This is a genomic window from Mycobacterium sp. AZCC_0083, assembly GCF_014202335.1.
Taxonomy (GTDB): Bacteria; Actinomycetota; Actinomycetes; order Mycobacteriales; family Mycobacteriaceae; genus Mycobacterium.
This window is the reverse complement of sequence record NZ_JACHGP010000030.1, coordinates 1-56,457: the sequence shown is the minus strand read 5'-3', so window position 1 is coordinate 56,457 and position 56,457 is coordinate 1. Positions and strand designations below refer to the sequence as shown.

Genomic DNA, 56,457 nt, shown 5'->3' with positions numbered 1-56,457 from the left:
TCATCGAGTGGATCGCGGCCTTGTTCGCGCTGTAGATCGCCGATCCATCGCTGCCGCGAAGACCAGTGATGGAACCGATGTTGACGATGGCGCCGCGGCCGCGCTCCGCCATTGGGGGCGCGATCACACCGGTAAGGAAGAACGGGGCGAAGACGTTGACTGCGAACGCGTCCCGCAGTGTCTGTTCGGACACCGCGGCCGTCGGTGTCGGCATCAGCAGCATGGCGGCGTTGTTGACCAGGACGTCGATCCGGCCGCCTGCCGCCGCGGTGGCCTGCTCGGCGAGGTCCGTTGCGGCCGTCGCCCCGCCGCTCAGATCGGCGACCACGAACGCCGCCCGTCCCCCGGCGGCGCGGACGCCTGCGACGACGTCGTCGCCCCGTTCCTTGTTGCGGCCGCTGACGACGACGAACGCGCCTGCATCGGCGAGAGCGCGGGCGATGGCGACGCCGAGGCCGCCGGTGGAACCCGTGACCAGTGCCGTGCGGCCTTCCAGCCGCGTATTGTTTGGACTCATGAGTCCAAGAATGGCGCGCTAAAAATGGACTGGCAAGTCCAGAAAGTCACGGCCCAAAAATTCACGACCAAGGGCCAGGTCACCCGCCAGCGGATCATCGATGGCGCCGCAGCGGAGATCCGTGTGAACGGCGCGGTCGCCACCACGCTCGACCACGTGATGGCCCACACCGGGACGTCGAAGAGCCAGCTGTTCCACTACTTCCCAAGCGGCAAGGAGCAGCTGCTGCTCGCGGTGGCCGAGCTGGAGGCGGCGCGAGTACTCAGCGACCAGCAACCGCACCTGGGCAAGTTGACGTCATGGGCGGCGTGGCAGCGGTGGCGCGACGTGGTCGTGGAGCGCTACCGCGAGCAGGGACAGCAGTGCCCGCTGTCGACGGTGATGTCCGAGATGGGCCGCACGCCGGGAGCACAGGCGGTGACCTCGGCGCTGATCGATCAGTGGCGGACCGAGATCGAGTCAGGAGTGCGCGCGATGCAGCAGCAGGGAAAGATGACCGAGTCCGTCGACCCGGCGCGCGCCGCCGCGGCACTCCTGGCAGGCATCCAGGGCGGAGTCTCGGTGCTGCTGAACACCGGTGACATCAGCTACCTCGAAGCCGCAATGGACGTAGGTATCGCCAACCTGCGCAAGTGACCCTCCAGCCGACGTCAGGCGGTCCTGACCGCCATGTGCGCCTTGCCCCACTGGCACATCGCCTCGGTCACCGGTCCGAGCGACTCTCCGTATTCGGTCAGCGAATACTCCACGCGCGCTGGCACTTCCGCGAAGACTTCGCGCCGGACGATGCCGTCGGCCTCCAGCTCGCGCAACTGCCTGGTCAGCACGCGCTCGCTGATCCCGTGAGTCTTGCGCCGCAACTCGGCGAACCGGTGAGCCCCGCCGCGCTTCAGATAGAAGACGAGCACGGCTTTCCACTTGCCGCCGATGACGGCCAGGGTCGCCTCGACGGGGCATAGTTCTACCAAGCGCGGTTCTTCGTTGCGCTCCTGCGGTCCTGTGGCCTGCACGCTAACCTCCCGGTCCGTAGCTCACCTCGAAGTCCGTCATTGCTGGTGCGACCCCTCGGCCGTAGCGTAACGCGCATCAGAATCGCAATCATCGGGGCAGGCAACGTCGGGCAGGCCTTGGGCGGCGGGTGGAGTACTGCTCACCAGGTCACCTATGGCGTCCGAACCCCAGAAGATCCCAAGTACGCCGACCTCGGTGCCGTCGCGACCACCGCGGCCGCCGCCCGCGACGCCGACGTCGTGGTGCTGTGCACGCCGTGGCAGTCCACCGAGCAGGCGATCGCCGATTGCGGCGAGTTGGCGGACCGGGTCGTCGTCGACTGCACGAATCCGTTGACGCCCGACTTCTCCGCGCTGGAGATCGGGCACACCACGTCCGGCGCCGAACAGGTCGCGGCGTGGGCGCTCGGGGCGCGGGTGTGCAAGGCGATGAACCAGATCGGTGCGCCGATGATGGACCACCCGGACGTCGAGGGCACACCGGTGATGCTGGTCTGCGGTGACGACGCCGCCGCCAAGGACGTCACCTCGACCCTGGTGTCCGAGTTGGGGTTCGAGGTGGTCGACGCGGGCGAGCTGGCGCTGGCCCGGCTGCTCGAGCCGTACGCACTGATCTGGATACACCTGGCCTTGCGCCGCGGCTTCGGCACGGGTTTCGCCTTCGGACTCTTGAGGAGCCAACAGTGACGGTCGAGTACATCCGCTACCGGATCGACGAGGACCGGCGCGACGCGTTCGTCGCGGCCTATCGGGAGTCGGCGACCGCGCTCGACGACAGCGAGTACTGCCTCGGCTACCAGCTGGCGCAGTGCGAGGAGGAGCCCGATAGGTTCATCCTGCGGATCTACTGGACCTCGACCGCCGATCACCTCAACGGTTTTCGGCCCAGCGAGCAGTTCCGACGGTTCTTCCCGCCCATCCGCCCGTTCGTCGACGACATCGAGGAGATGCAGCACTACGCAGTGGTGGAGGGACTGGACTCGGATCCCAGTGCCTCCTCGAGGCGCGCCACGTAGGCATCAAGCCCATCCGGGCCACCCACCGCCGACTCGGCGGCGTGCACGCCGACCGTGACGGTGTCGCCGACACCGACCACGACGTGCGTCAGGCCCATCATCGGCGACAGTCCTGCGAAGGCCGATGCCAGCACGACGGGAGCGCCGCCGAACGCGAAGTCCGCTGCCCCGCAGTTCACGCTGGACACCACCGTGTTGCCCGTCACCGCCGCCACCCGCACATCGGGATCGAAACGTTCCATCCCCCAACGCAACAACGGCGCAGGCGTCGCGCCGAAGGCCAGATCGCCGGCGCGCATCGCGGGATGCGCAGCGCGGCGGCGCCGTGCCTCGAGGTCGGCGGCGATGCGCGCGCTGCGCTCCCCCGCGGCCAACTCCGGGTACAGACCGACGCCGACGTTGCCGAAGTGGTTGTACGACAGGCGTGGCGGTGGCTTGGCCATCGGCACTTCGGCGCCGAGCGCCGACGGGTCGTCGCCAAGGTCGCGCAGATGATCAGCGAGCGCGGCCGATATCGCGGACAGGGCGGCAACCGTCACCGTTCCCTCGGCTAGTTCGGAGCGCTTGCTGACCACCGTGCGCAGGCCGGCGGAACCGGACGGTCGTGCGTTGGTCCGCAGCAGCGGACGCAGATCTGCTTGTGGCGGAACGACTCCCGCCTCGGTGTCGGCCAGGAACCGGCGATGAGCCCTGGCAGCGCGCACCCCGAGCAGCGGCAAGGCAGCGGGGCCGGCAGACCGTGAGTCGATCCCTGACACCACTGCGCCGACCCTGCCGAACATCTGCGCCGCGGGCGCCAAGGTGCGCCCACCGCCACCGAGCGCATGCGAGATCTGCAGGACCGCCACGGTGCCGGCCCCAGCGACTCCAGGAACTCCGTCGACGTCGGTGAACACGTGCAGCCGCCACGCCACCACCCGCGCATCCAACTGATCGGCGATGAGCCGGCTCACCTCGGCCAGACAGCCCGCCCACGTGCGGTTCTCGAGGTCGTGCATGACGAACTGCGAGCGGTCGACGTCGCGGTGCACCCAGGCCGGATAGCCGAGGCGCCCGTGATCGTCGATGCGCACCGTCAAGTCAGGACAGCCGCGGGCCCGCGATGCGAGGCCGTCCAGCGTCGCCTCCAGGTCGGCTGGCACGCCGCCGAATCCGAACAACAGGAACGTGTCGTTGGGAATCTTCGTCGACATCCAGAACGTCTGTGCATCGGTAGGCGTCAGCCGCCAGGTGCTCATCGCCCAAGGCTAGGCTGCGGGCATGCTTCCAGCGGCAAGTCGCAACGGCGTCGTTCTCGTCACCGGCGCCTCGTCGGGCATCGGTGCGGAAATCGCACGGGAGTTCGCCAGCCGCGGTCGTCGCGTGGTGTTGGTGGCGCGCCGCGCCGAGAAATTGCAAGAGCTCGCCGAATCGCTTGGCGCGGCAGCCGATGTGCTGGCCGCCGACCTGTCCAAGCCCGCCGAGCGGGCCGCGTTGCCCGAGCGAGTGACCGAGCTCGGTCTGGTCGTCGACGTCCTTGTCAACAACGCAGGCCTCAGCACGATGGGACCGATCGCGGAATCCGACCCCGCCGCCGAACTCAACCTCATCGAGGTCGACGTCGCCGCCGTTGCCGACCTGTGCAGCCGCTTCGTCCCCGGCATGGTGTCGCGCGGTCGCGGCGCGGTGCTCAACGTCGCATCGGTCGGGGCGTTCGGCCCGCTGCCAGGGCAGGCGGCCTACGGCGCGGCCAAGGCATTCGTGCTCTCCTACACGCAGTCCCTCGGCCAGGAGCTGCGCGGCACCGGCGTCATCGCCGCGACCCTGTGTCCCGGCCCGGTCAAGACCGGGTTCGGCGAAGCAGCGGGCGTCTCCGACGAGGACGCCGAAGCTGCGCTCCCGAAGGCCATGTGGATCGACCCCGACGAAGTCGCACGGGCCGCGGTCGACGGGCTGGCGTCGGGCCGCATCGTGATCGTCCCCGGTGCGTTCAACCGGATCGGCGCCGTCGCGTTCCAGCACCTGCCGCGCCGGCTGCTGCTACCGATCCTGGCCCGCAACCATCCGGCCCTGAAGAACCGCTAGCGCCCGATGAAGTCGAGGATGTGGCCTGCCGTCACGTCCGGTCGGTCGAGTTGCATGAAGTGCCCTGCCCCGTCGACGATTTCGACGCGACTGCCATCGGGAAGCACCGGCTGCACCCACCGCGCGTAGTCCGATGTGGCGCAGCCGTCGTCTGCGCCGTGCAGGTACATGGTCGGGAGCACCGGGGCCGACAGCCAGCGCTGGTGCAGTTCGGCGTAGCGCTCGGGCGGCTTGCTGCCCCTCACCGTTGCGCGGTAGTACCCGAGCGCGGCGCGCCAGTTCTTCGGGGATCCGATCGCGTCGAGCACCAGTGCGACGTCTTCGGTCGCGTGGTACCCCGGTGACCACTGTTGCCACAGTCGAGGTACCACCCACGACGCGGAACGCTCTGGCAGCCAGGGCAATTGGAAGTACATGATGTACCAGCTGCGCACCAATTGGCGCGGCAGCCGGGCGAGCAAGCCGCCCACGTTCGGGACCTTGCCACGAAACGACGCGGAAGGCGGCACGGACATGATCACGGCCTTGCTGAACGGGTTGTCGGGCATCGCGGCAAGGCCTGCCCCTGCGATCGCTCCCCAGTCGTGGCCGATGATGACGTCGCGGCCCGTCGGGCCTGCCGCGTCGAGCACGCGCAGCGCGTCGTCCATCAACGCACCGACGTGATAGCTGCCGATCGACGAGACCGACGACGGGGCGTAACCGCGCATGAACGGCGTCACCACCCGCCAGCCCGCGTCAGCGAGCACGGGGGCGACCTTGCGCCAGCCGTGCGCGGTATCGGGAAAACCGTGCAGGCACAACGCGATCGGCCCGTCCGGCGGCCCCCACGTCAGCGCCCGCAGCGTCACGTCGGGGGTGGTGACGTCGAGCCGACGCGGTTCGGTCACCACCGTGTACCTACACCGGCTGGAACTCGGAGATCAACCACTTGTCGCCGTGCTTGTCCAGAGTCACCTTCACACTCGACGCGGTGTCGGTCGGCGCATCGGCACCCACGATGACGGTCTGATTCACGAATACCAGGACCACGGCGTGATTCGGTTGGGCCGAGACCGACGCGGCGGCGGGCACCGTCGCGACCGCAGATATCTTCTTCTGCTCGGCGCCAGGGATCACCACGTCGTTGATGAGCGACGTGTACGAGTTCTGGAAGTCGCCGGTGAGCAGGCTGCGGGCGGCGTTCAACTGGTCCTTGACCTTGTCGGGCTGATAGGACAGCAGCGCGATGGTGCTGTCCTTGGCGACCTGCATCGACTCGGCGCGGGCGACGTCGGAGCTGCGCACCGAATTGTCCACGTACTTCAGGAATCCCGCGGCCAGCGCCAGCACCAGAGCCAGTCCCGGGAGCACCCCGTACGCGAACACCCTTGGCCAGTCGATGCCAGGGCGGAAGGGCTTCGCAGTCCGCTTCTTGGTCGGCTTCGCCTTGACGGCATCTGCGGTATCGGCATCTGCGGTATCGGCATCGTCTGCGGCGTCTTCGATGACGTCCTTGGAGTCGGAGTCAGAGTCGACTTTGTTCTCCTCGGCCTCGTCGATCACGGTTGTCTTCTCTTCGTCTGTCACGGCACGAACTCCACGTTGGAAACCTTGGTGTCCTCGCCGACCTTCTGCACGAGGATGCGCATCCGCCAGGCACGCGGCTGCTGTTCGGGTTGGCCCTCGACGGTGGTGTTGACCGCCACCGCGACGAGTACCTGCGCCTCGTCGTTCGACTCGGACTCCAGGCCGGCCTCGGTCACGGTGCCCACCGACTTCGACTTCACCTGCTTGACCACCTCGGTGAACGGCTGGCTGCGCTGCTGGAAGTCGTCGTAGAACTTTCCGGTCGCGGAGTCGAGGATGCGCTTGACGTCATTGTCGACGTGTTGGTAGTCGATCGTGGTGAGGTTCAGCGCACCCTGCCTGCCGACCTGAAGGAAGACCTTGCGTTGCGTGTCGAGTTGGTGCGACTGGTAGGCGCGGAAGCTCAGCCACCCGACCAGACCGCCGAGGGCGAGCACCACGACAAGGCCGACGATCGTCGCCAGTCGGACGTGCGCCATCCGCGGCGCGGTGGCCTCGGCTTCGAGTTCCGGGTAGTCCTCACCGTCATCCTCGGCCTCGTCGAGGAACTCGGCTGCGGACTCCGCGTCCGCGTCGACACTGTCGGCTACCGGTTCTGCCGGTTCGGATGCAGGCTTGCTCAGCTCCCCGGCGGGGGCAGCAGCATCGTCTGCCATGTTTGCTCCTCTTTGGCGTTACGGGCCAGATTGCCTTGCGTGTACACGTGGCCGTCCGGTCCAACGTACGTGCCCGTTGCCGGATCATATTCAGCGGCTGCGATTGGCGGCGGCACCGCTGCCGGAGGCGGCACGAACTGTGCAGGTGGTGACCCCGGCGGCAGCTGCGGGATGTCCTGTCCGGACAGCGTGGCGTTCGGGTCGCCCTTCCAGTTGAAGCCGTCGTTGAGCGGGATGTAGTTCTCGTTGCTCTCGCACAGCTTCACCGTCGGCGAACGTTTGCCTGGCACCGTCTCGCACGGCAGGTTGCGCGCACCGCGCACGTTGAACGGCGAATCCTGCGGGACCCTGCAGTAGACGTCACCCGCGGGCCGGTCTGGGTAGTCCTCGAAACTGGCAGGCCGCTGCTCGTTTGCTGGCAGGAAGCCCGTCGTACATGCCGGCGGCAGATTCAGATTGAGGTTGAAGTTGAGGTAGGCGCCCTTGAGATCCTGCTTGGTGTTGCGGTTGGCGGTACCGGTGGCCTGCGTCGTCGCGGTGCCCTGCGGCAGCAGCACCAGCAACTGCTCGAGGCTGGCCTGGTAGGTCAGCGCGACCTCGCCGACGGTGACCAGGTTGGCCAGCACGATGGGCAGCGTCGGCTGCAGACGCTGGAACAGCGCACGGACCTCGTCGGCCGCGCCTGGCCCCTTCGTCAGCACGCCCCGCACGGCGTCGTCGTTGGCTTGCAACTCGCCGGTGACGGTCGCCAGGTTCGACGCCCATGCCCTGATCGACCCCCCGGTGTCGGTCTGGGTGTCCAAGATCGGCTTGGACTGGTCGATCAGCGCGGTCAGCGGATCGAGGTTGGCGCGGGCGTCGATGGCCAGCGCCGTCGAACCCTTCACCAACCGCGACAGGTCCGGCCCAAGCCCGCCGACCGCGAGGTAGGACTCGTCGACGGCAGTCTTGAGGTTGTCCCGCGGTATCGCGTCCAACCCGCGATTGGTGGCCTCCAGCAGAGTGTTGACATTGGTTGGCACCGCAGCGCGGTCGAGCGGGATGATCGATCCGTCCTTCAGCGCCGGGCCATTGCCGCTGCGCGGGATCAGCTCGACGAACTGTTCGCCGACTGCAGACTGGCTGTGTACCTGTGCGTCCAGGTCGGCGGGGATCGAGACGTCCGATTTCAGCGAAAGCGTCGCGGCGACACCGTCGTTCGTCAGGTCGACTCTTTCCACCCGGCCCACTTGAACGCCGCGGTACGTGACGTTTCCTCGCTCGTACAGGCCACCGGTCTGCGGCAACTGCAGGGTGACGCGGTAGTGCCCCGCGCCCCACATCAGGTTCGGCAGGTTCATGTAGCCGAACACCATGATGGCCATCGCGACCAGCGCGATGGCGATGAAGATGCCCAGCTGGACGAGGATCTGTCTGGTCAGTCGCATGTCTACGGCCCCTGATCCCAGTGGTAGGGCATGGTCAACGGGTTACCCGCGGTATACGAGTTGCCCGCGGTGCACGGGCTGGGCAACTGGCCGATGGTGCGGCCCCACTGCAGCTCCAACCAGGTCAGGTCGCACTCCCACCGCGTTCCGGTCATCATCCCCGAATCGAGCCGGCTCAGCGTCGCGTCGACGATGAGCGTCAGGTTCGCGTAGTCACCGCGCATCCAGTTGGTGATGGTTTCCTTGGGGAACGGGTAGGTGGTCAGGAAGCTCAGCGAGCGCGTCAACGCCGGGCCTGCGTTGGCAAGCGATTCCAGCACCGGCCCAACGTTCTTCAGCTCGGCGACCAACGACTCCTTGGTCTGGTTGACCGAATCTGCCGCCAGCGCACTGAACTTGCCCAGCTGGGTGAGCGCGTCGGCGAGCTGGTTGCGCTGGTTGCTCAGCACCGCCAGCGCGTCGGGGATCGTCCGCAACGCCTTGTCCACCACGGGTTTCTGGGCGGCGAACTGGCCGACCAGAGCGTTGAGACTCTCGGCGGCGGCGATGATGTCCCGCTTTTGGTCGTTGTTGTAGGCGATGAACTTGTCGAGCTGCTCGATCAGGCTGCGCAGGTCGGCTTCCCGGCCGGTGAACGCCGTGCTGAACGCCTGCGTGATGTCCTGGACGTTGCCGAGCCCACCTCCGTTGAGCAGCAACGAGATCGCCGCAAGCGTCTGCTCGGTGGTCGGGTACGCACCCGCCGACGACAGCGGTATCACGGACCCGTCGCGCAACCTGCCCTCGGGCGGTACGCCCTTGGGCACCGAGAGCTCGATGTGCTGGCTGCCCAGCAGGCTGGTCTGGCCCACCTTGGCCGTCGCGTTGGCCGGCAGCACCACGTTGGCGTTGAGCTTCATGGTGACCAGGGCGTGCCAGCCCTCGCGCTCGATCCCGGTGACATTGCCGACCGTCACATCGTCGACACGCACCCGAGAGTTCTGCTCGATGTTGTCGACGTCGGGCATCTGCGCCTTGACGGTGTACGCGCCCGACCCCTCGCCCTGCACTCCGGGCAACGGCACGGAGTTCAGCCCGCCCGCGCCGCAGCCGGACAACACCACCGACACCGCGGCGGTGAGTACTGCGAATCGAATCAGCTTGCGGCTCATCATGACCCCGGCCCGTTCGGCATCATCAACCCGGGCAGCCCGTCAGCCGGATTGGTCGCCATCGGCGCCTCGGCGGGCAGCGGTGGGCCCGGGGGCGGCGGCGCTTCACCGGACAACGGCGACGCTTGATTCGGGCTGGGCGCCGGACCCGCAGGAGGTACGTAGTCCGGGCGCATCCATTCCTCGCTGTAGGTGATCTCGTTCGGCCGCGCCTGGGCGCCGACGAAGAGGTTCTCCCCGATCGGCGGGAAGTTGTATTGCCGGTTCTTGATGATCGGCGCCAGGTACTGGACGCAGAGCTTCGCCGAATCCTCGGCGCCCATGCGCGATGCGGCCTGGACGGCGCCGCAGATGAAGGTGATCGGGTTGGCGAAGTTGTTGATCACCGGCACGCTCGACACCGCGCCTTGCGCCGGTTGGTAGATGTTGATGTAGTTCTGGAACGTCGTCGGCGCCACGTGCAGGAATTGCTTGATGTCGTCGATGCTCTCGGTGAGTGCCGTGGTCACACCGGCCAACTTGTCCGACGTGGTGCCCAGCGTCTCGCGGTTGTCCGCGACGAAGCTCTGCACCTGGCCCACCGCGTCGGACAGGTCGCGCACCGCGTTGCCGACTTCGTTCGGATCGTCGGCGAGCAGGCCCGACACCGACGCCAGGTTCTGGTTCAGCTGGCGCATCAGGTTCGTGCTGTCCTGCAGCGCGGACACCAGGATCGAGAGGTTCTTCACGGTCGAGAAGATGTCGGTGCTGTGGTCGCCGAGCGCCGAAAACGCTTGGGACAGTTTGATCACGGTGTCGCGGATGTTGGCGCCCTGGCCGCGCAGGTTGTCCGCGGCAGTGTTGATGACCGCGCCCAAAGTGCTGACGCCACCCGGCTGGGTGGGCTGAAGCGTCTCGGTGAGCCGCTCCAGCTGCTTGCGGAAGTCGTCGTATTCGACTGGGACGACGGTACGTTCACGCGGGATCACGGCGTCGTCGGCGAGCACCGGGCCACCCGAGTACGACGGCGTCAACTGGATCGCACGGGACGTGACGAGCATCGGCGACAGGACCGCGGCATTGGCATCGGCAGGCACCCGGAATTTGCTGTTGTACCAGAACGACACCTTGACCTGCGTTGGCTCGGGCTCGATCGCGGAGATCTGGCCGACGGGCACGCCGAGGATCGTGACGTCGTCGCCGACGTAGATGCCGTTGCTGTTCTCGAAGTACGCGACGACGTTGGTGCGGTTGATCGTCTCGCTCCCCCGCACCAGCACGAAGACGCCGGCGGCGAGCAGAAGCACCAAGGCAATGGCCAGCCCGGGACGGGCGTAGCGCGTGGCCGGTGATGGCGTGATGGCGGTGCTCACTGGCCACCTCCCTCGGCAGGCGGAGGTACCTCACCAGGAGCTGGGATCAGCACCGGGCTTGGCGTCGGCACCGCAGTCGGCTGGATGCCCGGCGGCGCTTGGGCGGGCGGTCCCGGCGGCGGTCCACCCGGCGGCGGCGCGGGCAGCGGTTCGCGGTATGGGTAGCAACCAGTCGGGCCGGGCAGCGGCAAGCCGGGCGGACCGCACCCGGGGTCGCCGGGATTGCCCGTAATGGCATCGGGCAGATTGAGATTCGGCTCGCCGCCCTGGCCGGTGCGCGGGTACGGCAGCGGCAGCGCCGGGGTGCCTGGCTGGCCGATCTGCGGGTCGATGCGCTCGGAGGGCAGCAGCACGTTCGGGTCGAGACCGAGGTCGGAGAAGGCGGCGTCGATGAACGGTTGAACGAACTGTCCAGGCAGCAGGTTGGCGACGTAGGACTTGAAGAACGGACCGCCCGACACCGACTCGCCAAGCGACATCGCGTACGAGTTCAGCAGTTTCAGCGACTTCTTCAGCCGGTCCTTGCGGTTGTCGAGGATGGTGAGGACGCCGTTGAGCTTGTCGATCGCCGGCTTCATGGTGGTGCGGTTCTCGGCGATGAAGCCCTGCAGCTGGACACTCAGCGCCGAGATGTTGCCCGAGATCGCGTCCAGCGCAGCGCTCTGGTTCTGCAGTTCCGCCAGAAGGGCGTTGGTGTTGCGGACCAGGCCGACCACCTGGTTGCTGCGTTCGGCGAGCACGGTGGTCGACTTGTCGGCGTTGGTGAGCAGCGAGCGCAGTTGGGCATCACGCTCGTTGAGGCTCTGGGAGAAGCGCGCGACCCCCTCGATGGCGACCTTGAGTTCTGGCGGTGTGTCGGCGAACGTCTCGGAGAGCACCTTCAGCGAGTCCGACAGTTGGTCGGTGTTCAGGCCGCTGATCGTCGTCGCGAGATCGCCAAGGGCGTCGGGCAATTGGTAGGCAGGCGTGGTGCGGTCGGCCGGGATGGTGCCCTGTTGCCGTCCGTCGCCGCGCGGCGTGACCTCCAGGATCTTGGTACCGAGCAGGCTCTTCGTCTTGACCGCGGCCTCGGTGCGGTCGCCGAGGCGAACGTTCTCGTTAACCTCGAACTTCACCAGGACCCGCTGTTCCCCGTCGAGTTCGACGCTGGAAACCTGGCCCACCTTCATGCCGGAGACCTGAACGGCGGCACCGCTCTTCAGGCCGCCCGCTTCGACGAAGAAGGCGGAGTAGGCCTTCTCCTGGGTGAGGAACGGCAGCTTGTCGTAGTTGAGCGCGCCGAAGACGATCGCGGCGACGATCGCGAGACCGATTGCGCCGATGGTGAACTGGTTGCGTTCGGAGAAGGGCTTCATCGCGGCGTGCACCTTCCGGTGCTCTGCCCGGCAATCTTGACGTACACCGGCTGACCGCCCTTTCCATTGAGCTTCAGCACGATGTCGCAGAGGTAGAAACTGAAGTAGTCACCGTAGATGCCCTGCCGGGCCAGCGCCTGGTAGGCGTCGGGCAGCGTGTTGACCAGGTTGTCGAAGTAGTCGTGGTCGGCCACCACGATGCCTGCGGCGCGGTCGGTTTGGGCGATCACCTTCTGGAACGGCGGGCGGGCCTGCGACAGAAGGTCGGCGATGCTGCCCGCAGCGGCGTTGGTGTACGCGAGGCCGTTGGCGATGTCGGACTTGCGGGCCTCGAGGCCCTTGATGAGGTCGGCCAGCGAGTCAACGCCCTTGGCGAACTGATCACTCTGGTCGCCGAGCGAGCCAAGCACCGTGTTGAGATTGACGATCACCTCGCCGATCAGTTGGTCGCGGTCGGCCAGCGTGGTGGTCAGCGCGGCGGTCTGCGTGAGGAACGATCCGATGGTCGCGCCCTGCCCCTGGAAGGCGCTGATCAACTGACCGGAGAGCGCGTTGACCTGGTTGGGGTCGAGCGCCCTGAACAGCGGGCGGAAGCCGCCGATCAACGCGTCGAGATCGAGCGCGGGCGAGGTCCGCTCCAACGGGATGGTGGCACCGGCGTTGAGCCGCTTGGCATCTCCCGTGCCCTCCTCGAGCGCCAGGTAGCGGCCGCCGATCAGGTCGTCGTAGCGGATCACCGCACGCGATCCCTGGGTGAGCACCACAGAGTCGTCCGCGGTGAAGTCGACCGTCACGGTGCTGTCGTCGCGGATCGACAGCTTGTCCACCTTGCCGACCTCGACACCGGCGATCCGGACGAAGTCGCCGCCTTCCAACCCGGACACGTTGGCGAACTCGGCGTGATAGTCGTTGGCCTTCTCCCCTAACCGCAGCTGCGCGAAGACCGCGACGAGCGCGAACACGCCAACGAGGCACACCACCAAGAAGATGGCCAGGCGCCAGGCGGCTCCTGCCAAGTTGTCCTTCATGGCTGCTTACCTTTCGTGTTCGTGTTCGTGTCGGGGTGCGGTGCTTCTACGGTGATGGGGCGACCGCGTCGGGTAGCGGCACCGGTGGCAGCGGCGTCGGCGGCATCGCTTGCGGAGCCGGCACCACGAACGGTTCCGAGCCGGGTGTCGCCCCCGGGTCGCGTGGCGCACCAGGTGGTGGCGCGGGCGGCAGGCCCGGCCACAGCGGCGTGCCGTCGGGCGCGTACATCGGGGCCCCGTACGCGGGCGCGCCTGGATACGGGATCGGGCCAGGCGCGGGGCCACCGAACAGGTTTCGCAGGCTCGGCGGTTCGGGCACGCCGCGCGTCACCGGTAGGTAGTTGGCGTAGCCGGGGAAGCCGATGCCCGGGTTGGGGCGCCAGTCGGTGCCGGTGCCGAAGCCGGTGTTGGTGACGAGCTGGCGCACCGGCCAGTTTTCGTCGACGATCGGCAGCGAGCCGCAACTGGGCTTGCCGCCAGGTCCGCCCTTGGCGCCGACGATGGGCAAGTTGTCCGGGTACCGGTACGGGTCGTCGCCGAGCATCAGGCCGGTGTCGAGGATGAACGACTTGCCGTTGCCGCCGGTGGCTTCGTAGCCGCCGTTGTCCAACAACCACTTTGCGCCGACCAGCAGGCAGGTGTACTCGGGGTTGTACTTCATCAGCAAGTCGGTGGTGGGCTTCAGCACGTTGATCGACTTGATCAGGTTGGCCTGGCTGGGCGCCAGCAGGTCGATGCCCGCGTTGGAGAAGCCGGTGGTGGCCAGCAGCAGCGCGTCGAGTTGCTTGGCGTGGGTGGTCACGGTGGTGCTGGTGGTGCTCGCCGCGTTCAGCGTGGTCAAGATGTCTCGTGCCGCAGCGCTGTACGTGTCGCTGAAGCCCTTCAGCGCCTGCCAGTCCGCACGGATCGTGTCGGCGCGCGGGTTGAGCGCGAGCAATACCTGGTTGGCGTCGGTGGTGGCCTGGCCGATCCGGTCGCCCTGGCCGCGGACCCCTTCGGCCAGTGCCGACAGCACGGCGTTGAGCTTGGCGGTGTCCACCCTGTTGAGCACGCCGACGAGGTTCTGGAAGACGGTGTTGACCTCGGTGGTGACGTTGCGCGACTTGAGCACCTGGCCCTCTTGCAGCCGCTGCGAGCTGGGATCGCTGGGGTAGACGAGATCCACGAACTTGGCGCCGAAGATGGTGGTGGCGTTGATCTGTGCCTCGACGTTGGCCGGGATGTACTGGATCTGCCCGGGGTAGATCTCCAAGCCCAACGACACGGGCGCAGAGCTTTCCGTGTCGCCACCGGTGATCGAGATGACCCGGCCGACCTGCACACCGCGCATCTTCACCTTGGCGTTGGTCTCCATCACCAGACCGGACCGGTCGGAGGTCAGGGTGACCGTCACGTACTTCTTGAAGAACGTGCCAGAGAACAGGGAGTAGGCCACCCAGATGATGGCGATGATCAGCAATACCAGGAATAGCGTCCACCAGCCGGGGGCCAGGCCCCGTTGTTTGCCTTGATATTCCACGCTCATTGCGACGCCGGCCCCCGTTCAGCCGGCCAGGTTGAAGTTGCCGGACTGGCCGTAGACGGCCAGGGAGATGACCACGACGACGAACGCCGAGATGACCAGTGAGGTGCGCACCGCGCGGCCGACGGCCTCGCCGACACCGGCGGGCCCACCAGTGGCGCTGAAGCCGTAATAGGTGTGCACGAGCATGATTACGATCGCCATCGCGATCGACTGGACGAACGACCAGATCAGATCGATCGGGTTGAGGAACGTGTCGAAGTAGTGGTCATACACACCGGTCGACTGGCCGTAGATGGCGGTCGTGCCCAACTTCGCGGCCCAGAACGACATCAGCACACCGACGCAGTACAGCGGGATCACCACGATGACGCCCGCGATCACCCGGGTGGAGGCCAGATACGAGATGCTGCGGATGCCGATGACCTCCAGCGCGTCGATCTCCTCGTTGATCCGCATGGCGCCGAGTTGTGCCGTTGCGCCTGCGCCGATGGTCGCCGACAGGGCGATGGCGGTGGTGGCAGGCGCGATCAGGCGGACGTTGAAGAAGGCCGATGCGAAACCGGTGAGGGCCTCCACGCCGATCTCGGAGAACTGGTTGTACCCCTGCACTGCGACAAGCGCGCCCGTGCTCATGGTGAGGAAGCCGACGATGGCGACCGTGCCGCCGACGATGGCGAGCGCACCGGTGCCAAGGCCCATCTGGGCGATCAGCCGGATCAGCTCGACGCGGTAGTTGAGGAACACGTCGCCGATCGAGCGCAGCGTCTTCCCGAAGAACTTGGTCTGTACGCCGATCTGGTTCCAACCGTGCACCCAGCCGTCGACGGTCCGCCTGAACCGGTGGCTGACCGTGCTCATACGCGATCCCGCTTCGTTTCTCGCGCTACCCGCTGACTCACATCGTGGCCTTGACGCCGACGGCGGTCGCGACGACGTTGATCGCGAACAGGGCCATGAAGGTGAACACGACCGTCTCGTTCACCGCATTGCCGACGCCTGCTGGGCCGCCGCCAACGGAAATGCCCTTGTAGCAAGCGATCAGCCCGGCGGTCAGGCCGAACAGGCCGGCCTTGACCAAGGCGATCACCACGTCGGCAGGGCCGGTGATCAACGTCAGGCCCGACACGAACGCTCCAGGGGAGACGTGCTGGACGTAGACGCAGAAGAGGTACGCGCCGGTGAGTCCGACCAGGACCACCGTCGCCGACAGCGCGAGCGAGACGAGTGTCGCCGCGAGCACACGCGGAACCACCAGTGTCTGAATGGGATTGACGCCCATCACCCGAAGCGCGTCGAGTTCCTCGCGGATGGTGCGCGCACCGAGGTCCGCACACATCGCGGTGGCGCCTGCCCCGGCGATCACCAGAACCGTGACGATCGGCCCGATTTGGCTGACCGTGCCGAGGGCGGCGCCGGTGCCTGAGAAGTCGGCGGCGCCGAATTCGGTGAGCAGGATGTTGAACGTGAAGGTCAGCAGCACCGTATAGGGGATCGTCAGCATCAACGTGGGCACGATGGCCACCCGCGCGACGAACCACGACTGCAGGATGAATTCGCGCCAGGCAAAGGGCGGCTTGAACATCAGCACGAAAGTGTCGAGCGCCATCGAGAAGAAGCCGCCGACAGCGCGGATCGGTTTCGCCGCGTTCTTGGCCAATGCGTCGGATGCGACCATCAAGCGTTCTCCCCTGCGCTGCACGTCAATGGCATCGGTCGCTGATTCCCTCCGACTAAACCCGCCCCGGGCGAATGCCGTGATGGTGACACACGAAGAAGTCGAAGAACCGTACAACAACGATTTCCACGCCAGCAACAGCAGAGGACGGCGCGACGTCGCCACCGCGTGGACCGCAGCCCCACCGACGCAGGTCGCACGCGCCGAGTCGGCCTCGGAGCGGGTTGCCGACGGTCACCGCCGCTGACGGTCCGACGTCAGCAAATCATCATCGCGTCGGAATCATGCCGGGATCACAAGTTACCGACGGCCGCCTCAAGTTCGGCGACCACGATCTTGCGCATGCCGAGCATCGCCGCGGTTGCAGCGGCGGCCCGTGCCGGGTCCGGGCCCTCCAGCAGTTCGTACAGCCGTTCGGGCACGATCTGCCAGCTCAATCCGTAGCGATCCTTGAGCCAGCCACACTGCGACTCCTCGCCGCCGTCGACGAGCTTGGACCAGTAGTAGTCGACTTCGTCCTGGTCAGCGCAGCGCACTTCGAACGACACCGCCTCGGTGAACCGAAACTGCGGACCACCGTTGATGCCGAGGAGCCGGTGCCCGTCCAGGACAAAGGTGCCGTACACCACGTCGCCCGGGGTACCAGGACCGGCCTCGGTGTAGCGGAAGAACGGTCCGACCGACGAATTCGGAAAGACCGACGCGTAGAAGGCGCCGGCTTCTTCGAGGTTGCCGTCGAACCAGAGGGAGGGAGTGATGTTGGGCATGGGATGTCGACTCAGCCGAGCTAGGAAACTCATCGGGTGGCGTTCCAAGCGCCAGCCCGGGGCCGGTGACGAATAGGCAAACCGCGTGGGTAACGTGCAGTGGAAAGGCCGAGAGGATCCATGTGAGCACTGTGCACAGCACATCGCAGACGGTGACGTTCCGCGGTGTCGACGACCTCAACCTGATCGGCGACGAGTGGAACCGTGGCGCCGCGTCCGCAGAGGGTCGCCCGACCGTCCTGATGCTGCACGGCGGAGGCCAGAACAGGCACTCGTGGAAGAACACCGGCCAGATCCTGGCCGACGCGGGCTTCCACGTCATCGCCCTCGACAGCCGCGGTCACGGCGACAGTGACCGCTCCCCCACCGCGAACTACACGGTCGAGACGCTGTGCAGCGACATCCTTCAGGTGCTCTACCAGATCGGCAGGCCGGTGGCACTGGTCGGCGCGAGCATGGGCGGGCTGACGGGCATCCTGGCGGCGCACGAGGCCGGACCCGAACTGGTTTCCAAGCTGATCCTCGTCGACGTGGTGCCGAGGTTCGAGAAGGACGGCAGCGCCCGCATCCGCGACTTCATGTTCGGCAACGTCGACGGCTTCGCCTCGCTCGAGGACGCCGCCGACGCGGTCGCCGCGTATCTGCCGCACCGACCCAAGCCGCGCAGCCCGGAGGGGTTGAAGAAGAACCTGCGCCTGCGCGACGGCCGGTGGTACTGGCACTGGGATCCGGCGTTCCTGACCAAACCCGATGACGATCCGTTCACGCGGATGGACATGCTCGAGCAGGCGGCGATCAACCTGCAGATCCCGATCCTGTTGATTCGCGGCAAGTTGTCGGACGTGGTCAGCGTCGAGGGCGTCGAGGACTTCCTGTCCAAGGTGCCGCGCGCCGAGTTCGTCGAGTTGGCCGAGGCCGGGCACACGGCGGCGGGTGACGACAACGATGCCTTCACCGAGGTCGTCGTCCGATTCGTCAACCAGTGACGGCCGGATTCAACTTCCTGGAGCAACCCGAGCTACCGGCGCCCCAGGTCACCGATGCGCAGGCGGAACACCTGCTGCTGAAGTACTACGGCATCAACGCCAGGGCGGAATCGCTTGGCAGCCAACAGGACAAGAACTTCCTGGTGCTCGACTCCGACGACCGCCCATTCGCGGTGCTGAAGATCGCCAACCCGGCATTCACGGCGGCCGAGTTGGCGGCGCAGGACACCGCCGCCGAGTTGATCGCCGGTGAGGAGCCGACGCTGCGGGTCGCGGTACCGCTGCCGAACCTGGCGGGTGAGAGTTGTACGGCGGTAACGGGTCTGCTCGACAACACCGCCCACGTCCGGTTGTTGCCGTATCTGCCCGGCGGCACCCTGGTCGGCGCGGGTCACCTTTCGCCAGGGGTCGTCGCGGACATGGGCGACCTGGCGGGTCGGGTGAGCCGCGCCTTGGCCGGCTTCCACCACCCCGGCCTCGACCGTGCGCTGCAGTGGGACCTGCGCGTCGGCCATGGCGTGGTCGACGCCCTGGTCTCGCACGTCGACGACCCAACGCACCGCGAACGGTTGACGGCGGCCGCGACCGCCGCCTGGGCACGGATCGCGCCGCTGGCCGACGAACTCCCGCGCCAGGCCGTGCATCTCGACCTGACCGACGCGAACATCGTCGCGGCGCACGGAGGATCGGGGCCCGACGGCATCATCGACTTCGGTGACCTCTCCGACACCTGGGCCGTCTCCGAACTCGCCATCACCCTGTCCTCGGTGCTGGGTCACACCGGCACCACGCCCACGTCGATCCTGCCTGGCGTCAGGGCATTTCACGCGATCCGACCCCTGACCACCGTGGAGGTGGACGTCGTGTGGCCGCTGCTGGTGCTGCGCACCGCCGTGCTGATCGTCAGCGGGGCGCAGCAGGCCGCACTCGATCCCGACAACGCGTACATCACCGAGCAATCCGATGACGAGTGGCGCATGTTCGAGCAGGCCACGTCCGTTCCGATCGACGTGATGACGGGCGTGATCCGCGCCGAACTCGGCCTTGCCGACACCCAAGCCATGGTGACCGGAGAGCCGTTGATCGCCGGGCTGGATCCGGCGTCGGTTACCACCCTGGACCTGTCCCCCACCTCCGGCGTGTACGACAGCACCTTCCAGCCGGGCGCATGGCTGGCTGCCGACGTCGAGGACGAATTGGCAAGGGCCGCAGTGCGCGACGGCGCGTCGCTCGTCGTCGCCCGGTTCGGCGAACCAGCCCTGACCAGGGCGCCCGCGCTGAGCCAGGACAGCCCCGAGGTGATACCGACCGGCGTCTCGCTGTGGCCGGCTCGCAACGCCACGGTGACGGCGCCATGGCCGGGAGTGGTCGACCACCTCGGCGGAGAACTGGTGCTGCGCGGCGAGCACTACGAACTGACGGTGACGGGGGCGAACCTCACCGCGGCCGGTCACGTCGAGGCTGCCGCAGCACTCGCGACCGCCGCGCCGGACCACTGGTTCACGGTCGGGATCCGGCCGGCGGGTGCCCCGCGCGCGCCCGAATTCACCACGGCCGAGCTGGCGCCGGGGTGGCTGGCCCTCGCCCGCGACCCGGGACCGCTGCTCGGGCTGGCCGCGAGGGAACCGTCGGCCGAGCGAGATCTGTTGGCCCGCAGGGACGACAGCTTCGCCAAGGTGCAGGAGCACTACTACCGCAGGCCCCCGCAGATCGAGCGCGGCTGGCGGCACTTCCTGATGTCGACGTCAGGAAGGGTTTACCTCGACATGGTCAACAACGTGGCGGTGCTCGGCCACGCCCACCCGCGGGTGGCCGACGCCGCATCGCGACAACTGCGCAGACTCAACACCAACTCGCGGTTCAACTACGAGGCCGTCGTCGAATACAGCGAGCGTCTGACCGCCACGTTGCCCGACGCGCTGGACACCGTCTTCCTGGTGAACTCCGGTTCGGAGGCAAGCGATCTGGCGTTGCGATTGGCGACGGCGGCGACGGGACGCCGCGACGTGGTCGCCGTCCGCGAGGCATACCACGGTTGGACGTATGCCACCGACGCCGTGTCGACGTCAACGGCCGACAACCCCAGTGCGCTCACCACGCGACCCGAGTGGGTGCACGCGGTGGAGTCGCCGAACAGCTTTCGCGGCAAGTACCGCGGCGCCGACGTCGGCCGGTACGCCGTCGATGCCGTACATCAGATCGAGGAGCTCGCCGCCGCTGGCCGAGCGCCTGCGGCGTTCATCTGCGAGGCCGTGTACGGCAACGCTGGCGGCATGGCACTGCCCGACGGCTATCTGCGGCAGGTGTACGAGGCGGTGCGGGCCGGTGGCGGCCTTGCGATCGCCGACGAGGTGCAGGTCGGTTTCGGCCGGCTCGGCGAGTGGTTCTGGGGTTTCCACCAGCAGAACGTGGTGCCCGACATCGTGTCGGTGGCGAAGTCGACGGGCAACGGCTATCCGCTGGGCGCCGTGATCACCAGCCGCGCGGTGGCCGATGCGTTCGCCTCGCAGGGCTACTTCTTCTCCTCGACCGGCGGCAGCCCGCTGTCCTGCGCGATCGGACTCACCGTGCTCGACGTGCTCCGCGACGAGGACCTGCAAGGCAACGCGTCGCGCGTCGGCGGCCACCTCAAGGCGAGACTGCTCGCGCTGCGTGACAAGCACCCGATCATCGGCACCGTGCACGGCATCGGCCTCTACCTCGGCGTCGAGATGATCCGCGACCAGGACACCCTGGCACCCGCGACCCAGGAGACCGCGGCGATCTGCGACCGCATGCTCGAGCTCGGCGTGGTCATCCAGCCGACCGGCGATCACCTCAACATCCTGAAGACCAAGCCGCCGTTGTGCATTGACATCGACTGCGCCGACTTCTACGTCGATGCGCTGGACCGGGTGTTGACCGAAGGCTGGTAGTCGCGGCGCCCCGGTGGCCAGATCTCGTCGAAACCTGGCGCGTACAGCAGGGACGGCGGCGGCTGCGGTGCCCTAACGTCGAGTGCAATGTCCGCGATCCTGCTCAGCATTCATGTCGTCGTCGCGATCCTGGCGGTCGGCCCAATTGCCGTCGCGGCGAGCATGTTTCCGCGCTACGCCGCGACGCCGCCCGTCGCGGGTGTACTGCACCGGATCTGCGTCACCTACGCCGCGGTCGGTGTGGCAGTTCCTCTGCTGGGTATCGCGACGGCGGTCTCGATGGGGTCGTTGACCCAGGCCTGGGTGCTGGTCTCGATCGCACTTACCGCCGTGGCGGCCGTGGTCCTGATCGCGGCCGTCCTGCCCGCGCAGCGCGCCATGCTCGGGGGTGCGGCGGCCGGGCGGCTGGCGATGTCCACGGGGATCTTCAACCTGCTGTGGGTGGCCGTCACGATCCTGATGATCGTGCGACCCGGGTCGACCACCGGCGTCTAGATCAACTGATCTGATATTAGATCACCACTACTATTCATAGATCAGGCGATCTATCGTTGGGTCATGCGATTGAAGGACAACCCGCCGGAGTCATTCACCCGGACGGCGCGCAAGGCGCAGATCGTCGGTTGTGCGATCGAGGTGATCGCCGAGGTCGGCTTCGCGCAGGCGTCGATTCGCAAGATCGCCGACCGCGTCGGGATCGCGATGAGCGCGGTGCTGTACCACTTCGGCAACAAAGACAATCTGGTGGAAGCGATCGTCGAGCAGATGTACCGCTCAATGCTCGCGGTCCTCGTCCCAGCCCTCGACGCCGAAGCCAACGCGGCGGACAAGCTCAACGCCTTCATCCGCTCCACCATCAAGTACTTCGGCACCCATCGCGTCGCGCTGAAGGCGCTGGCCTCCCTCGGAACGAGTTATCAACCCAGCGACGGGCGCCGGTTCGATGAGCTGGGCCTCAGTCCCGAGATTGCCGAGCAGTTGGCCGTGCTGGATCCCACGGCGATCTTGCAGGCCGGCCAGCGCGACGGCGAGTTCGGCGATTTTCCCGTCGAGTCGATGGCGATCGCGCTTCGCGGCGCCATCAACGCCGTGGTGGAGAAGATTCTGCGTGAACCCGATTACAACGCAAGGGGTTACGGCGAAGACCTGGTCGAGATCTTCGGTCGGGCCGTCGGGAGTACGCGATGAGCACCGTTGCGATCGCCGCGATCGGCAGCCGTGGGGACGTCGCCCCTCTCACGGGCGTCGGGGTGGCGCTGCGGGAGGCCGGAAACCGGGTCGTGGTGGCCGCGTACACGCCATTCGCCGACCTGATCACCGGGTGCGGGTTGGACTTTCGCGAACTGCCCGCCGACTTCACCCCGGGCGCCGAAAACGCCGACGTCAGCCCGAGAGCGGCCCTCGCGGCGATGTTCACGCCCCGGGGGGTGCGGGACACCGGCCAGTCGATTCTGAATGCACTGCACGACGTGCCCGCCGACGTTCTGTTGCTCCCGCCCTTGTCGGAGTTGGCTGGCCATCCCCTCGCCGAAGCGATGGGAATCCCCTCGGTCGGCGTGCGAATGCAACCGCTTTCGGCCACCGCCGCCTACCCGCCGACCGTGCTCGGCGCCTGGTCGGCTGGTACCCGAGGCAATCGTCTGGCCGCCAATGCTAGTGCGTGGATCATCGACCGTCTGTACGGCGGGGTCGTCGCCGGGTTCCGCCGCGACCTCGGACTGCCGAAACTCTCCACGCGTGCGCTTCGACGCCAACGCTCAGGCGCGAACTGGCCGATCCTGCACGGCTATTCGCCCATCGTCCTGCCGCGTCCCGCCGATTGGCGGGCCAACCTAGAGGTCGTCGGATATTGGCGGCAGGCACCGACAGCTGGATGGCAGCCACCGCAAGCGCTGATCGATTTCCTGGCCGCGGGCTCTGCGCCGGTGTTCATCGGCTTCGGCAGCACCGTGGTCACCGAACGTCGTGCAGAACGACTCGCCGACATCATTGCCGATGGGCTGCGGCAGGCGGGTATGCGCGGTGTCGTTCAATCCGGTTGGGCCGGTCTCGACGTATCCGGTGACGACGTCCTCACGATCGGCGAAGCACCCCACGACTGGCTCTTCCCTCGAATGGCCGCCGTGGCACATCACTGCGGCGCAGGGACCACCGCCGCCACCCTGCGCGCAGGCCTCCCTACGATCCCCCTGCCAGGACCCGCTGGTGATCAACCCTTCTGGGCCCGGCGGCTACACGAACTCGGCGCCAGCGCCGCACCGATCGCCCAACGCAAATTGACCGCCGACAGGCTCGCCGACGCCATCCGCGCGGCGGTCACCGACAGCCAACTCCGTGACACGGCACGACAACTCGCCGTTCGCATCGCCGACGAAGACGGCGCCGCACGGGTGGTCGCCACCGTCGAGAACCTGCTCCACCAATCCACCCACTAGGAGGCTGCCATGGCCACTGATGCACTCATGGGAAATGCGCTACTGGCTGGCGCGATCGTCCTGGCCGGTGGAGCCATCGGCGCCGGTGTCGGCGACGGCATGGCCGGCGCGCAACTCATCGCCGGAGTCGCCCGTCAACCCGAGTCGCTCTCGCGGCTGTACACACCGTTCTTCATCACCGTCAGCCTGGTCGAAGCGACCTTCTTCATCAACGTCGCCTTCATGGCCCTGTTCGTGTTCGCCACACCTGGATCTTGAGTGCGGACGGCAGGGCTTGCATTAGCTCGCCTGGCTGCGTTTCATCAAGGCATGACGCCTGACGACGTAGTCACCGAGTTCTGCAAGCTGTGGTCCACACCGAACCTCGAAGAGATCACTGGACGATTCACCGAAGACGCCGTTTACCACAACATCCCGATGCCACCCGCCGAGGGCCGCGAGGCCATCAAGGAGTTCATCGCCGGCTTCCTTGCCGCGTTCGACGGCATCGACTTCGCCGTGCATCGTCAGATCAGCCACGGCGATCTGGTGATGAACGAGCGCACCGACACCATGCGACGCAAGGACGGCGGCGAGATCGCTCTGCCGGTGATGGGCGTGTTCGAAGTGCGCGACGGCCAGATCGCCGCGTGGCGGGACTACTTCGACATGGCGACGGTCACGGCCGCATTCGGCTAAGCCCAGCTTGCGCGAGCGTGCGTGTCTGCGCCCGACGCGCCGCGGAAATTCGGCAGTCTGCGCACGTTCGCGATGCCGCTCAACCCCTTGTGTCACTTTGGTTTGAGCTGTCAGAGCGCGACGGTTTGTGACACGCAGAGTTGGGCTCAGTCGAAGAATGACATCTGGTATCGCTCGTTCGTTCTGCTTGAACACCTTCGCGAACTTCCTGTTGAAGTCGTCCATGCCATCCCCGCGACCTGGCAGCATATGCAGCGTGCAAAAGCTTCTCGGTGCTGTGTTCGGCATAATCTTTGCGCTCGCCAGCGCTCTACTTCTGCGCTACTACTTGGACTTCTGGCCACAGGTATGGAACTGGCTCGGCGAGCCTGCGCGGAAGGACTGGGCGACAATTGTCCAGCTTGTTGGCGCACTTGTGACCGCTGGCGGACTGGCGAGCACATACACACGGGCGAGCTATGGCCTCGCTCTCGCAAAAGCAGTCTTTTGGGCGGTTGTTCTTGGCCTTTTGCTGACAGGGGAAGAATTTAAGAAGTTTCAAGATGAACTGCGCCATCGCATTGGCTTGCGAACTGATGTGGCCGAACTAGCTGGCTCCGTAGTTGGAGTTGAGGTATTTGCCGTTGATCCACAAATTCCGGTCGAGCAACAAGTCGAGCGCTTAGCTGTGTTTGCGAACAACCTCGCCAAGCAGCTCCCGCAAATGGGCGAAAGGCTTGCAGTGCTTGACCGGTCGTTCGGGGAAGTACGTGCTGAAACGCGATCTTGGATCGGGAAAAGGTTTGACCAGGTCGACAGAGCGCAGGTGCTAGATCTCCGATGGGCGATCTTCGGCCTCGTCATCTCGGCGGCCGGAACCGCGCTCAGCTACGGGACGTAAGCGCACCTCCTTAGACCTGGAACGTGCCCCGAGTAAGCAAACGCCCGGCCTTTGCACAGAAGATCACCCCGAATGCATGCTCATCGAGCTCGCCGACGAGGACGAAGACTAGGCCAGCAGCGGCACCGCCACGTGCGGCTCGGGCAACAGGATTTCGAACATCGCCCGGCGCGAGGCGACGAGTTCGTCAGTGAAACCCGTTCCCGACAACCTGATTCGACACGTGGCGAGTGCGGAGTTGTAGCAGTACTTCGTCGCGCCGCCGGTGTCGAAGTACGTCAACCCGATGACGTCGGATGGTTCGGCGGTGATCTCGCCCTCCATCGTCACGTCCCCGACCCGTCCCCCGAACGACCAGGAGAACGGCCGGTAGCGCCCATGAGTGCGACGGGCGCCGGGAATCGACCGGACGGCGAATTCGCGTCCGCCGAGGCGCAATACGAACAGCGTCGCGGCCAGGAGCGAGATGGGCCCGACGGCGGCGTGCGCGGTGACGATCTCCAGGCTTGCGTCGGGCGCACCGTCGAAACCGCACACCTGGCCGAACGCATAGGCCGGCGTGTGACGCCTGCCCCAGTTGTGATTGACGCTGCCGACCCAGTGCTGCAGGCCCAGCCGGGCACCGTCGAATTCCACCTGCCCGTCGAACGTCGCGAGCGGATGCCGGACCATCGTCTTGGCGGTGGGGAACGGTGCGCGGTATCCGCGCTCGGTCAGCAGCTTCACGGGCGGCTGGTCGCCGGGGGCGATGCTCAGGTCCCACGCTGCGGAACGCCCGGCGCCGGTGATGGCGCCGCGGGCGGACTCGTCGTCGATCGTCGTGTCGCCGATCCGTGCGGTCCAGGTACTGGCGCCGGTCTCATAGCGGTAGTCGGAGCTGCCAATCGGATACCCGACCTTGAGCGCCCGATTCCCGGCACCGTCCGGATCGAAGACCATCACCCACACCTCGGCCACCGGCGCGCCGACCGTCGGAAGGAGCAACGTCTCCCGCAACCACAGCGCCAACGGCTGGTCGGGGTGGTTGGCCCTGACGAAACGGCTTTCGTAATAGGGGGTCTTCACCGGCATCACGGCTTCAGCATCCAATACTTGAGCGGTGACGGGAACCATGATCGCGGTCTACGTGCTCGGCGCCATCGCCGTGGTCGAAGCCGTCGCAATCGTCGGCCTGTGGTCGCGGCTGACCCGCGACCAACGGCAGTTGGCCGAACTTCGCCGTCGCGTCGACACCCGGGCCAACTTGCTGTCCGGCGGCCGGGAGGCCGTCAAGAACATGTGGCAGACCGCCAACATCCTGCGCAAGGAGGGGTTGGGCGCGGCGGTCCGCTCGTCGATCGAGGACCTCGCCGACTGGGCGGAGGTGCAGCGCCCCGACCTGGCCCGGCTTGCCCCGAGCGGACGCGTCGCCATCCTGTTCTCCGACATCGAGCAGTCAACGGCGCTCAACGAACGGATCGGCGACCGCGCGTGGGTCAGGCTGATCGACCGACACGACAAGATGGTCAGCCGCCACGTGAAGCGGCATGCCGGCCACGTGGTCAAGAGTCAGGGCGACGGGTTCATGATCGCCTTCGCGCAACCCGAGGAAGCGGCGCGCTGCGGCATCGACGTTCAGCGCGAACTCCTCAAGCGGCCGGACGGGATTCGCGTCAGGATCGGCATCCACGTCGGCAAGTCGGTGCGCCGCGGCGACGACTTGTTCGGCCGCAACGTGGCAATGGCCGCGCGGGTCGCCGCCTCGGCCACCGGCGGCGAGGTCCTCGTCAGCGAGCCGGTCCGCGACGCCATCGGCGACGAGAACGGCATCGCGTACGACGACGGCCGCGACGTCGAGCTGAAGGGTTTCAGCGGCACCCACCGGCTGTACGCGCTGGCGCTATGACCCGCTCTCGGTGATTCCCGCCTCGGCCGCCCGCTGGTGCAGCCGGGCTCGGATGTCGTCGGACGTGTACGACTTTCGCTTGCGCTGATCACGCGCCACCAGCACTCCACCTGCCACCACGCCGGCGACACCAGCCAGTCCAATCAACTTCCATATGCCTCGCATGGGCAAAGTCTGCCTAAGCTGCCCTGGTGAAGGAAAGCACGGTGTCCCTGGACCGCGCGCTGGACGAGACCCGTACCGGCGATATCTGGCTATTTCGGGGGCACTCGGGGCCCGACCGGGCGATCCAGTCGTTGACGAACAGTCCGGTCAACCACGTCGGGATGACGGTCGCGATCGACGACATGCCCCCGTTGATCTGGCACGCCGAACTCGGCCACACTCTGATCGACATGTGGACCGGCTCCACGCACCGCGGCGTGCAGCTCAACGACGCCCGCCAGGCCATCGAGCAGTGGCTCGACAAATACGAGCAGCGGTGCTGGCTGCGTCAGCTGACTCCGTACGCCACCCGCGAGCAAGAGGACCGCATGCTGCGGGTCATCGCCCGGCTGGACGGCACACCGTTCCCCACCACCGCGGGCGTGACCGCACGGTGGTTCCGGGGCCGCGTTCCGACGACGGTTGACTGGGTGAAGGGAATCCCGTTGCTGGACCGCAGGGCTCGAGCAGCGGCAGAGCGCAAGAAGGCCGAGCGCAACAGCGTCGGACTGGAAACCGCCTACTGTGCCGAGACGGTGGCCGTCACCTACGACGAGATGGGTCTGCTCGCGACGGACAAGTCGTCCAACTGGTTCGACCCCGGCAAGTTCTGGAGCGGCGACACCCTGCCGTTGGCACCCGGTTACAGGCTGAGCGACGAGATCGCCGTCGTCCCGTAGCGACGTGCGCTACGCCACACTCGGCAGCGGGATGAAACCGACCTGAGATATGCGTTCTTGTGCATGGATCGGCCCGTCGATAATCATCCCCGAGGTCGGCGGGCCGACCACTCCAAACCGCCAAAGAACGCTTAGCCGGTTAGCCCGGGATATCGGGTTTGGGCGGCCTTCGGCGTTAGCTACGCAGCGGACTTCAGGTACGTGACGAGATTGACGTCGCAGTACTGATTGGTGAACATTCCCTCGCAGCCCCTGAGGTACTTCATGTAGCGGTCGTAGACCTCGACGGACTGGATCGCGATGGCCTCGTCCCTGTTGGCTTCCAGAGCGTCGCCCCAGATGCGCAACGTCTTGATGTAGTGCGGGCGCAGCGAAAGCACCTCGGGGACGGTGAATCCGGCCTTCTCGCCGTGCTCCTGCATCATCGTGGCGGTGGGAATCCGACCGCCGGGGAAGATCTCGGTGAGGATGAACTTGACGAATCGCAAGCCCTCGAACGTAATTGGCGTTCCGCGCTCGGCCATTTCGTAGGGGTGGTAGCTGGTGGTGCTCTGGATCGTCATGCGTCCGTCGTCGGGCATGATGCTGAAGCAGTTCTTGAAGAAGTCGTCGTAGCGCTCGAAACCGAAGTGTTCGAACGCCTCGATGGACACGATCCGGTCGACCGGACGATGGAACTGTTCCCAGCCCTGTAGGAGCACTTCGCACGTGCGGTCGCCGGCGTGCTGGTCGAGCAGCGCGGTGGTGTAGGCCCGCTGGTTCTTGGACAGCGTCAGGCCGATGACGTTGACGTCGTACTTCTCAACCGCCCGCTTCATGGTGGCGCCCCAGCCGCAGCCGATGTCGAGCAGCGTCATGCCGGGCTTGAGGTCCAGCTTGTCCAGGTTCAGGTCGATCTTGGCGACCTGCGCCTGCTCGAGCGACAGATCCGCGGGCTCGAAGTAGGCGCAGCTATAGGTACGGCTCGGATCCTGGAACAGCCCGAAGAAGTCGTCGGACAGGTCGTAGTGAGCCTGGATGTCCTCGAAGTGTGGCCGCCACTTGGTCGAGTTGGATGGTTTCTCGGGCATCGGTGCCGCGCGCCTTCCTGACTGCCTGTGTAGTGACGTCGATCACTTATGCATTCAACTGTGACCGGCACCCTACACGGGCAATCGTCGCTCGACGGCGCATCGCGAGCCGTGTCCGATCGGGTGGTGTTCGTGGCGCCACTGCGAAATGCGTTGAGAATCTTCAGGGCGGCGGCCTGACGCGGCGTGGTCGACGCGTCTCCTCTGAGAAATCACCTCTGTTCGGCGAGTGTGGGCCTTGCGGACGAAAATCGCGCGGATCTCGTGCACATCCCCCACAGTCGGCGCGTCTCCGTCAGAGCCCGAACGTCGCGCTTATCTCGTCGATCAATCCAGGCAGAACTCGTTGCCTTCGACGTCCTGCATCACGATGCAGGACTCTTCGCCATCACCCGCAGGCAATAGCCGGACGCGGGTCGCACCGAGCGGGACGAGACGTGCGCACTCGGCCTCGAGCGCTGCAAGGCGCTCCGCGCCCGCCAACCCAGTACCGACCCTGACGTCGAGATGCGCTCGATTCTTGACCACCTTGCCTTCGGGAACCCGCTGGAAGTACAGCCGTGGCCCCACGCCCGTGGGATCGATGCACGCGTACGCGGCTCCGTGCTTTCAGCAGGCAACGTGCGTTCGAACTCGTCCCAATCGGCGAACCCCTCCGGCGGAGGGGGTACGACGTAGCCGAGCGCCTCACACCAGAAGAGCGCCACGCGCTCTGGTGATGCGCAATCGAAGGTGACCTGAAACTGCCGGACCGACACCATCTCTCGACTCTAGAACGTCACAGCCATCAAACCCCGAACTTTTCCCGGGCCTGGTCGGTGACGGGTGTGAATAGGTTGACGAGGTTTCCCTCGGGGTCGCGGAACAACAGTGCACGGTTTCCCCACGGCATCGTCGTCGGCTCGGTCACCACCTCCGACAGCTGCCCGCGAAGCCGCTCGTACTCCGCGTCCACGTCGTCGACGATGAACTCGATGATGGCGGTGCGATTGGCCGCAGGCTCGGCGGACCCGATCCCGAACAGCGGGACCGTCTTCTCGCTACCGATCGCCAACGTGCCGGCCGGCGAGGGAATCTCGGCGAACAGTTCGTTGCCCCAGACGGCCTCGGCTCCGGTGACCAGCTCGTAGAACGAGACGAGACGCTTCACGTCGGCGGTGATGATGCGGATGGATACGAGCTTCATGCCATGCACCGTAGGGGCGACCACCGACATTTAGCCTATGAGTGAGTTCGCGGGCGGGCCGGTCACACCGTTGTGGAGATGCAGCTGCCCATTCTGATCGATGATGCGGGGTTCGGTTCATTTAGCATCTTTGGTGGTCCCTGCCAGACGCCGGTCGCGGAGAGGCTGGCCGCGGGCGGCCTGAGGTACAACCGCTTCCACACCACCACCCTGTGTTCACCGACTCGGCAGGCTCTGCTGACCGGGCGCAATCACCATTCCGCCGACATGGGCGGAATCACCGAGATCGCCACCGGCGCGCAACAGGTGACTTAGAAGGAGCAGAACTGTCCGGTGTCAGGCCCGTGGGTCAGCCGTGTCGGGCTGCTTCTTGGACGAGTTGCACACGCGAGGTGAGTCCGAGTTTGGTGTAGACGTGGGTGAGGTGGGTTTGCACGGTGCGTGGTGAGACGAAAAGCCTTGCGGCGATGTCGTTGTTGGCGAGGCCTTCGCTGACCAGTCGGACGACGTCGCGCTCGGTCGGAGTGAGCGCGGCCCACCCGCTGGTGGGGCGTTTGCGTTTCCCGCGGCCGCGCTGCGCGTAGGCGATCGCTTCGTCGGTGGACAGCGCAGCGCCCTCGGCCCACCCGGCTTCAAAGTCCTTCTCGCCCATCGCATCACGAACCGCCACGATCGGGAACTCGAAGAAGGCGTCGAAGATCTTGAAGCGGACGAGGCCGCCACGCTGCCGCATAGCGTCTGCGGCGCCGAACAGCCGCGTGGCTTCGCTGTTGTTGCCGACGCCGACAGCGAGTGCGGCCAGGCACTCGAGGGCATCGGCGGTGCAGCCGTATGCCTTGGTGTGCGCGGCGATTGCAAGCGCATCGTGCGCGTCTCGGTCTGCCTGTTCGGGCTCACCCTGGGCGATCGCAACGCCCGCGCTCGTGGTCAGCGCCAGCGATTGGTGAAATCCGCGCGTCGCCGCGACAGCCTCGTCGGCCCAGCACCTGGCTGCCGTTAGATCCCCGTGTGCCAGCGCGGCGTGGGCTCGGTAAACGATCCAGATCGCCGCCATCGTGGGCTGCACAGTCACATGGTGCCAGCCCGCCACGATCGAATCGTCGGCCGCGGCGACGTCCCCGGAAGCCAGTGTCGCGGCGATCAACCCCCCATAGGCGAGGCCTGGGTAGATCCCGCCAAGTTCCACGGCATCCACGATGGCCGTGTTGGCGCAGGCACGTGCCGCCTCCGTATCTCCGTGGTAGGACAGCATGAGGGCCTGCAAGGACAGTGCGAGCGACCTCCAGAGAGCATCGTGAGCCGCGTCGGCCTCGGTAACGACCTCGCGCAATTGTGCGACGGCCCGACTCATGTCGCCGATCATCCCCTGTGCCACACCGAGATCCCAGCGGCATGCACGCCACACAAACCGATCACCAATTGCGTCTGCGAGTCCACACCCTTCTTCGGCAGCGGTCATCGCCGCGATGGGATCACCGGCCATGATCGCTGCGTACGCCTGCTGGTGAAGAATGTGGCCGAGCCGCCATTTGTCGTCTATTGAACGGGCCAGAGCGATCGCTTCGGTGAGGTAGGGCTGGGCAACTTCAGGCTCATAGAGCACGACGCCGCTGCAGGCAGTCAGCGCCCAGGTCAACAGGGCCCGGTCGTCGAGCTCACGTGCAGTCGCCAAGGCTTCGCGAGCTCGCTCCATACGATCGGTTCCGCCAGCGTAGATATCGAGGATCGCGTCGTCGGCCAAAAGCCTCGCGCGCACCGCCGGCGCCGCAGTGCTCTGGTGTGCATCTTGGTCGGTCAGGGCGGCGTCGAGCCAGGTCCGTCCTTCCCGGATCCGACCCCGCTCGAGCCACAGTCGCAGTAGCGACGAGGCGAGCTTGGATGCGAGTTCGGTGTCGGAATTCTCCCGACTCCAGATGAATGCGGCTCGTAGGTTGTCGATCTCGCTGTCGGCCTGCTGCAGACGGCGCTCATGACCGGCATGTGCGGGGCTGTCGAGCAGCGCAGCCATGGTTGTGTAGTGGTCACGGTGGCGGGCGCGCATGGTGTCGCTCTCGCCGGACTCGCTGAGCTTCTCCAGAGCGTATTGGCGTATCGTCTCCAGCAAGCGGTATCGCGTTGGGCCACTAGTGCTTTCGGCGACGACCAGGGACTTGTCGACCAGCAGTGTCAGCAGGTCGAGGACCTGATAGCGCTCCGCGTCGGTGCCGCCGGCGATTGCCTGGGCGCCGTCGAGGTCGAACCCGCCCATGAACACCGCGAGCCGGCGGAACACGACGCGTTCGGGTTCGGTCAGCAGCGCATGCGACCAATCCACCGAAGCCCGCAGTGTTTGTTGGCGGGGCATGGCGGTGCGTGCCCCGCCGGTCAGCAGCCGAAAGCCGTCCTGCAGGCCGTCGCGGATCTCGATCAGCGACATCACGCGGACCCGAGCCGCTGCCAGCTCGATCGCCAGCGGCACGCCGTCGAGGCGCCGGCAGATCTCCACCGCGGTTGCGGCGGTGTCGTCGGTGAGGCGGAAGTCGGGCCGGACGGCTCGCGCGCGGTCGGTGAACAACTCGATCGCCTCGTCGGCCAACGACAGCGACGGCACCCGCCAACTCACTTCGCCGGGCACCCCGATCGGCTCACGACTCGTCGCCACAAACGTCACGGCCGGGCAGCCGCCCAGCAGACCGACAATCAGTTCGGCGCATGCGTCGATCAGATGTTCACAATTGTCGAGCACAATCAGCGTTTGACGGTCGCCGACAAACCGCAGCAGCATATCCATCGCGGAGCTGCCCTGCTGATCGGGCAGGCCCAGCGCGCGGATCACCGCGACCGCCACCAGATCGGGATCGGTGATCGGCGCCAGATCGACGCACCACGCCCCGCCACCGAATTCGCCGGCCATATTGGCTGCCACCTGGATCGCAAGGCGTGTTTTGCCGATGCCGCCCGCGCCAGTGAGGGTCACGATCCGGTTGTCGACCAGTATCTGCCGCATGTCATTCATTTCGACTTCCCGGCCCACGAAGCTTGTGAACTGGACCGGAAGATGGTGGGCGACAACGGTTTCGTCCACGCGCAGCGGTGGGAACTCATTGTGAAGGTCGGGATGGCACAGCTGTATGACCCGTTCGGGTCTAGGCATGTCACGTAGATGATGGGTGCCGAGATCGGTCAGCCAGACGCCGAGCCGAAGCCCATCGACCACCAGGTCGTTGGTGGTGCCCGACAGTACCGTCTGCCCGCCGTGCGCAAGATCGCGCAGCCGTGCGGTCCGGTTCACCGTCGGCCCGACGTAGTTGCCCTCATCACGCAGTTGCACCTCGCCGGTATGCACGCCGATGCGCAGTCGAATAGGGGCCAGCGGTGCCTGCTGTAACTCCAGGGCACAGGCCACGGCGTCGCTGGCACGGCTGAACGCGACCACGAAGCTATCCCCTTCGCCCTGTTCGACCGGCCGTACACCGTGATGGGACGCGACGATGTCGCACATTGTGCGATCCAGCAGAGCGATGGCGGCCGTCATTTCGTCCGGTTGGGAATGCCACAGCCGCGTCGAACCCTCGACGTCGGCCATCAGCAACGTCACTGTTCCCGCCGGAAGCTCGCTCAAACCTAGGTCGCTCTCGTTCAAAGGCATGTCCGCGAATGGGTCAGTTGCGCTCATGCTAACCAGCCTGCGGTGATCAAGTGCGCCAAACATCAGCGGAACCGCGTAGATTGGCCGCCTCGGCTTGCGGAGATAAGACCGCACATCGCGAGGATTTCCGCTTTCGCGCCGATCTTCCCATCCCGCCGACATCGGATCGTCGACTCATTCCGATTTGAGGAGGTCACCGTGACCATCCACACCGACCATTCCGGCGATCGTCAGCCACCTGTTTCGTCAGGTCCCGACGTCGGCGCGCATATCGAAGTCAGGGATTGAAGAACATTCTCTTGAGGCGCAGGCCCAGCCAGGGGCCGACTGTGCCACATCAGGCCGGGTCAGCCGTGACGGGCTGCTTCTTGGACGAGTTGCACACGCGAGGTCAGTCCGAGTTTGGTGTAGACATGGGTGAGGTGGGTTTGCACGGTGCGTGGTGAGACGAAAAGCCTTGCGGCGATGTCGTTGTTGGCGAGGCCTTCGCTGACCAGTCGGACGACGTCGCGCTCGGTCGGAGTGAGCGCGGCCCACCCGCTGGTGGGGCGTTTGCGTTTCCCGCGGCCGCGCTGCGCGTAGGCGATCGCTTCGTCGGTGGACAGCGCAGCGCCCTCGGCCCACCCGGCTTCAAAGTCCTTCTCGCCCATCGCATCACGAACCGCCACGATCGGGAACTCGAAGAAGGCGTCGAAGATCTTGAAGCGGACGAGGCCGCCACGCTGCCGCATAGCGTCTGCGGCGCCGAATAGCCTCGCCGCCTCAGGGTGACTGCCCGCACCAAAGGCAAGTACTGCGAGGCACTCGAGAGCCTCTGGACTAGCGCCGTATGTCCCTGTGCTGGCGGCAGTTCCGAGCGCATCGTGGGCGTCGCGGTCTGCCTGATCAGGCTCGCCCTGCGCGATCGCCACGCCTGAGCGCACGGCAAGGGCCAGCGCTAGGTGAAAGCCGCTCGTCCGCGCGACGGCGTCATCCGCCAGGCTGCGGGCCGCAGTCAGATCCCCACGAGCTAGCGCCGCCTGAGCCGCATATGCGATCCAGATCGCCGCCAACTTGGGCTGGAGATTGAGATGGGGCAAGCCCGCAGCGATGGCATCGTCGGCCGCGGCAACGTCGCCCGCGGCGAGACTCGCGACCGTCACGCCGACGTGGGCCAGACCCGGGAAGATCCCGCCGAGTTCTGCAGCAACGTCGACGGCCGCGTCGGCGCACTCCCGCGCGGTACTCGGGTCCCCGTGCCAGGCAAGCATGATCGCCTGCATGGACAGGCCGCAGCACACCCAGTAAACGTCGCGGGCCGCGCCGGCCTCGGCAATCACCCCGCCCAACTGTGCGACGGCTCCAGTCAAATCACCGGTCATACCGTGTGCCACACCAAGACACCAGCCGCACGCATGAGCGGAGAACCGGTCACCGATGGTGGCGGCGAGGTCGCGTCCTTCTTCCGCAGCGGCACGTATCGCAACCGGATGACCCTCCATCGTCAGGCCGAACGCCTGCCAACCCAGAATCTGACTGAGCCTCCATCGGTCGCCCGTCGAGCGGGCCAGGCCCATCGCCTCGGTGAAGTAGGGGTGGGACACGTCGGGGTCGTAGACCGCGACGCATCCGCAGGCGGTGAGAGCCCGGAGCAATAGGGCGGGGTCGTCAACGTCGCGCGCGATCGCCAGGGCTTGGAGGGCTTGCTCCATGCTGTCGGTGGCACCCATGTGCGCGTTGAGCGTCGCCTTGTCGGCGAGTGCCGCCGCGCGCACTGCAGGCGCCTCCTCGGAGGGATCTGCGTTCTGGTCGGCTAAGGCGAGGTCGAACCAGGCCAACCCTTCCCGGATACGTCCTCGTGCGAGCCACAGCGGCTGCAGCGAAGACGCCATTTGCGATGCAAGCGCCATATCGGAGTTTTCCCGGCTCCATGTGAATGCGGCGCGCAGGTTGTCGATCTCGGTGTCGGCCTGTTCGAGACGCTGCTCGTGGCCGGTAGGCGCCGGGGTGTCGAGCAGGGTCGCCATGGCCGTGTAGTAGTCGCGGTGACGGGCACGTATTGTGTCGGCCTGGCCGGACTCGCCCAGCTTTTCCAGAGCGTATTGGCGCACCGTTTCGAGTAGCCGGTACCTTGTTGGGCCACTTGTGCTTTCGGCCACGACCAGCGACTTGTCGACCAGCAGTGTAAGCAGGTCGAGGACCTGGTAGCGCTCCACGTCGCCGCTGCCGGTGACCGCCTCCGCGGCGTCGAGGTCGAACCCGCCCATGAACACCGCCAGCCGGGCGAACACGATGCGTTCGAGCTCTGTTAGCAGCGCATGCGACCAATCCACCGAGGCCCGCAACGTCTGCTGGCGGCGCACCGCCGTGCGCGCTCCCCCGGTCAGCAGCCGGAAGCGGTCATGCAGGCTGTCGCGGATCTCGGTCAGCGATAAGACGCGCACCCGCGCCGCCGCCAGCTCGATCGCCAGCGGCACGCCGTCAAGGCGCCGGCAGATCTCCGCCACCGCGGCGGCGTTGTCGTCGGTGAGCCCGAAATCGGGCCGGACCGCTCGCGCGCGGTCGGTGAACAACTCGATCGCCTCGTCGGCCAACGACAGTGACGGCACCCGCCAACTCACCTCGCCTGCCACCCCGATCGGCTCACGACTCGTCGCCACAAGCGTCACCGCCGGGCAGCCGCCCTGCAGGCCAACGACCAGAGCCGCGCACGCGTCTAGCAGATGCTCGCAGTTGTCCAGCACGATCAGCATCCGACGGTCGCCGACAAACCGCAACAGCATGTCCATCGCCGAGCTGCCCTGCTGATCGGGCAGGCCCAGCGCGCGCACCACCGCGACCGCCACCAGATCGGGATCGGTGATCGGCGCCAGATCGACGTACCACGCCCCGCCACCGAATCCACCGGCCATCTCGGCGGCCACCTGCACCGCCAGCCGCGTCTTACCGACACCACCGGCGCCAGTCAGCGTCACGAGCCGCTTGTCAGCCAGCATCTGCCGCAGGTCTTCAATCTCGGCCTGGCGGCCAACGAAACTCGTGAATTGCGCCGGAAGATGCTGGGCAACAACGGTTTCGCGGTTGCGCAGCGGAGGGAACTCGTTGTGCAGGTCGGGATGGCACAGCTGCATCACCCGTTCGGGACGCGGGAGATCACGCAGCCGGTGACTACCCAACTCTGTCATCCACGCGTCGGGCGGGAGCCGGTCGGCGACCAGATCCCCGGTGGTCCCCGACAACACGGTCTGACCGCCATGTGCCAGATCGCGCAGCCGCGCCGCCCGGTTCATCGTCGGACCGATGTAGTTGCCTTCATCGCGCAACTGCACCTCCCCAGTGTGCACGCTGATACGCAGCCGGATCGGCGCCAGCGGCGCAAGCTGCAACTCCAACGCGCACGCCACGGCGTCGGATGCGCGGGCGAACGACACCACGAAACTGTCGCCCTCACCTTGTTCGACCGGCCGCACACCCCGATGGGCTGCGATGACCTGACTCACCGTGCGATCCAGCCCCGCGACGGCGGCCGTCATCTCCTCCGGTCGGTTCTCCCACAGCCGCGTCGAGCCCTCGACATCAGCCAGCAGCAACGTCACCGTTCCCGTCGGAAGCTCGCTCACACCTAGGTCGCTCCAGTTCAACGGCGTGTCTGCGTCTGGTTCGCTCATGCTAGCCAGCATGCGGCGCTCACGCACCGCAAACATCAGCAGAACCGCGTAGATTACCGTCCCCGCGGTGCGGATCTACGACACCGCACCATGCCGATTTACGCGTCCGGACTGACGATCCGGCGCTGCCGACATCGGATCCTCGACTCGTACCGACTCGAGGAGGCCATCATGACCAGCCACGCCGCGCGCCACACTCCCGATTCGCCTGCCGCGCAGCCAGAATCGCATCGATCAGTGCCTGTCGTTGCCCTGGACCGGGATGCGGCCCGGTCCGCGATCTGGGTGGCAGTTCGGCCGTTCACCGCGCTGCTGAGGGAGACCGACGACATCGGGCGCCTCGCGGCGGGCACCAGCTGGACGGTCGCCGAGACCGCCGCCCATGTGTCCACCGTGCTCACCGCATTCAGCACGGCGATCACCGGACAGGCGCAAGCGCTGACCCCAAACGAATACCTGCACGCGAACTTCCACACCAGATTGGCGGCCACCAATGCCGCCACAATCGCGATGGTTGACCATACCGACGCCGGACAACTCGCAGAGCTGATAACCGCTGGGGCGCAACGGTTTCTGGAGATCGCTGCGGCGGCCGATCCGCAGATGGAATGTGAGACGCCGTGGTACGGCGCGGCCCGCACTCGCACCCCGGACTGCCTCACCGCCCTGGCGCTAGGCGAACTCACCGTGCACGGGTACGACATCGCCACCGGGACAGGCCGGGCGTGGCCGATCTCGGCCGAGCACGCGAAGCTCATCGTTGGCACGGTGTGCCCGCAGATGTTGCCGCTGGCGGTGCGGCCCGAGGCGGCCCGCGGCACGTCGTTGACATACGAGGTCCGGTTGCGCAGCGACGGCCCACGCTACGTCATCAGCGTCGCGGACGGCACCGCGGAGGTGCGTGCCGTCGGCGGGCCGGTCGATTGCGTGATCTCCGCGGATCCGGTGACTCTCCTGCTTGTCGTCTACGGGCGGATGTCGCTCGGCCGGGCGCTACTGAGCGGCGGGATTCTGTCGTGGGGCCGCCGCCCCTGGCTGGGCCTGCGCCTCAAGAAAATGTTCTTCAATCCCTGACGCGGCGACCACGCCGATCACCACAACAACACCCATCCGCCCGCTGGGTTGAGCCGCTCGACGATCGCGGCTTCCACGACAGCCCTCCCCCTTTGTACGACCCCTGCTCTCGGGCGTACGCCCCCCTGGTCCCGCGAATCTACGCGTTCTGACCGACGATCTCGCGTTCCCACCACCGCATAGTCAACTCGTGACCAGCGATACCCACCTCGGAAGCAGGCAACGAAATGTCGTCAACGCCAAAGGGAACGGACCTGGTTCACAGTGCAGATCACAGACAGAACACACGGAAGGCCACACAATGAATAAGTTCAGATTTGCCGCAGCTGTAGTGATCGGAGTAGGTAGCTTCGGCATGTTTACCAGTGCCGGTACCGCCGTAGCCGACGGACTGCAGGTATCGCCGCCAGCCGTCATCGACGAGGACGGCTTCCAGAACTACGACACCTCGTCTTACCCGGCGACCCCGTCGTATCCGGCGGCCTCGTCATGGCCGGGGTAATCGTCGCATCCGCGTTGCTCACGGTGAGCGGCTGAAGCGTCGCGGAATCGTAGGTGCCGTGTTCACTCTCCCATCACGTATCGGTCTGTCTCACGAACATACGAACAAGTAGATGATTTGAATGCCGTACTTCCCTGCCACACAACGATATGCGCTGCCGTACCGGGCGATCGAGATGCGTCGCCAACGCGAAATACTCGCGCGCGCCGCGGATCTGCCAACGACCCTCGCATCGCCTACCACCGCGGCGTGCGGTCGCTTGGACGGTCGCGTCAAGGACCGGCCACCCGCATGCGATCAGGTCCGAATCGATGAGGCCGGCTTCGGAGCCCAAGGCGGAGACCCCAGCCGCGGCGTCGACATGGACTTGAGCACGTGCGTAAACCGTTACGGCCCGGCGCCGGCGGCGATCGGCGCGCTGCACTCCATCTCCCCCGCCGATATCCTGTTGCACCCCTACGACGCTGCAGAGCGCCTCGTCGACCTGTACCGGTGGGCGACCGGCATACGAGACGGCGCGATGATCGCCGGCCGCGGAGCCAGCGAGTTCATCTGGGCCATGGGCCGCGAGCTCGACCCCGCCGATGTTCACGTGCCGCTGCCTGCCTACACCGATTACCTCAAGGCCTTTCCCGGCCGCGGGTTCAGTCTGGCCGGTGAGCAGATTCCCTCGGTGGAACAGGTCGACGCGGCACTCGACCAGGGTGGGTTGGTCATCATCTCCAATCCGCACAATCCGACCGGCACGGTCGTTGATCCCAAGCTTCTGGTCGCCGCGGCCGATGCTCACCCCGCCGCGACGCTGGTTGTCGACGAGTCCTACGTCAACTTCACCGCGGAGCCGATCAGATGGTCGACGCTGGGTTGTGATGTTCCCAATCTCGTTGTGCTGCGCTCGACGTCGAAGTTCTACGGCATCGCCGCGATGCGAGCGGGAATTGCCTGGTGTGCCGATCACGAGAGACTCAAACGGCTCTTCGGCAAGCAGGAGAACTGGGGTCTGTCCGGTGTCGACGTCCATGCCGCGTGCGCCGCGGTACGCGACTTTCACTGGTCCACACACTCGCGGGCATGGATGCACGCCGACAGCGCGTGGCTGGCCCAGATGCTCTCCGACGTCGAGGGTCTGGATCCGCGATGCAACACCAACGTCCACTTCCAGTACGCGTTCTGTACCCGCTCCGAGGACGTCGCGGCGGTGTTTGCGCGTCACCGCATCGGCGTGCGCGTGCTCAGTGTCGCCCACGGTGTGCACCCCGACGCGTTGCGGATCGTCGCGCCGCGCGCCGATGAGCGCGATCGCTTCGCCTCGGCGATCGCCGAGGTACGCGAGGAACTCGCGGCACACTAGTGCTGCTGCCCTGGTGAAGTAGCGACCGATATGGGATCCACCGCGTGAGGTTAGCCGTCAAGTTCCGCACGCAACCATTGCCCCATCGGGACAGCATCTACGGGGCTCGCGAAACGAGAAACCGCCCCTTGCGGGGACGGGCCATAGCCGAATCTCTGGATTGTGCAAGGAAACACCACGATATGACCGATTCCGCTTTCCCGCCCTGCCGCGTCACTCAGATCATGGCTGAACCCGAGGCAAGAGGAGGAGTCCCGTGAAGATCTGGAGCAAGCGCATACGTGCGCGTGAGGTGTCGGGATACGCGGTCGATCTGGATTCCGAAGGAAAGCGGTGTGTGGCGGTGGATTTGGCTGAGGGCTGCGATTCGGGCGAGCTAGGCTGCCCGTCGAGGGACAGAGTTCCGGTCGATGCGCGCCTGATAACCGGTGGTGCCGCCATCGCGGCGTCGATGGTGCTCGCCGCGGGATTGTGGGTTTCGCTTCACGTGCAGATCGATCCCGTGGTGCGCATGGCGGTGCTTTTTGTTCACCTGAGCAGCCTGGTAGTGGGACTCGGTGCGGTGTTGGTCGCCGACTATCACGCAATACTGTGGCTGGCCCGCAGGTGTAGCCTCCGTGAAGTCGGCGCCAGCGCCGAACGTCTGCAACCGCTTATCTGGCTGGGCCTCGTGGGCCTTGTCTTTAGCGGTCTTCTGCTGAAGCCTGATCTGAACTCAACGATCACAATCATCAAGCTCGCGTTGGTGCTGGTGCTGACCGTCAACGGACTGCAGGTGCGCTTCCTGAGCAGGCGTATCGCGGCCACCTCCCAATGGCGGATAAGCCGGTTGGACGGCGCGTGGGGCGCCGCCTCGGGCCTACTCTCCCAGATCTGTTGGTGGGGTGCCGCATTCATCGGCTTCTGGAACCAACAGCACTGATTGATCGGAACTTGGGGGCGACCTCCAATAGCGGGAGCGCATCGGAGGTCAGCCCACGAGAGTGCAGCTGGTCGAACTGCAGTCTCTCGACCTATCCTCGACGATCCGACCGCTAAACACCATTGCGCAGGCCGGATATTCGACAGGCGCGCCACCGTAACCGACTGCTCCGGGGTCTGATCGTGACGATGACCTAACGCACGTGAATCTGTGAATTGCGAAAGGAATTCCGTGCTAATGATTGGCCCTATTCCGTGTCGGCCACGGTCCCGGCGATCATGGACACACCACAGGTAAAGGGGGCCATACGGTGACCACACTGTTCAGCCGAGACGCCAGCGGGGAACAGGAGCTGGTGGTGTCCTACCCGGCTGCGCAAAGGCGATTTGGCTGGATCTTCGCGACCATCTTGCTCGGCATGTTCACCGTCATTTTTGGATGGTTGCCATTCCTCGCGGTGAATCAACTTCTCATGTTCGCAGGCTTCGGAGTGATCCCATCTCTTGGGGATCCTTCGGCTCTTGAGGATCCTTCGGCGATGTGGCCCCTTGTCGCCGTCCTCCTCGTTGTCTTGACTCCCGGACCCCTGGTGCTTGGTTACTTCACCGTCCGAGTCGCTGTTCTAGGCGGCAGGAGCGCCCGCGGGGACTGGTGGCTTCGATTGTCGCGCAGCGGGTTCGCGGTCAACGACAGACTAAGAAAACCTCGCCGCTACGAATGGCACGAGATCGACAAGTTCATGCTTGTCGCAACATCGGCGAACCCCGAGGACGCCATCGTGGCGCCAGCGAAGACATTTGCCGCGGCCGTCAAGGACGGCGATGCCGGAGACCCGGCACTTCTCGTCGGCTTTCGCTACACGCCGCCCGGACGCCGTCGTACGCTCGCCAACCGGCTGTGGCGGATCATGAGCGGGCCCCCACGTGACCGCGACGGGACGAAAGCAGACGGACTGGTGATGGGCTATTGGGACCGTCCCTTCAACGAGGCGGTCGATCTGATGAACGAGTGGCTGACGCGTCACAAGGCAATCTCAGGGTGTGGCGATGCCGAACAGTGTTGTGAGCGCAGGTGTTCGGCAGGCGGTTGATGTGGGTGAGTTGTGCCATTGGCGCGGGCACGTCCGGGAAGATCCAGCCGCGTGTTTCATTGCCAGCCTCGAAGTCCCACACGGATACACCGGCATGTTCAACCTCTCGTCGTCTGGCCGGGAAACCGAGTAAATCTCCTCACTTGATCGGAGGCATTGGGCACTCGTACAACACCAGCGGGCGCGCGCGAACTCGGCATCGTAGGGTGGGCCGATGAGGGGGATGTCGCCGCCGATGGAACGGCTGCAGCGTGCGCTGCGTGGCCCCGTGCTGGTCCGCGACCACCCTGCCTATGACGTCGCGCGCACGACGTTCAACGGGATGACCGATCGCCACCCTGTTGTGATCGCGTGCTGTGCCGACAGCGACGACGTCGCCGCGGCGGTCGCCTGGGCGCAGAACGAGGGTCTCCCGGCGGCGATCCGCGGCGGCGGCCACAGCGTGGCCGGCCACTCGGTCTGCGACGACGGTCTCGTGATCGATCTGCGGCTGCTGGGCGGTGTAGAGGTCGATCCCGAGTCGCTGCGCCTCAGAGCGGGCGGTGGAGCGACGTGGCGCAGTGTCGACGCGCTCAGCGCCGCACATCGGCTGGCGATGCCCGGCGGCACCTATGACACGACGGGTGTCGCGGGCCTGACCCTTGGCGGAGGTTTCGGCCACCTGATGGGCCTGCACGGGCTGACTCTGGACAACCTCGTCTCGGCCCAAGTCGCACTCGCCGACGGCAGCGTGGTGACTGCCTCGGAAACGGCTGAGCCCGAGCTATTCTGGGCGCTGCGCGGCGGCGGGGGCAACTTCGGCGTCGTGACCGAATTCGAATTCGCAGTGCACCCGCTGCCCGCCGTCTGGGGCGGGATCGTTACCTACGCGCGGCCGCACATGCGCGACGCGGTCCGGCTGTTCCGTGACGTGATGGCATCGGCGCCCGACGAACTAACCCTGATGTGTTACTTAGATCATGAGACGGTGCCCGAGGGAGCCGCGTTCATCACGGTCTGTTTCGCCGGCGACGCCGAGGCCGCCGAGGGAGCCGTCCGCCCGCTGCGGCACACCCTGCCGGTACTCCGCGACGGCCTCGGCCTGACGAGCTACCTACAGATCCAGGTGATGTCGGGCGACCTGCCGTTCGGGCTACGCCACTACTGGAAGAGCCACTTCGTCGACTCGTTGCCCGACAACCTGATCGACGAAATCGTCGACCACTACCTCGCTCACCCGCAGGATGGCTGGGACTTCGTGCTAATCGAGCAGATGCACGGCGCCGCGCTACGCGTGCCCCCCGAAGCCACCGCGTTCAGCCGCAGGAAGGAGTCCTTCAACGTAAGCGCACTGGCCACGTGGGAGGACGCGGCCACGGACGCCGCCCACATCGCCTGGGCGCGGCGCGCGGCCGCCACGCTCGAGACGCGCTCGTCGAGCGGCGGTGGCTACCTCAACTACGGGGCTCCGGATGAACCAATCGAACGCGTGCGCGCGGCCTATGGAGTGGCGAACTTCGAGCGGCTGCGGCAGGCGAAGCGGCGCTACGACCCGCACAACCTCTTCCGCTTCAACCACAACATCCCGCCCGCCGGAGCATAGCGGCGGCAGCCCGGACGGGGCTGTCGCACAATCCGACTCCGCGGCGCACGGGGTTTTTGTGTCGATCACGGCTGGTCGGCCGCTCTTGTCGAGGGATTCGATGGCGTCTCACGTCGGCGGATAGGCACACATACGACCCCACGACCCGCGGATATGCGCGTTCTGGCCGATGGTCTTCGGTACCCGAGAACAGATAGTCGACTCATGAAGACCCGAGGAGGCCTACCCATGAGCGTCGACACGGTCCACACCGACGCCCCGAGTGTCATTCATGCCGGGCTCCTGACCAACTTTCCCCGCGAAAACGTTGCCCAGGACGACGTCGTGGCCGCCCAGAACGGTCGAAGGCGCGCGCGTCGCCCGATGCCCTGCGACGCGCCTCGGCGTGCCGCCGCGCTCGCGCTCACCGGCGTCCCTCACCGAACGAAGTAGCGACACGATTATGGAGACAATTTCTGCGAAGGGTCTCGGCCTTGTCGGCGGCGATGGGTTGTACCGGTATGTCAGCACCGGTTCACGCATCAGCGCCATGCAGGTGCTGCTTGTGGAGGATGACGAGGGGATCGCGTCGGCGCTGGCCGAACTTCTCGGCCACGCCGGCGCGTCGGTCATCCAAGTCGGCCGCGGCGCCGACGCGCTGCATCGCGTCAAGGGCTGCGATCTCGTCTTGCTGGACTTAGGACTGCCCGACATCGACGGCCTGGACGTGCTGCGCACTCTGCGGCGCGCATCGGCGGTGCCGGTGATCATCATGACCGGCCGAGACAGCGACGGCGCGGTGGTGCTAGGCCTGCGGGCCGGCGCCGACGACTACCTGATCAAGCCCGTCCGAAAAGCGGTGCTGCTCGCGCGCATTGACGCCGTCATGCGACGCGTGCGTCGTGTCGCCGGTGGCATCGCCCCTACCCCAGCCGGCCCGGTGGTTGCGGGGCCGGTCACCATCGACCGCGAGCGCCGGGAAGTCACCGTGGCGGGAGCCCCGCAGACTCTCACCCGAACCGAGTTCCAGATCCTCGCCACCCTGGCCGCACGGCCGGGTGAAGCGGTCAGTCGCGAAGAACTCATGTTCGAGGTGTGGGGCACCCCCGTGGTCGGCCGGTCCCGGTCGTTGGACTTCTTCATCGGCCAGCTTCGGGCCAAGCTCGCCGGCCTGCCGCTGCAGACGGTGCGCGGCTTCGGTTTTCGGCTGGATACCTAACATGGGCCCACTTTGGTGACCGACTGTCTGGTTTGTCGTCAAGTCGCTACATTTTGCTGGGGGGACGCTCCCAGCCGAGATAGACGTATTTTCCGATGTCGGGGGTGGAGTTCCGTACGGCTTGGATGAGCCAGTCGCCGCCGAAGGTGATTGAAGACTCGTGCGAGGCGTAAATCATCCAGTCGAGGTCGTCGACGAACCAGTATCCTTCAGCGCCGTCGTAGGAAAAGGACACAGCTTGTAGGTCTAGCTCGTAGCTGTCGCCGTACTCGCGGATCTCGATGAGCCTGGTGACGCGCGGGGAAAGCATGGATTGGATGGCTTGTTCGTGTCCGGGCTGGACATCAACCCAGTCTGTGTGCAGGGTGAGGCACTGGTCTTCGTGTCGCTGATCGTTGGCGCCATACCATTGGCCCCATCGTTTGCAGAAGTCTTGGTAGTGTGCGTCGGCTTCCTCGTTTTGCAGGACACGCCGATACGGCAGTGGTGGGCTTCGCCACCAATCGTCTTCGTCAGAGTGGTCCACGAAGTGCACGAACGCGTCGCGCTCCTCGGCCATCGCCCGTTCCTCGGTGGGGTGGTTAGGATTTACGGTGAAGGGGTTCTGGGCGGTCTCTGCGGCCCTAGCCAGCCACATCCGGGCGGTGTCGATAGAGTCGAAATCCGTTGGGACGGACCGTTCTACCTCTGACAGGATCGCTTGGAGCACGTGATAGCGGGGAAACAGGCCGTAGGCTTTCTCGGTGTCGGAGCCACCACCGCTGGGCTCGCTGGTTTGGTCCTTACCGGCGGCACTCAACTCTGCGTAGGCCTGCTGCCAGTGGGCGATCTGATCGAGGCAATATCGTCGAGCAGCGTTATGAAGCGCCGCAACAGCGTTCATGAGAATGGTGCTCCGCTCAGCAAGTCCAAGAAAATCAGCTCGCGCCGCATCAGTCGCGGCGCCTACAGACTAGTTCGGTGCCTGTCTCTGCTTCAGGTGGCCGTTGCTACGGGTTTCGTCTTGCGGCCCGAATTCCGGGACTTGCTGGTGCCGCTTGCCAATCATCACTGCAACGCCATAGCTGCGCTTTGCATGCTTGTGTGATCGCTTCGCTGCCGGCGGAGGTTGATGGTGGCGACGCGGGCGATGAGTGCGGGGTGAAACAGGCGTGTCGGTGGGTCCAGGAAGCCAATCACCTTTGCGAATTGTTCGGCCACCGCGGTGTCGGACTCAGCGGCGGCCAGCACTCGATCCACGTACGTGTTGGCGATACGGACCGGCAGTGGCCGGGGTCCCTCGAGTTCGGGCAGGCTGAGGTCCGCGCCGGTGGCCAACCGCCAGGCGACGCCGACGACTTTGGCGGTGGCGCGGAAATAGCGTCGCGCCAGGCCGTCGGTGCCGCGGCGTAAACACCGTTGCAGTGCCAGCGTTTCGAGTGCCGCCACCGTCATTCCCTGGCCGTAAATGGGATTGAAGCTGCAGATCGCGTCGCCCAGGACCAGCAGACCGGCCGGGAACCGCCGCATCTTGTCGTAGCGCCGCCACTGACTTGACGGCATGCGGTAGCGGGCTACCTCACCGAGCGGTTCGCTGTCGCGTATCGCCGCCAGCACATGCGCGGGGGCGAACTCTTCAGCGAATGTGAGCATCGAAGCGAGCTCGTCGCCCGGTTTGCGGCCCATCATTCCGAAAACGGTGAATGTCGCGGTGTCGTTCTCGTTTTTGAATAGCACCATCCCGGTGGGGCGTCCGGGGACGGGACCGATGACCACCATCGTTTCGTTGAGCGTCCCGGGCGGAAGCCGCAGCAGCCCACTGGAGTACGCCAACCGCACGTCAAGATGGTCTTCGACCGGACGGCCACAGCCGAGGCCCTCGAGAAACGCCGGTGTGTGTGCTCCCCGGCCCATCGCATCCACGACCAGATCCGCGTGCAACACCCGTTCGTTTCCGTCGGCGCGCGCCCGCACGACTGCACCGGTGATGCGGTCGCGCGTCGGGGTCGACGTCGGTTCGACGACATCGTGGTTCTGCAGGATTGCAACGTTCGCAACGGCTCGCAGCCGTCGCCGAACGTGGGACTCCAACAATGGTCTGCTCGGTAGGAAGAGCTGGATGTCGTTGAATTGACCTGAGCGCGGAAATATGTGTCCGCCATAGCTCATGTACATCTTGGACAGATCGTCGTCGCTACCGAGAGTCGGGGTTCCCGCGGCGACGAGGTCGTCGAGGATCCCGGGGAAGAGTTCATCCAAGATCTGGGAGCCCCGACTGAGCAGTAGATGGCTGTGGCGCCCCTGGGGCACCCCGCGCCGATTGGCGGCGATCCCGGGCAATTCGTCGCGCTCTACCAAGGTGACCGTCTTGTAGAAGTCGGCCAGGGTCCGCGTCGCCAGCAGACCACCCATGCTGGCTCCGAGAACGACCGCGTGTTCACCTAGCTTGGCCATTGTCGGCCTCCGATCTTGATTGGTCCGCGTTGGGGTCGGTTGTATCGAGCATCGGGCGGCGCGGGCTTTCGACCATCGGCCGAACCGCGCAGATTTACCGAGAGCGGGGTCGTATATACGACGGGTTGTGCCAGCTTTGTACGCGGTTGTGCCGATGTTCGCTGCTCGCGGTGACCGCAGGCTGGCTTGCATGAGCGAGATTGACGCGGTGCCGGTGAACTGGAGCGATTAGGGCTGCGACGCCGCGGTGGCATCCGCGCGAGATGCGTTGAGCAAACAGGACTTTGAAAAAGCGTGGGCCGAAGGCGCGGTCTTGTCGCCCGTCTACACCAAACTCGGCCTGACCTCGCGCGTACAACTCGTTCACGAAGCAGCGCGACATGCCTGACGCCACAAGGTGATAGAACCAGCCCGCTGACGCAGCGCCGTCTGAAATGTTGCACGTCGTGCGACAAAGCGTCAGTCGCCATGCGACACCGTCAGCTCGATCTCGAAGCTCACCTCGCCGTCCTGGACCGGCAGCCTGGCCATCTGCTGGACCGCGTCGACGAGCGCCTGCATGAACGGCTGCGGCACGTCGCCGCGGCTGGCCAGCTCGACGTCGTGGCAATCGGATGTGCATCGCAGCCGGATCAGCAGCTCGGCCGGGTCCGCACGATCGCCGATCGTGTGCTGCGCGCAGCGCGCGACCTCCTGGCAGAACGCCGTCAGCTCGTCGACTGACGTCCGCGCCGCCATCTCGCGCTCCGACGTCAACAGCCGGACCTGATTGATCGTCACCCTGCTGGCCGCCAGGGCACCCTCGGTCGTCGGCTGATACGCGTCCCAGCCGCCCTCGGCCGTGTAGGAGCGACCATCGACCGGACTGACATACTCCTGATCTCGCCAGGTCAGCGCGAACGACATCGCGGTCCCGGCCGCCGGCATCGAGACGTCCGTGCCCTCGATCAGGGCGCTGCGGAGTTGCTTCCACGACGCAGCGGTCAGTTCCACCACAAAGCCGTCCTCGTGCATCCGCCCACCGTTCTCGGACTGCTCGGGAACGAACACGACAAAGCACCCGCACAGCCGCGAGCCATCGCTGCCCGTTGGGGTGATCGCCTCGGGTGCGCTCTGGCCGGGCACCCAGACCAGGCAGCCATCGGCGGTCGGATCGAGCGCGGTCAGCAGCGTGAGCGGGACATCGTCGGCTAGCTCCGCCAGCCGGTCCTGCCACGGCGGCCACGCGCCGCGCAGCGCGCTGACGATGATCTGGTTGCCCTCGACTCCTGCGCGCACATCGTGGACCGCGGCGCGCGGAATCTTCGACAGCAGGCTTTCCTCGAAGGTCCGCGCGAGCGAAAGGCCGGGGCGGCCCCGGTCGGCCCACGGCGGAAATGGGTAGTAGTTGCTCGCCTGCCCCATGCGAGCCAGCACGCGCGTGGGTCCGAACTCGCTCACCGCGCGCAGCTCGTCGGCGGTGATCAGCAGCGCGGCCAGGCACGACGGCGGCAGCGGCACCCCGTCGAGCGGCTGCGCCCCGACGTAGAGCAGATGATGGCCGAAGAAGCTTCGATCACCGAAACCGGTGACATCTCCTGGACCGACGCGCCGGCCGTCGGCTGCGAGCTGGTAGAGCGTGGCGAACAGGCGCAGCGGATCCTGCGGAAAACCGGCGCTCGCCTCGCCCGGATCACGCCGCAGCGTGAACACGATCTCGGGCTTCTCCAGCGCGGCCAGTCCGTGGCTGACATACGACCAGCACCCGATCGGCCCGCTCTGGGACTCGATGTCGTGCATGTACACCCGCGCGGACAGCTCGCCGGGCACGACCTCGAGCTCGACCGGCCAGGCCGCCTCGCCCGAAGATCCAGCCGCGGAGGGGCCGCGTTGCTCCTTCCACCAGGACATGTCGCCTCCAAAGCCGTCGTTGGCCAACCGCGTACCGATTGCTGATCATCGAGGCATCTCGACAACCGTTGTCACCGGACGCTACGAGTTGTCGAGTCGGCGTGCACGCATTGCCGGTCGGCCGACTGTCAAGGGGTGGTTCAGCAGGGTTATGACACGACCGGTCACTGAATTCGGGTCGCGTGCAACGCCAAGCTGGATGAACAAGGTGAGGCGGTCGTAGTAGGCGTGTTCGCACACCAGATCGGGGCCGTCGAACTCAAAGACGGCAACTACCGGCAGGTCGACGCGGCGGCCGGTCGGCGGCAGGCCGCGAAAAGGTCCCCGATGGGTTCCGCGCACACGTGTCTCGCTGATCACGCGATCGCCATGGTGACACAGCGAGCCCGGCTCGATGTCGAAATGCAGGTCAGGAAGCGCAGTGAAGAGCTCACGGTACGTGTCGGCGACCGCGTCAGGGCCATCGGCGATCTCGCCTCCAGGTAATTCTGTTCGCCCGGCGCCGGGTTTGAATGTTGCCAGTGTCGCCGCGACATCGTGCTGGTTCTCTGCTTCGAGATGGGCGAGAACCGTTGTTTCGCGCGATCGCCGTAGGCCCGCGTCCACGTCGGCTGTCTCGGTCATTGTGTTCCCCCTGTGCTAGGCGAGATCTCGGTCAGCTTCGGTGTCGGTGGTGAATGTGGTTGCAGTTGTGAAGGGTTCGATGTCTTGTCGTAGTTCAATGAGGTGCCGGGCGTGCTGATCGAGTCGGGCGTCTTGGTCGCAGGCAGGTTCCCAGGGTGAGATAGGTCGCGCTTCACCATGGTTGTCGGGTGAAACGACGACGACCACTGCGTGTGCGAGGAGGCAGGGCACGCCGCCCGCCGTGTCGGTGGTGACGTCGATGCTGACATGGACGCTGCGTGGTCCCGTGTGAATGACTCGTGCGGTGACTTCGATGGCGTCGCCGACGAAAACGGTTTGGTGGAATCGAATCCCGGCGATGTAGGACGTGATGATTTCGCCGCCGGTCCACTCGACTCCGCACGCGTAGGCCGCTTCGTCGATCCAGCGCATGACTCGGCCGGCACGGACGTTGCCGTCGCTGTTGGCGTCGACAGCGGCAGCGCGGAAGCGCAGCGCGGTGCGGGGGGCGGTGCCCTCGTCGGTGTGGCTCACGGCTTCCATGGCGTCTTCGATGCGTCTGCGCATCCGTGCCCGCGCGCGTGCCTGCCGGTGTCGCTGTAGGTCAAGCATCGTGAGCGGTGTCCACCGGGGGACTTCGGCAGGGTGACCGCTGGAATCGACGGCGACGAAAACGGTTGAGCACTGCGCAGTTTGAACTGCTTTGGCTCGGCCGGGGTCACTGGAGCAGATGGTGACCAGGATGTGCATGCTGCTGCACCCGGTGTAGACGAGGTCGGCATGCAGTTCGACGAGTTCGCCGACGCCGATGGGCCGGTCGAGGTGCAGGTTTCCCACGGACGCGGCAACGCAGTGACCGGCACACCACTGCGCGGCGGTGGCGTAGGCGGCGGCGTCGATCCACTCCAGCAGTGTGCCGCCATCGACGAAGCCGGCGTCGCCGACGTCAACGGGCTCGACGTGGAAACGGTGGATTGTCTGGTGGCAGGCAGCCTTCGGCCCAAGGTGCTCCTCGGTGGGCTCGGCCAAGATGTTGATGTCGCCGTTCACCGTTCCGGGCCTGATCCACCGGTCGTGGCCTACATGTGTCGCCTGCATCGTGGTGGCCCCCTTCTTGCCGTGGTTGAAGCCATGATGCGCGAGACGCGACAGCGCGCGGAATAGAAGCGGCCCGAATCGCGGTGTTTCCTTGCATGATTCACAGATTTCGTGAGCCGACACCCCGCGTGGCCGCATCAGCCCACCTGGCTGACCCGCTGCAGCGGTGGACCGGTAGCCGAGCCCGGCCGCCGATCGCACGTTCCTCAGCGGCGAACCTTCGTCTGTTGTGAATCGCGCTCGACGCGCCTCGATCCGCGGAGCGGAGCGAGCCGCGCCACGGGCCTGTGAGTTGTCTGGCGGGTCCGGCTAACAGCGAATCTAAGGATTGTGCAAGGAAACACCATGAGGACTGACTCTGGTTCGGTCGCGTTCGGCGACTGTGGGATTCGGTCGAGTGTTCTCGCGCTGTGGAACCGACACTGGCATACCCGGCCCCTCCCGCGCGATAACGCCGGTGATACGACACTATAGCGTATTCCTTTGGGGCGCCCGGCTATTGGAAATTTCACCGCATGGCCTTCACTGGTAGTCTTGCGGCCACTGGAAGCCGAGTGCGCGTACTTCGTTTGAGCTGGATGTCCGAAAGCTCGAATACGTGCTCGCACCGCATTTCGGGCAGGCTCCCTCACCGCCTAACCACCCGTGGTCTGCACCGCAGCGCTTGTCCGAGATCTCGAAAACGGTGGGGAGCTCGCCACAAATAAGGACCACAAGTCCGCATGTGGGACAGGTGTAGAACGCCAGGGTGCCCTGATCGCAGCATGGACATTCCTGATTCAGATACCAGGTCGGCGGGTCGATATGCATAGCGGGTTCCTCTCGCTCTTCTTCAACACGCGGCTCGTCGTCAACATCGTCACGCCGGGACATGCGTCAAGAACAGCCACAATCAGCGCCGCGCAGGCGTCAGGCAGATGCTCGCAATTGTCGAGCACCAGCAACAGCTGGCGCTCACTGAGATGACGGACGATCGTGTCGATCGCCGAGCGATGAGGCTGGTCGAGAAGTCCCAACGCGCCAACCACCGTGACCGGTACGCGTTCGGGATCGGTGATCGGCGCGAGGTCGACATACCTGACGTCGTCGCCGAACTCGCTGGTCACCTGGATTGCTAGCCGTGTCTTGCCCGCACCGTCGGCGCCGGTGAGGGTCACTAGCCGGTTGTTGGCGATGATCCCGCGAACCTCGAGGATCTGTGCACCGCGGCCGCCGGATAGTCGACTCAAACGAGTGGGAGGAACGCCACGCCGGCTGTCCTCGCGAATCTGTGGATTGTGCAAGGAATCGCGACGAAAGCGACGGTAGGGCTTCCCTGGCTGTGACTACAGCCACAAGATCAGCACAACCTGCAGACCAACCAAGGGGATGGAGAATCATGCAGACAGAGAAGCGTCACGCCGGTGAAGCGCCGACCAGGTCGGTGGCCGGCAACGTGATTCGGGGTTCGCTCGGCAATTTGATCGAGTGGTACGACTGGTATGCCTATGCGGCGTTCAGCATCTACTTCGCGAGTGTGTTCTTTCCGTCGGGGAATCAGACCGCGCAATTGTTGAACACCGCAGGCATTTTCGCGGTCGGCTTCCTCGTCCGGCCGCTCGGCGGCTGGATGTTCGGTAGATACGCCGACCGATTTGGGCGCCGCGCGGCGTTGACGCTTTCGGTGTCCCTGATGGGGATCGGTTCTCTCGGGATCGCCGTCCTGCCGGGGTACGCCCAGATCGGCGCCCTGGCGCCGATCCTGCTGGTCGGACTCCGGCTGCTGCAGGGGCTGTCGCTGGGAGGCGAATACGGCACCTCTGCAACGTATTTGAGCGAAGTCGCCACCCCGCACCGGCGCGGCTATTACTCCTCATTTCAGTACGTAACGCTGACCAGCGGCCAACTGCTGGCGCTGGGTGTGCAGATCATCTTGCAGCAGTTCCTCACCTCTGCGCAGATGCACGGCTGGGGTTGGCGGATCGCGTTCGTCGTCGGAGCGGCGGCCGCCGTGACCGTGATGTGGCTACGGCGCACGATGGACGAGTCGGAGAACTACAAACTCGCCGTCCGGGAGAGCGCCGCGGACGCCGAACGCGGCAGCCTGAAGGTCCTGCTCTCCTATCCGCGGGAGTGCCTGACCGTCGTCGGTCTCACGCTTGGCGGCACCATCGCGTTCTACACGTTCACGACGTACATGCAGAAGTTCATGATCAACACGGCCGGCCTGCCGAAAGAGCAGGTGACGTGGATCAACTTCGTCGCGCTACTGATCTTTGTGGTGGTTCAGCCGGCGTTCGGAGCGCTGTCGGATCGGATCGGTCGGCGACCGCTGCTGATCGCGTTCGGGGTCGGTGCGACGCTGTGCACCGTCCCGCTGCTCACCGCCGTATCGCACGCACGCTCCGCGCTGCCCGCGTTCGGGCTGATGATGATCGGCCTGTTCATCGTGTCGGGCTATACGTCGATCAATGCCGTGGTGAAGGCCGAGTTGTTTCCCGCCCGGATCCGCGCGCTGGGCGTCGGCCTGCCCTATGCCCTCACGGTCGCGATCTTCGGTGGCACCACGGAGTACGTCGCGTTGGGCTTGAAGAACATGGGTCACGAGAGCTGGTTCTTCTTCTACGTCGCAGGCGCTGCGTTGATCTCGTTGTTGGTTTACGTCTTCATGGGCGAATCGTCGCGGCGCTCGCAGTTGGAGCGCGAAACCCGTGAGCTCGACCCCGGGACGCGAGAACAGGCCAAAGTCGATGAGGTTATGGCCGACCCTGCTTAGCATCAGCGCCATGCAGGTGCTGCTTGTCGAGGATGACGAGGGGGTCGCGTCGGCGCTGGCCGAACTTCTCGGCCACGTCGGCGCGTCGGTCATCCACACCGTCCGAGGCTCCGATGCCCTCCATCGAGTCAAGGGTTGCGATCTGGTGTTGTTGGATTTGGGACTGCCCGATATGGACGGTCTCGATGTGCTGCGCACGCTGCGGCGGGCGTCAGCGGTGCCCGTGATCATCATGACCGCCCGAGACAGCGATGGCGCGGTGGTGCTGGGTTTACGCGCCGGGGCCGACGACTACCTCGTCAAACCCGTCCGTAAAGCCGTGCTGCTGGCCCGGATCGAGGCCGTCATGCGACGCATGCGCCGCGTCGGGGGCGACCCCTCGGTCTCACCGGGTCCGGTGGTTGCCGGTCCCGTCACCATCGACCGCGAGCGCCACGAGGTGACGGTTGACGGAACCCAGCAACCGCTGACCAAGACCGAGTACCAGATCCTTGCCACGCTGGCCGCCCGACAAGGCGAGGCGGTGAGTCGCGAGGAGTTGATGCTCGAAGTGTGGGGAACCGCGGTGGTTGGCCGGTCGCGGTCGTTGGACTTCTTCATCGGGCAGATCAGGGCCAAGCTCACGGGGCTTCCGCTGCAGACGGTGCGCGGGTTCGGTTTTCGGCTGGACGCCTGACATGGGTCTGCGTGTTCGTGCCGTCCTCGTCGCGCTTTTGCTGCTGGCGGTGGTGGCACTCGCAGTCCCGTTGGCGCTGAGTCTGGCCGATCGCAAAACCGCGGCACTTGCGGCCGAACGTGACCGCCAGCTCGCCGCGCTGGCCGACGCCGCCGCCAGTCCAGATACGCCGTTGCAGCGCCTGGTCGACCGCTACGACGAGGTGTACGGAGAAGGCCTGCTCATCACCGACTCCGACGGGCACGCCCTGGCCTCACGAGGACTCGATGTCTCCGACCCGGGCGTCACGACAGCGATAATCCACGCTCTCGTCGACGCACCTGCGTCGCAGTGGGATCCCGTTCTTCCCTGGCACCGAGACCGGCTTCTGGCCACCACCGGCGTCCGACGCGATGGGGAACTCGTGGGCGCCGTCGTGCTGGCGGTCGATCCGAAGGTCGCAGCGCGCAACGTCGCGGTCGGCTGGCTCTGGGTGGCGGTCGGCTGTCTGCTCTTGCTCGTGCTGGCCGTGGTGGTCGGACGCTCACTTACCCGGTGGGTGCTGCGCCCACTGGACGGGCTGGAGCGCGCCGTCGCCGAGATGACCGAAGGGATCGCCGGGCCGCCCGCCGATGTGGCCGGGCCACCTGAAGTGCGGCACTTCACCGCGGCGTTCAACACGATGGCACAGGTGGTGCGGGCATCGCTGGACCATCAACGGCGGCTGATCGCCGACGCGTCGCACCAGTTGCGCAATCCCCTTGCGGCGGTTCGTCTGCGCGCCGACACCCTCGAAAATTACCTGATCGAGGACGGGTGGCCGACATACCACGCGCTGTCCGCCGAGCTGGATCGTTTTGAAAACCTGCTGGGACAGCTGTTGCGCCTGGCCCGCGCTGAGCAGGTCAGCGGCAGCCGCCAAGTCGGTCTAGCCACGACAGCAGCAGAGTCGGCCGACCTTGCGGATGTGATCGCCGAGCGCGTGGCGTACTGGCAGCCGATTCTCGACAGTGCAGACCAGCTACTGGACAACCGTTCGAATCAACGCGGGCCGGTGGTGCAACTGGCTCGCCATGATGTGGAGCAGTTGCTCGATGTCGCGTTGGAGAACGCGCTGCGCTACGCCGGATCGGGCGCCACGGTTACCGTGTCGACCGCGCAGGGCGGCGAGACTGCCGAGCTGATCGTCAGCGACAACGGCACCGGCCTGCCCGACGAGGACCTAGCGCACGCAGCGACCCGCTTCTGGCGAGCACAAAACGATGGCGCCGGGACCGGCCTCGGACTGGCGATCGCCGCCGAGATCACCGCAGGACACGGTGGGACGATCTCGGTGGAGAAGGCCCCCGAGGGTGGCGTTCTGGTCCGTTACCGTCTTCCAGTGACAGGTGAACCATGATGATACGCAACAGATCTGGCGAATTGAGTCGGCGGGCATTCATCGCCGCGACAGCGGTGTTGGTCGCCGCCTGCAGCATCCGAAGCGAACCCAGCGGACGCTTGCGGCTGGCAGCAGGACAACGGGGTGGACTCTATCTGGCGTTCGCAGAGATTCTTGCTGACCGCATCCAAGCCCGTTACCCGAGCATTACCGTCGACGTGGTCTCCACTGAGGGCAGTGTCGACAACATCGCGCTGCTCCGGACCGGGGAAGTCGATATGGGGCTTTCGCTGGCCGACGTTGCCGAGCGAGACCGCGCCAGCGGCCCCGAGGCAACCGCACCTGTGGCGGTAGCCCGCGTATACGAGAACTACCTGCAGGTGATCGTACGTGATTCTTCTGCCGTGCAACGGCTTTCAGATCTGCGGGGAAAGCAGGTGTCCGGCGGCGCTGCTGGATCCGGCTCTTCCGTCACCGGCCAGGTGCTGTTCGACGCCGCTGGCCTAATGGGAGTCGATCAGCGTGTCCTTGACGGGGATCTTGGTTCTCGAGCGGGAGGCTGATTACCGAGCCGCCGGCCGGTGAGCACTGTCGTC

General features: G+C 65.9%; 53 protein-coding genes and 3 pseudogenes (1 of these 56 only partly in view). 28 read left to right on the top strand and 28 right to left on the bottom strand.

All coding sequences use genetic code 11. The features are described 5' to 3' along the window. Positions 1-517, bottom strand: partial view of an SDR family NAD(P)-dependent oxidoreductase gene (locus HNP02_RS41070; protein ID WP_184446549.1) — the 5' portion only. Its footprint begins 248 nt before the window's first position; the window shows 517 of its 765 coding nt (coding positions 1-517); the start codon lies at positions 515-517; the stop codon falls past the left edge of the window. A 24-nt stretch (positions 518-541) separates the two neighbouring features. Here HNP02_RS41070 and HNP02_RS41065 point away from each other — a divergent pair, with 24 nt between their 5' ends. Next, the gene (locus HNP02_RS41065; protein ID WP_184446548.1) at positions 542-1,153 is read left to right on the top strand and encodes a TetR/AcrR family transcriptional regulator; all 612 of its coding nucleotides are present in this window, start codon (positions 542-544) and stop codon (positions 1,151-1,153) included. A 14-nt stretch (positions 1,154-1,167) separates the two neighbouring features. Here HNP02_RS41065 and HNP02_RS41060 read toward each other — a convergent pair whose 3' ends face one another. Then, positions 1,168-1,527, bottom strand: coding sequence for a helix-turn-helix domain-containing protein (locus HNP02_RS41060; RefSeq protein ID WP_184446547.1), 360 nt, complete (start codon positions 1,525-1,527; stop codon positions 1,168-1,170). Positions 1,528-1,572: 45 nt separating this feature from the next. Here HNP02_RS41060 and HNP02_RS41055 point away from each other — a divergent pair, with 45 nt between their 5' ends. Both HNP02_RS41055 and HNP02_RS41050 read left to right on the top strand, forming a co-directional pair. Then, positions 1,573-2,214 carry an NAD(P)-binding domain-containing protein gene (locus HNP02_RS41055; protein ID WP_309241884.1) on the top strand — a complete coding sequence of 214 codons (642 nt, stop codon included), beginning with the start codon at positions 1,573-1,575 and terminating at the stop codon, positions 2,212-2,214. Continuing rightward, positions 2,211-2,543: an antibiotic biosynthesis monooxygenase family protein gene (locus HNP02_RS41050; RefSeq protein ID WP_309241883.1), complete on the top strand. Its 333-nt coding sequence runs from the start codon at positions 2,211-2,213 to the stop codon at positions 2,541-2,543. Before HNP02_RS41055 ends, HNP02_RS41050 begins: the two co-directional genes overlap by 4 nt. On the opposite strand, the gene HNP02_RS41045 is transcribed toward HNP02_RS41050, so the two are convergent. Then, the gene (locus HNP02_RS41045; protein ID WP_184446546.1) at positions 2,483-3,781 is read right to left on the bottom strand and encodes a WS/DGAT domain-containing protein; all 1,299 of its coding nucleotides are present in this window, start codon (positions 3,779-3,781) and stop codon (positions 2,483-2,485) included. The two genes, HNP02_RS41050 and HNP02_RS41045, sit on opposite strands and share 61 nt — an antisense overlap. A 22-nt stretch (positions 3,782-3,803) precedes the next feature. Here HNP02_RS41045 and HNP02_RS41040 point away from each other — a divergent pair, with 22 nt between their 5' ends. After that, complete coding sequence (locus HNP02_RS41040) at positions 3,804-4,607, top strand: SDR family oxidoreductase (RefSeq protein ID WP_184446545.1); 804 nt, start codon at positions 3,804-3,806, stop codon at positions 4,605-4,607. Here the strand turns inward: HNP02_RS41040 and HNP02_RS41035 are convergent. From HNP02_RS41035 to HNP02_RS40985, 11 genes are read right to left on the bottom strand one after another with little or no spacing between them, the layout of a single operon-like run. Continuing rightward, on the bottom strand, positions 4,604-5,497 hold the full coding sequence (locus HNP02_RS41035; RefSeq protein WP_184446544.1) for an alpha/beta fold hydrolase: 894 nt from the start codon (positions 5,495-5,497) through the stop codon (positions 4,604-4,606). The two genes, HNP02_RS41040 and HNP02_RS41035, sit on opposite strands and share 4 nt — an antisense overlap. 10 nt (positions 5,498-5,507) lie before the next feature. Beyond that, entirely contained in the window at positions 5,508-6,176 is a 669-nt protein-coding gene (locus HNP02_RS41030; protein ID WP_309241882.1) for a hypothetical protein, read from the bottom strand. Further along, positions 6,173-6,832, bottom strand: a complete 660-nt coding sequence (locus HNP02_RS41025) for an Mce protein (protein WP_184446543.1) — start codon at positions 6,830-6,832, stop codon at positions 6,173-6,175. Before HNP02_RS41025 ends, HNP02_RS41030 begins: the two co-directional genes overlap by 4 nt. Next, positions 6,796-8,259 carry an MCE family protein gene (locus tag HNP02_RS41020; protein ID WP_184446542.1) on the bottom strand — a complete coding sequence of 488 codons (1,464 nt, stop codon included), beginning with the start codon at positions 8,257-8,259 and terminating at the stop codon, positions 6,796-6,798. The genes HNP02_RS41025 and HNP02_RS41020 overlap by 37 nt, the downstream gene beginning before the upstream one ends. A 2-nt stretch (positions 8,260-8,261) precedes the next feature. Then, positions 8,262-9,413: a virulence factor Mce family protein gene (locus HNP02_RS41015; RefSeq protein ID WP_375373768.1), complete on the bottom strand. Its 1,152-nt coding sequence runs from the start codon at positions 9,411-9,413 to the stop codon at positions 8,262-8,264. Further along, complete coding sequence (locus HNP02_RS41010; RefSeq protein ID WP_375373772.1) at positions 9,410-10,750, bottom strand: MCE family protein; 1,341 nt, start codon at positions 10,748-10,750, stop codon at positions 9,410-9,412. The genes HNP02_RS41015 and HNP02_RS41010 overlap by 4 nt, the downstream gene beginning before the upstream one ends. 8 nt (positions 10,751-10,758) lie before the next feature. Beyond that, the gene (locus HNP02_RS41005) at positions 10,759-12,117 is read right to left on the bottom strand and encodes an MCE family protein (RefSeq protein WP_184446541.1); all 1,359 of its coding nucleotides are present in this window, start codon (positions 12,115-12,117) and stop codon (positions 10,759-10,761) included. Beyond that, on the bottom strand, positions 12,114-13,145 hold the full coding sequence (locus HNP02_RS41000; protein ID WP_184446540.1) for an MCE family protein: 1,032 nt from the start codon (positions 13,143-13,145) through the stop codon (positions 12,114-12,116). Before HNP02_RS41000 ends, HNP02_RS41005 begins: the two co-directional genes overlap by 4 nt. 46 nt (positions 13,146-13,191) lie before the next feature. Then, complete coding sequence (locus tag HNP02_RS40995; RefSeq protein WP_184446539.1) at positions 13,192-14,670, bottom strand: MCE family protein; 1,479 nt, start codon at positions 14,668-14,670, stop codon at positions 13,192-13,194. Positions 14,671-14,688: 18 nt separating this feature from the next. Then, on the bottom strand, positions 14,689-15,528 hold the full coding sequence (locus tag HNP02_RS40990) for an ABC transporter permease (protein ID WP_184446538.1): 840 nt from the start codon (positions 15,526-15,528) through the stop codon (positions 14,689-14,691). A 37-nt stretch (positions 15,529-15,565) separates the two neighbouring features. Next, positions 15,566-16,345: an ABC transporter permease gene (locus HNP02_RS40985; protein ID WP_184446537.1), complete on the bottom strand. Its 780-nt coding sequence runs from the start codon at positions 16,343-16,345 to the stop codon at positions 15,566-15,568. 82 nt (positions 16,346-16,427) lie between these two features. Between HNP02_RS40985 and HNP02_RS40980 the strand changes: the two genes are divergently transcribed. Further along, the gene (locus tag HNP02_RS40980; RefSeq protein WP_184446536.1) at positions 16,428-16,592 is read left to right on the top strand and encodes a hypothetical protein; all 165 of its coding nucleotides are present in this window, start codon (positions 16,428-16,430) and stop codon (positions 16,590-16,592) included. 46 nt (positions 16,593-16,638) lie between these two features. On the opposite strand, the gene HNP02_RS40975 is transcribed toward HNP02_RS40980, so the two are convergent. Further along, positions 16,639-17,112: a VOC family protein gene (locus HNP02_RS40975; protein ID WP_184446535.1), complete on the bottom strand. Its 474-nt coding sequence runs from the start codon at positions 17,110-17,112 to the stop codon at positions 16,639-16,641. Between the two features lie 122 nt (positions 17,113-17,234). Between HNP02_RS40975 and HNP02_RS40970 the strand changes: the two genes are divergently transcribed. From HNP02_RS40970 to HNP02_RS40935, 8 genes are all read left to right on the top strand, one after another. After that, a complete protein-coding gene (locus HNP02_RS40970) occupies positions 17,235-18,098 on the top strand; it encodes an alpha/beta fold hydrolase (protein ID WP_184446534.1) in 864 nt (287 codons plus the stop codon). Then, the gene (locus HNP02_RS40965) at positions 18,095-21,013 is read left to right on the top strand and encodes an aminotransferase (protein WP_184446533.1); all 2,919 of its coding nucleotides are present in this window, start codon (positions 18,095-18,097) and stop codon (positions 21,011-21,013) included. Before HNP02_RS40970 ends, HNP02_RS40965 begins: the two co-directional genes overlap by 4 nt. 87 nt (positions 21,014-21,100) lie before the next feature. After that, positions 21,101-21,508: a hypothetical protein gene (locus HNP02_RS40960; RefSeq protein ID WP_184446532.1), complete on the top strand. Its 408-nt coding sequence runs from the start codon at positions 21,101-21,103 to the stop codon at positions 21,506-21,508. A 63-nt stretch (positions 21,509-21,571) separates the two neighbouring features. Next, the gene (locus HNP02_RS40955; RefSeq protein ID WP_184446531.1) at positions 21,572-22,201 is read left to right on the top strand and encodes a TetR/AcrR family transcriptional regulator; all 630 of its coding nucleotides are present in this window, start codon (positions 21,572-21,574) and stop codon (positions 22,199-22,201) included. Further along, entirely contained in the window at positions 22,198-23,448 is a 1,251-nt protein-coding gene (locus tag HNP02_RS40950) for a glycosyltransferase (protein WP_184446530.1), read from the top strand. The genes HNP02_RS40955 and HNP02_RS40950 overlap by 4 nt, the downstream gene beginning before the upstream one ends. Before the next feature lie 27 nt (positions 23,449-23,475). Then, positions 23,476-23,706 (top strand): F0F1 ATP synthase subunit C, encoded by a 231-nt coding sequence (locus HNP02_RS40945; RefSeq protein WP_375373771.1) that lies wholly within the window; start codon positions 23,476-23,478, stop codon positions 23,704-23,706. Between the two features lie 51 nt (positions 23,707-23,757). Next, on the top strand, positions 23,758-24,126 hold the full coding sequence (locus HNP02_RS40940) for a nuclear transport factor 2 family protein (protein ID WP_184446528.1): 369 nt from the start codon (positions 23,758-23,760) through the stop codon (positions 24,124-24,126). Between the two features lie 256 nt (positions 24,127-24,382). After that, positions 24,383-25,006 (top strand): hypothetical protein, encoded by a 624-nt coding sequence (locus HNP02_RS40935; RefSeq protein ID WP_184446527.1) that lies wholly within the window; start codon positions 24,383-24,385, stop codon positions 25,004-25,006. A 108-nt stretch (positions 25,007-25,114) separates the two neighbouring features. Here HNP02_RS40935 and HNP02_RS40930 read toward each other — a convergent pair whose 3' ends face one another. Beyond that, a complete protein-coding gene (locus HNP02_RS40930; RefSeq protein ID WP_255507517.1) occupies positions 25,115-26,119 on the bottom strand; it encodes a hypothetical protein in 1,005 nt (334 codons plus the stop codon). On the opposite strand from HNP02_RS40930, the gene HNP02_RS40925 reads away from it, so the two are divergent. Beyond that, positions 26,118-26,891: an adenylate/guanylate cyclase domain-containing protein gene (locus tag HNP02_RS40925; protein ID WP_184446568.1), complete on the top strand. Its 774-nt coding sequence runs from the start codon at positions 26,118-26,120 to the stop codon at positions 26,889-26,891. The two genes, HNP02_RS40930 and HNP02_RS40925, sit on opposite strands and share 2 nt — an antisense overlap. On the opposite strand, the gene HNP02_RS40920 is transcribed toward HNP02_RS40925, so the two are convergent. After that, complete coding sequence (locus HNP02_RS40920; protein ID WP_184446526.1) at positions 26,886-27,056, bottom strand: hypothetical protein; 171 nt, start codon at positions 27,054-27,056, stop codon at positions 26,886-26,888. The two genes, HNP02_RS40925 and HNP02_RS40920, sit on opposite strands and share 6 nt — an antisense overlap. A 41-nt stretch (positions 27,057-27,097) precedes the next feature. Between HNP02_RS40920 and HNP02_RS40915 the strand changes: the two genes are divergently transcribed. Further along, entirely contained in the window at positions 27,098-27,775 is a 678-nt protein-coding gene (locus HNP02_RS40915) for a guanylate cyclase (protein WP_375373770.1), read from the top strand. A gap of 179 nt (positions 27,776-27,954) precedes the next feature. Here HNP02_RS40915 and HNP02_RS40910 read toward each other — a convergent pair whose 3' ends face one another. From HNP02_RS40910 to HNP02_RS40900, 3 genes and pseudogenes are all read right to left on the bottom strand, one after another. Next, positions 27,955-28,845, bottom strand: a complete 891-nt coding sequence (locus HNP02_RS40910) for a cyclopropane mycolic acid synthase family methyltransferase (RefSeq protein ID WP_184446524.1) — start codon at positions 28,843-28,845, stop codon at positions 27,955-27,957. A gap of 327 nt (positions 28,846-29,172) precedes the next feature. Then, positions 29,173-29,606: pseudogene (locus HNP02_RS40905) on the bottom strand (VOC family protein). Positions 29,607-29,632: 26 nt separating this feature from the next. Then, positions 29,633-30,031 carry a glyoxalase/bleomycin resistance/extradiol dioxygenase family protein gene (locus tag HNP02_RS40900; RefSeq protein ID WP_184446523.1) on the bottom strand — a complete coding sequence of 133 codons (399 nt, stop codon included), beginning with the start codon at positions 30,029-30,031 and terminating at the stop codon, positions 29,633-29,635. Positions 30,032-30,115: 84 nt separating this feature from the next. Between HNP02_RS40900 and HNP02_RS40895 the strand changes: the two are divergent. Next, positions 30,116-30,331: pseudogene (locus HNP02_RS40895) on the top strand (sulfatase-like hydrolase/transferase); the annotation flags it as partial. Between the two features lie 49 nt (positions 30,332-30,380). Here the strand turns inward: HNP02_RS40895 and HNP02_RS40890 are convergent. Together HNP02_RS40890 and HNP02_RS40885 are read right to left on the bottom strand one after the other, a co-directional pair. Continuing rightward, positions 30,381-33,659, bottom strand: coding sequence for a LuxR C-terminal-related transcriptional regulator (locus HNP02_RS40890; RefSeq protein ID WP_375373769.1), 3,279 nt, complete (start codon positions 33,657-33,659; stop codon positions 30,381-30,383). A 347-nt stretch (positions 33,660-34,006) separates the two neighbouring features. Beyond that, positions 34,007-37,306: a LuxR C-terminal-related transcriptional regulator gene (locus tag HNP02_RS40885; protein ID WP_375373767.1), complete on the bottom strand. Its 3,300-nt coding sequence runs from the start codon at positions 37,304-37,306 to the stop codon at positions 34,007-34,009. Between the two features lie 171 nt (positions 37,307-37,477). Between HNP02_RS40885 and HNP02_RS40880 the strand changes: the two genes are divergently transcribed. The 8 genes from HNP02_RS40880 to HNP02_RS40845 all read left to right on the top strand — a co-directional run bounded on the left by HNP02_RS40880 (position 37,478) and on the right by HNP02_RS40845 (position 45,025). Further along, positions 37,478-38,380 carry a maleylpyruvate isomerase N-terminal domain-containing protein gene (locus tag HNP02_RS40880; protein ID WP_221318599.1) on the top strand — a complete coding sequence of 301 codons (903 nt, stop codon included), beginning with the start codon at positions 37,478-37,480 and terminating at the stop codon, positions 38,378-38,380. Between the two features lie 355 nt (positions 38,381-38,735). Continuing rightward, on the top strand, positions 38,736-38,882 hold the full coding sequence (locus HNP02_RS40875) for a hypothetical protein (RefSeq protein WP_184446519.1): 147 nt from the start codon (positions 38,736-38,738) through the stop codon (positions 38,880-38,882). 121 nt (positions 38,883-39,003) lie between these two features. After that, positions 39,004-40,233, top strand: a complete 1,230-nt coding sequence (locus HNP02_RS40870; protein ID WP_184446518.1) for an aminotransferase class I/II-fold pyridoxal phosphate-dependent enzyme — start codon at positions 39,004-39,006, stop codon at positions 40,231-40,233. A 256-nt stretch (positions 40,234-40,489) separates the two neighbouring features. After that, positions 40,490-41,155 (top strand): hypothetical protein, encoded by a 666-nt coding sequence (locus tag HNP02_RS40865; protein WP_255507516.1) that lies wholly within the window; start codon positions 40,490-40,492, stop codon positions 41,153-41,155. Positions 41,156-41,465: 310 nt separating this feature from the next. Beyond that, a complete protein-coding gene (locus tag HNP02_RS40860) occupies positions 41,466-42,245 on the top strand; it encodes a hypothetical protein (RefSeq protein WP_184446517.1) in 780 nt (259 codons plus the stop codon). Positions 42,246-42,459: 214 nt separating this feature from the next. After that, positions 42,460-43,827: an FAD-binding oxidoreductase gene (locus HNP02_RS40855; protein WP_184446516.1), complete on the top strand. Its 1,368-nt coding sequence runs from the start codon at positions 42,460-42,462 to the stop codon at positions 43,825-43,827. 228 nt (positions 43,828-44,055) lie between these two features. Then, positions 44,056-44,259 (top strand): hypothetical protein, encoded by a 204-nt coding sequence (locus tag HNP02_RS40850; RefSeq protein WP_184446515.1) that lies wholly within the window; start codon positions 44,056-44,058, stop codon positions 44,257-44,259. Positions 44,260-44,356: 97 nt separating this feature from the next. Next, positions 44,357-45,025 carry a response regulator transcription factor gene (locus HNP02_RS40845; RefSeq protein ID WP_184446566.1) on the top strand — a complete coding sequence of 223 codons (669 nt, stop codon included), beginning with the start codon at positions 44,357-44,359 and terminating at the stop codon, positions 45,023-45,025. 46 nt (positions 45,026-45,071) lie between these two features. Here the strand turns inward: HNP02_RS40845 and HNP02_RS40840 are convergent, their stop codons facing one another. The 6 genes and pseudogenes from HNP02_RS40840 to HNP02_RS40815 all read right to left on the bottom strand — a co-directional run. Beyond that, positions 45,072-45,908: a hypothetical protein gene (locus HNP02_RS40840; RefSeq protein WP_184446514.1), complete on the bottom strand. Its 837-nt coding sequence runs from the start codon at positions 45,906-45,908 to the stop codon at positions 45,072-45,074. Between the two features lie 164 nt (positions 45,909-46,072). Continuing rightward, positions 46,073-47,458: an NAD(P)/FAD-dependent oxidoreductase gene (locus HNP02_RS40835; RefSeq protein ID WP_184446513.1), complete on the bottom strand. Its 1,386-nt coding sequence runs from the start codon at positions 47,456-47,458 to the stop codon at positions 46,073-46,075. A 459-nt stretch (positions 47,459-47,917) separates the two neighbouring features. After that, positions 47,918-49,348: a hypothetical protein gene (locus HNP02_RS40830; protein ID WP_184446512.1), complete on the bottom strand. Its 1,431-nt coding sequence runs from the start codon at positions 49,346-49,348 to the stop codon at positions 47,918-47,920. 81 nt (positions 49,349-49,429) lie between these two features. Then, complete coding sequence (locus tag HNP02_RS40825) at positions 49,430-49,972, bottom strand: ester cyclase (protein ID WP_184446511.1); 543 nt, start codon at positions 49,970-49,972, stop codon at positions 49,430-49,432. A gap of 15 nt (positions 49,973-49,987) precedes the next feature. Beyond that, positions 49,988-51,070 (bottom strand): acyl-CoA thioesterase, encoded by a 1,083-nt coding sequence (locus HNP02_RS40820; RefSeq protein WP_184446510.1) that lies wholly within the window; start codon positions 51,068-51,070, stop codon positions 49,988-49,990. A gap of 839 nt (positions 51,071-51,909) precedes the next feature. Continuing rightward, positions 51,910-52,308, bottom strand: a pseudogene (locus HNP02_RS40815) (AAA family ATPase); the annotation flags it as partial. Positions 52,309-52,448: 140 nt separating this feature from the next. On the opposite strand from HNP02_RS40815, the gene HNP02_RS40810 reads away from it, so the two are divergent. The 4 genes from HNP02_RS40810 to HNP02_RS40795 are packed head-to-tail and all read left to right on the top strand — an operon-like array spanning position 52,449 to position 56,424. Then, positions 52,449-53,825, top strand: a complete 1,377-nt coding sequence (locus HNP02_RS40810) for an MFS transporter (protein ID WP_184446508.1) — start codon at positions 52,449-52,451, stop codon at positions 53,823-53,825. Between the two features lie 10 nt (positions 53,826-53,835). Continuing rightward, positions 53,836-54,501 carry a response regulator transcription factor gene (locus HNP02_RS40805; protein ID WP_184446507.1) on the top strand — a complete coding sequence of 222 codons (666 nt, stop codon included), beginning with the start codon at positions 53,836-53,838 and terminating at the stop codon, positions 54,499-54,501. Position 54,502: 1 nt separating this feature from the next. Then, positions 54,503-55,879, top strand: a complete 1,377-nt coding sequence (locus tag HNP02_RS40800; RefSeq protein ID WP_184446506.1) for a HAMP domain-containing sensor histidine kinase — start codon at positions 54,503-54,505, stop codon at positions 55,877-55,879. Continuing rightward, positions 55,876-56,424: a TAXI family TRAP transporter solute-binding subunit gene (locus HNP02_RS40795; protein ID WP_255507515.1), complete on the top strand. Its 549-nt coding sequence runs from the start codon at positions 55,876-55,878 to the stop codon at positions 56,422-56,424. The genes HNP02_RS40800 and HNP02_RS40795 overlap by 4 nt, the downstream gene beginning before the upstream one ends. Positions 56,425-56,457: the final 33 nt, after the last annotated feature.

Excerpts from the sequence above, each read along its gene's own strand:
- HNP02_RS41005 (WP_184446541.1), bottom strand. The coding sequence starts at position 12,117 with ATGAAGCCCTTCTCCGAACGCAACCAGTTCACCATCGGCGCAATCGGT.
- HNP02_RS40870 (WP_184446518.1), top strand. The coding sequence starts at position 39,004 with ATGCCGTACTTCCCTGCCACACAACGATATGCGCTGCCGTACCGGGCG.
- HNP02_RS40930 (WP_255507517.1), bottom strand. The coding sequence starts at position 26,119 with ATGGTTCCCGTCACCGCTCAAGTATTGGATGCTGAAGCCGTGATGCCG.
- HNP02_RS40840 (WP_184446514.1), bottom strand. The coding sequence starts at position 45,908 with ATGAACGCTGTTGCGGCGCTTCATAACGCTGCTCGACGATATTGCCTC.
- HNP02_RS40890 (WP_375373769.1), bottom strand. The coding sequence starts at position 33,659 with ATGCCTTTGAACGAGAGCGACCTAGGTTTGAGCGAGCTTCCGGCGGGA.
- HNP02_RS40975 (WP_184446535.1), bottom strand. The coding sequence starts at position 17,112 with ATGCCCAACATCACTCCCTCCCTCTGGTTCGACGGCAACCTCGAAGAA.
- HNP02_RS40820 (WP_184446510.1), bottom strand. The coding sequence starts at position 51,070 with ATGCAGGCGACACATGTAGGCCACGACCGGTGGATCAGGCCCGGAACG.
- HNP02_RS40990 (WP_184446538.1), bottom strand. The coding sequence starts at position 15,528 with ATGAGCACGGTCAGCCACCGGTTCAGGCGGACCGTCGACGGCTGGGTG.
- HNP02_RS41065 (WP_184446548.1), top strand. The coding sequence starts at position 542 with ATGGACTGGCAAGTCCAGAAAGTCACGGCCCAAAAATTCACGACCAAG.
- HNP02_RS40995 (WP_184446539.1), bottom strand. The coding sequence starts at position 14,670 with ATGAGCGTGGAATATCAAGGCAAACAACGGGGCCTGGCCCCCGGCTGG.
- HNP02_RS40795 (WP_255507515.1), top strand. The coding sequence starts at position 55,876 with ATGATGATACGCAACAGATCTGGCGAATTGAGTCGGCGGGCATTCATC.
- HNP02_RS40980 (WP_184446536.1), top strand. The coding sequence starts at position 16,428 with ATGGTGACACACGAAGAAGTCGAAGAACCGTACAACAACGATTTCCAC.
- HNP02_RS40855 (WP_184446516.1), top strand. The coding sequence starts at position 42,460 with ATGAGGGGGATGTCGCCGCCGATGGAACGGCTGCAGCGTGCGCTGCGT.
- HNP02_RS40800 (WP_184446506.1), top strand. The coding sequence starts at position 54,503 with ATGGGTCTGCGTGTTCGTGCCGTCCTCGTCGCGCTTTTGCTGCTGGCG.
- HNP02_RS41000 (WP_184446540.1), bottom strand. The coding sequence starts at position 13,145 with ATGAAGGACAACTTGGCAGGAGCCGCCTGGCGCCTGGCCATCTTCTTG.
- HNP02_RS40885 (WP_375373767.1), bottom strand. The coding sequence starts at position 37,306 with ATGAGCGAACCAGACGCAGACACGCCGTTGAACTGGAGCGACCTAGGT.
- HNP02_RS41025 (WP_184446543.1), bottom strand. The coding sequence starts at position 6,832 with ATGGCAGACGATGCTGCTGCCCCCGCCGGGGAGCTGAGCAAGCCTGCA.
- HNP02_RS41045 (WP_184446546.1), bottom strand. The coding sequence starts at position 3,781 with ATGAGCACCTGGCGGCTGACGCCTACCGATGCACAGACGTTCTGGATG.
- HNP02_RS41020 (WP_184446542.1), bottom strand. The coding sequence starts at position 8,259 with ATGCGACTGACCAGACAGATCCTCGTCCAGCTGGGCATCTTCATCGCC.
- HNP02_RS40830 (WP_184446512.1), bottom strand. The coding sequence starts at position 49,348 with ATGTCCTGGTGGAAGGAGCAACGCGGCCCCTCCGCGGCTGGATCTTCG.
- HNP02_RS40835 (WP_184446513.1), bottom strand. The coding sequence starts at position 47,458 with ATGGCCAAGCTAGGTGAACACGCGGTCGTTCTCGGAGCCAGCATGGGT.
- HNP02_RS40825 (WP_184446511.1), bottom strand. The coding sequence starts at position 49,972 with ATGACCGAGACAGCCGACGTGGACGCGGGCCTACGGCGATCGCGCGAA.
- HNP02_RS40940 (WP_184446528.1), top strand. The coding sequence starts at position 23,758 with ATGACGCCTGACGACGTAGTCACCGAGTTCTGCAAGCTGTGGTCCACA.
- HNP02_RS40920 (WP_184446526.1), bottom strand. The coding sequence starts at position 27,056 with ATGCGAGGCATATGGAAGTTGATTGGACTGGCTGGTGTCGCCGGCGTG.
- HNP02_RS40845 (WP_184446566.1), top strand. The coding sequence starts at position 44,357 with ATGCAGGTGCTGCTTGTGGAGGATGACGAGGGGATCGCGTCGGCGCTG.
- HNP02_RS41040 (WP_184446545.1), top strand. The coding sequence starts at position 3,804 with ATGCTTCCAGCGGCAAGTCGCAACGGCGTCGTTCTCGTCACCGGCGCC.
- HNP02_RS40900 (WP_184446523.1), bottom strand. The coding sequence starts at position 30,031 with ATGAAGCTCGTATCCATCCGCATCATCACCGCCGACGTGAAGCGTCTC.
- HNP02_RS40880 (WP_221318599.1), top strand. The coding sequence starts at position 37,478 with ATGACCAGCCACGCCGCGCGCCACACTCCCGATTCGCCTGCCGCGCAG.
- HNP02_RS40925 (WP_184446568.1), top strand. The coding sequence starts at position 26,118 with ATGATCGCGGTCTACGTGCTCGGCGCCATCGCCGTGGTCGAAGCCGTC.
- HNP02_RS40850 (WP_184446515.1), top strand. The coding sequence starts at position 44,056 with ATGAGCGTCGACACGGTCCACACCGACGCCCCGAGTGTCATTCATGCC.
- HNP02_RS40875 (WP_184446519.1), top strand. The coding sequence starts at position 38,736 with ATGTTTACCAGTGCCGGTACCGCCGTAGCCGACGGACTGCAGGTATCG.
- HNP02_RS40955 (WP_184446531.1), top strand. The coding sequence starts at position 21,572 with ATGCGATTGAAGGACAACCCGCCGGAGTCATTCACCCGGACGGCGCGC.
- HNP02_RS40910 (WP_184446524.1), bottom strand. The coding sequence starts at position 28,845 with ATGCCCGAGAAACCATCCAACTCGACCAAGTGGCGGCCACACTTCGAG.
- HNP02_RS41015 (WP_375373768.1), bottom strand. The coding sequence starts at position 9,413 with ATGATGAGCCGCAAGCTGATTCGATTCGCAGTACTCACCGCCGCGGTG.
- HNP02_RS40985 (WP_184446537.1), bottom strand. The coding sequence starts at position 16,345 with ATGGTCGCATCCGACGCATTGGCCAAGAACGCGGCGAAACCGATCCGC.
- HNP02_RS40960 (WP_184446532.1), top strand. The coding sequence starts at position 21,101 with ATGTCCGCGATCCTGCTCAGCATTCATGTCGTCGTCGCGATCCTGGCG.
- HNP02_RS40805 (WP_184446507.1), top strand. The coding sequence starts at position 53,836 with ATGCAGGTGCTGCTTGTCGAGGATGACGAGGGGGTCGCGTCGGCGCTG.
- HNP02_RS40950 (WP_184446530.1), top strand. The coding sequence starts at position 22,198 with ATGAGCACCGTTGCGATCGCCGCGATCGGCAGCCGTGGGGACGTCGCC.
- HNP02_RS40810 (WP_184446508.1), top strand. The coding sequence starts at position 52,449 with ATGCAGACAGAGAAGCGTCACGCCGGTGAAGCGCCGACCAGGTCGGTG.
- HNP02_RS40945 (WP_375373771.1), top strand. The coding sequence starts at position 23,476 with ATGGGAAATGCGCTACTGGCTGGCGCGATCGTCCTGGCCGGTGGAGCC.